Origin of the sequence: Micromonospora sp. NPDC047134 (genome assembly GCF_040643455.1) — a bacterium.
Taxonomy (GTDB): Bacteria; Actinomycetota; Actinomycetes; order Mycobacteriales; family Micromonosporaceae; genus Micromonospora.
Genome location: NZ_JBEYUI010000019.1, coordinates 1 through 57,671, shown reverse-complemented (window position 1 = coordinate 57,671; position 57,671 = coordinate 1). Strand labels below are relative to the sequence as shown.

Genomic DNA, 57,671 nt, shown 5'->3' with positions numbered 1-57,671 from the left:
CGGACGAGGTCCTTGAGGTAGAGCACCCCGAGCACGTCATCGACGCTCTCACCGATCACCGGGATGCGGGAGAATCCGGAACGCAGGAACAGGGCCAGCGCCTGCCCCAGGGTCTTGGTGGACTCGATCCACACCATCTCCGTACGCGGCACCATGACCTCACGGGCGATGGTGTCCCCGAGCGCGAAGACCGAGTGGATCATCTGCCGTTCGCCGTGTTCGACGACCCCCCGCTGCTCGGCCAGGTCGACCAGCTCACGCAGCTCCACCTGGGTGGCGAAGGGTCCTTCCGGGAAGCCACGGCCCGGAGTGACCGCGTTACCGATCAGGATCAGCAGCGAGGCCAGCGGGTTGAGCGCCCGGCCCAGCCAACGGACCAGCGGCGCGGCGAACCGGCCCACCGGGTACGCGTGCTGCCGCCCGAGGGTACGCGGACCCACCCCGACCGCCACGAAGCTGACCACGGTCATCGCCCCGGCGGTGACCAGCGCCGCCCGCCAGCCCGCACCGAAGGTGTCCACCGCCACCAGAGCGACCAGGGTGGTCGCGGTCAACTCGGCGAGCAGCCGCAGCAACAGCAGCAGGTTGAGATGGCGGACCACATCACCGGCGACCAGTTGGAGGGTGTGCGCGCCCCGCGCACCCTCCCGGGCCAGTTCGGCGGCTCGGGCCGGCGAGACCGCCGCCAGGGCGGCCTCGGTCATCGCGATGAGACCACCGAGCACCACCAGCCCGGCGGCGATGGCGAGTAGTTGCAGGTCGGGTAGGCCGGTGGCGGACGCGGCCAGCGAAGTGTCCATCACCGGGTGCGGGTCGACCGCCAGCTCGACAGCAGCCGGGCCTGGAGCCCGAACATCTCCCGCTCCTCCTCCGGCTCCGCGTGGTCGTAGCCGAGCAGGTGCAGGACCCCGTGCACGGTGAGCAGGTGCAGCTCGTCGGCGGCGCTGTGGCCCGCGGTAGCCGCCTGCTTGGTCGCCACCTCCGGGCAGAGCACGATGTCACCGAGCAGGGCCGGCTCACCACCGGCGGCGGCGCTCTCCCCCGGCCCGTGGTCGATGCTGCCCTCGTCCATGGGGAAGGCGAGCACATCGGTCGGGCCGTCACCGCCCATCCAGCGGTGATTCAGCTCGGTCATGTAGTCGACGTCGACCAGCAGCACGGACAGCTCGGCGAGGGGGTTGACCCCCATCTCGTCGAGGGCGTGCCGGGCGACGGCCAGCACCGAGTCGGTGTCGACGGGGACACCGGACTCGTTGGCGATCTCGATGGACAACTGTCTTCCCTCGTTCTAGCGGCGCCGGCCGGCGCGGTTGCCCTGGGCATTGTGCCCCTGCACCGCGTGCACGCCCTGGGCCTGCTGATTCTCCCGCTCGGCATCCCAGCGGGCGTACGCGTCGACGATCTCACCCACCAGCCGGTGGCGTACCACATCGGCGCTGGACAGCTGCGCGAAGTGCACGTCGTCCACCCCGGCCAGGATCTCCCGGACCACCCGCAGACCGCTGGTCGTGCCACCGGGCAGGTCGACCTGGGTGACGTCACCGGTGACCACGATCTTGGAACCGAAGCCGAGCCGGGTGAGGAACATCTTCATCTGCTCGGGAGTGGTGTTCTGCGCCTCGTCGAGAATGATGAACGCGTCATTTAACGTGCGGCCCCGCATATACGCCAGGGGGGCGACCTCGATGGTGCCCGCGGCCATCAGCTTGGGGATGGTCTCCGGGTCCAGCATGTCGTGCAGCGCATCGTAGAGGGGGCGCAGGTACGGGTCGATCTTCTCGTTGAGGGTGCCGGGCAGGAAGCCCAGCCGCTCCCCCGCCTCGACCGCGGGCCGGGTCAGGATGATCCGGTTGATCTGCTTGGCCTGCAACGCCTGGACCGCCTTGGCCATGGCCAGGTAGGTCTTGCCGGTGCCGGCCGGGCCGATGCCGAAGACGATGGTGTGCGCGTCGATCGCGTCGACGTAGCGCTTCTGCCCGAGCGTCTTGGGCCGGATGGTGCGCCCACGCCGGGACAGGATGTTGAGGGTGAGCACCTCGGCGGGCCGTTCCGTGCCACCCTGCTCCAGCATGCCGACGGTACGCCGGACAGCATCAGTGGTCAGGGTCTCGCCTTTCTCGATGAGTTCGAGCAGTTCGCTGAAGATCCGCTCGGCGAGGGCGTTGTCGGCGGGCGCGCCGGTGAGGGTGATCTCGTTTCCTCGCACGTGCACGTCGCTGTTCACCGAGCGCTCGACCAGTCGCAGGATCTCGTCACCCGCCCCGAGCAGGTTCACCATGATCTTCGAGTCGGGGACGGTGATCCTGGTCTGCACCCGGGGTGGGCCGGGAGGTGGGGTGCCGGTCATAGGTCGGGCCGCAGGGCCCTACGCCACCTGCTCTCGATCTCGGTGCCGGGCCTGGCGCCACGGCGTGCTGACGTTACCTCCATCGTATCGGGTCGCCAGCTCGGACACGCTGCCCATTTCCGGTGGCCCCAGAGGCACACAAAAGCGGAGGAAGCAGACATCAGTGATCGCTTCCGGCACGGAAGTCGTACCGGTCGAAGGTCTCCTGGTGCCGGGTGAACCGGTAGGTGGCCCAGTGCATCCGGACCACCACCCCGTCGCCGTCGCGGGTCAGCCGGAGCAGTTCGCCGACCTCCCGCCCGGCGACCGTACGGAACACGTCCGGCCGATCCGGTAGCGGCGCGAAGATCGCGGGCGGCTTGCCCGGCGGGTCGTCCGCGCCCCGGGCCTGAAGGGTCGCGTTGCGCCAACTGAACACGTACTCGAAGCCCTCGCCCCACCAGCGGCCGAGCAGCCCGCGCAGGTGGGCGGGGGCCGGTTCGCCGGGCTGCCAGGGGGTGATGTCGGCCGGATCGTGCTCGGTGGCGGCGGCGAGCAGCCGGTGCGGCAGGTCCAGCAGTTCCGCCGCAGTACCCGAGGAGCCCAGCACGGCGGCGCCGAACGCGGCCGGGGTGCCCTCGCCGCCGCGTCGGCCGTAGACCCCGGCGAGGAACCCGGGCATGGCGCCGTCGTGCCCGACATGCACCACCCGGTCGCCCTGGGGCACCAGGATCAGTCCCAGGCCGAAGCCGGCGTTCCACACGGTCTCGTCGGTGACCGTGACCGGCCAACGCATCTCCTCTGCGGTGGCCGGGGCCAGCACCCGTCCGGCCGGGTCCAGCACGGCCGGATCGGCCAGGAAGGCCGCCCAGCGGGCCATGTCGGTGGCCGTGCTCCACAGCTGCGCGGCGGGTCCGACGGCACCGAAGTCGGCCGGGGGCTCCGGATGCGCCTCGTCGGAGTACGCGTCGACCAGGTAGCCGGTGGCCGCCCGGGGACCGGGCGCGACCGTGGTGTCGGTCAGCCCCAGGGGGGTCAGTACCCGCTCGGTCAGCACCTCGGCCCAGGTGCCCCCGCGTACCTGCCCGACCAGCCGACCGAGCAGCGCCATGCCGAGGTTGGAGTAGTGGAACCGGCGTCCGGGCGGCAGCACCCGCTCGGCCCGGGTCAACTCGGCGAGCAGCCGGTCGGCATCCGGCGCCCGCAGGGTGTCCCAGACGTCGCCGTACGGCTCGCGTTGCAGGCCCGCGGTGTGCGACAGCAGTCGGCGTACGGTCAACTCGCCGTGTGCCGGCAGGTCGAGGTGCCGGCCCACCGGATCGTCGAGGTCGAGCAGACCCTCGTCACGGCACTGCATGACCAGTACGGCGGTGAAGGTCTTGGTCACCGACCCGATCCGGAACCGGGTCCGGTCGTCCAGGGGGGTGTCGTTGCCCGTGCCGCCGACCGTGCACGTCCACAGCGCCCGATCGGCCCGGTGCACGGCGGCCGCGACCGCCGGTACCCGGGCCTGCGCCTGGACCCGCCGCACCATCCGTTCCAGGTGCCCGGCGGCGGTGGTGCGGTCGGCGGCTGAACTCACGCCAGGTCCCGGGCCAGCATCGGACCGAGCGGCGCACCGCCCAGCAGGTGGGCGTGGACGTGGAACACCTCCTGGCCGCCGTAGCCACCGGTGTTGAACATCAACCGGAAGCCGTCCCCGAGCAGCCCCTCGTCCTCGGCCACCGCGGCGGCGGTGGCCAGCACCTCACCGGCCAGGGCGGGGTCACCCTGGCCGAGGGTGGCCACGTCGGCGTAGTGCTCCTTCGGGATGACCAGCACGTGCACCGGGGCCTTCGGGTCGATGTCGCGGAAGGCGAGGGTGGTGGGGGTCTCCCGGACCACCGTGGCCGGGATCTCCCCGGCGACGATCCGACAGAACAGACAGTCAGCAGTACTCACCCCGGCAGTGTAAGGAAGGGCCCCCGCTTAACGCCTCCGGTAGCGGAAGGGCCCCTTGTTAACACTGGCAGCGAGTGCGGCAGGATGGCGCGCATGGCGCAACGAGCAGTGCTGGTCACGGGCGGTTCACGGGGTATCGGACGGGCGGTGGTGCAGGCCTTCGCCGCCTCCGGCGACCGAGTGGCCATCCACCACCGCGACTCGGCCCAGTTGGCCGAGCAGCTGCGGGCCGAACTGCCCGGCTCGGGCCATGTCGTGGTCCGCGCCGACCTGGCCGACCCCGACGCGGTACGGACCATGGTCGACGAGGCCGCCGACCACCTGGACGGGCTCGACGTACTGGTCAACAACGCCGGAGTGTTCGGGCCGGCCGACCCGCCGCATCCCGTCTTCGGCACCAGCTACGAGCAGTGGCGGCAACGCTGGCGTGAGGTCTGCGACACCAACCTGTTCGGGGCGGCCAACGCCGCCTGGTGCGCCGCCCAACACATGCGCACGCGAGGTGGGCGGATCATCAACGTCTCCTCGCGCGGCGCCTTCCGCGGCGAGCCGACCAATCCGGCGTACGGCGCCAGCAAGGCCGGTCTCAACGCGATGGCCCAGTCGCTGGCGGTGGCCCTGGCGCCGTACGGCATCGCGGTGGCCTCAGTGGCGCCCGGCTTCGTCGAGACGGACATGACCAACGAGCACCTGAAGGCCCCGCGGGGTGCGGCGATCCGGGCCCAGAGCCCCTTCGACCGGGTGGCCCGTCCCGAGGAGATCGCCGCGGCCGTGCACTGGCTGGCCAGCCCCGAGGCGGAGTGGGCCTCCGGCACCATCATCGACCTCAACGGCGCCTCCTACCTGCGCACCTGACCCTCGGTCCTGCCCCTGCCGCGCGCCCCCTCTGCTCTGCTTCAACCGACGCAACGGGCAGCGGGCAGGGCTACCAGCGCAGGAGGCGGGTGGCCAGGACGGCCAGGGCGGCCACCCCGGCGGTGGAGGTACGCAGCACCGAGGGGCCCAGGCGGACCGGGTGCGCGCCAGCCTCCTGGAAGGTTGCCAGCTCGGCCGGGGTGATGCCGCCCTCGGGGCCGACCACCAGCACGATCTCACCCGCCTCGGGCAACTCGACAGTGGTCAGCCGGTCGGTCGCCTCCTCGTGCAGGACGTACCCGGCGGCGGCGCCGGCGATCCGGCGGCTGACCGAGCCGGTTGACTCGTCCGGGGCGCCCGCCACCACCGGCAGCCACGCCCGGCGGGCCTGTTTCGCCGCCTCCCGGGCCGTGGCCACCCACTTGCCCCGGGCCCGTACCCCCCGGTCACCGCGCCACTGCGCCACCGACCGGCCGGCGGCCCAGGGGACGATCTCGTCGACTCCCGCCTCGGTCATCGCCTGTACGGCCAGTTCACCCCGGTCGCCCTTGGCGATGCCCTGCACCACCACCAGTCGGGGGTTCGCCGCGTCGACGTACCCCCGGCTGGTGATCTCGATGTCCAGGGTGCCCCGGCCGACGGCGGTGACCACGGCGGTGGCCGTGCCGCCCCGGCCGTCGCCGAGCAGCAGTGCCTCACCGACCCGCAGCCGTTGCACGGTGGCGGCGTGGTGCCCCTCGGGGCCGTCGAGCACCATCGAGTCGGCGACCGGCAGCGACTCGACCAGGAACAGCGGAGCGGACACGAGACGGGGCCGGTCAGGCGTGGCCGTTGAAGGCGTCGCGCATCCGGGAGAAGAAGCCGCCCTGCTTGGTCAGCTCGGCGACCTCCTCGCCACGGGTCTTGGCGAAGTCCCGCAGCATCCGCTCCTGGTCGGCGTCGAGCTTGGTCGGGGTGCGCACGTCGAGGTGGACGTAGAGGTCACCTCGGCCGGTGCCGCGCAGGTGGGGTACGCCTCGGGCCCGTAGCCGCAGGGTGCTGCCCGGCTGGGTGCCGGGCTTGACGTCGACCGGCTCCTCACTGTCGAGGGTCTTGATGGTCAGCCGGGTGCCCAGCGCCGCGGCGGTCATCGGCACGGTGACCCGGCAGTGCAGGTCGTCGCCCTTGCGGGAGAAGACGTCGTGGGGCCGCTCGTGGATCTCGACGTAGAGGTCACCGGCGGTACCACCGCCCGGACCGACCTCACCCTGCTGGGCCAGGCGGATCCGCATCCCGTCCTCCACCCCGGCCGGGATCTTCACCGTCAGCGACCGGCGGGTCCGGACCCGGCCGTCACCGGCACAGGTCGGGCAGGGGTGCGGGATGGTGGTGCCGTAACCCTGGCAGACCGTGCAGGGCCGGGCGGAGACCACCTGACCGAGGAAGGTGCGCTGCACCGACTGCACCTCACCCCGGCCACCGCACGCCTCGCAGGTGGCCAGGTGGGTGCCGGCGGCGGTACCCGCACCGGAGCAGGTGCTGCACAGCACGGCGGTGTCCACCGTGATCGGTGCCTCCACCCCGAAGGCGGTCTCCTGAAGGTCCAGTTCCAGCCGCAGGATCGCGTCGGCACCGGGCCGGGTACGCGGTCGCGGCCCCCGGCCCGCGCCGGTCGCCCCGCCGAAGAAGGCGTCCATGATGTCCTGGAAGCCGACGAAGGGACCGGCGCCACCGGGCCCGCCCGGTCCACCGGCACCGCCGCCGCCCGGGGCCAACGGGTCGCCACCGAGGTCGACGATCTGCCGCTTCCGATCGTCCGAGAGAACCTCGTACGCGGCGTTGATGTCCTTGAACTTCTCCTGTGCCTCCGGGTCCGGATTGACATCCGGGTGGAATTGCCGCGCCAGCTTGCGGTAGGCGCGCTTGATCTCGTCATCGGAGGCTCCTCGGCTGACGCCGAGAATGCCGTAGTAGTCCCTGGCCACTGCGTTCCGTGTCCTCGTGTTCGTCTCGCATTACGCCGGTCGGCGGCAGCCCACCGTCGGCCCTGACTGATCAGTTCTGGGCCAGCAGCTCGCCCACGTAGCGTGCCACGGCCCTCACCGTGGCGATGGTCCCGGGGTAGTCCATCCGGGTCGGCCCCAGTACGCCCATTCCCCCGACGATGGTCTCCCCCGGTCCGTAGCCGGTGCTGACCACGGAGGCCGCCCGCAGGTTGTCGATCTTGTTCTCGTCCCCGATGCGCACCCGCAGGGTGCTCGGCTCAACCTCACCGATGAGTTTGAGCAGGACGACCTCCTCTTCGAGGGCCTCCAGGATCGGCCGCAGCGAACCTTGGAAGTCCAGCAGGCCACCGCGGGCCAGGTTGGCGGTGCCGGCCAGCGCGATCCGCTCCTCGTGCCGCTCGACCAGTGTCTCCAGCAGCACGGTGGACAGGGTGGTCATGGCCGGCCGCAGGTGTGGCCCACACTCGTCGATGAGGGTCTGCACCAGGGGCGGGGTCTCCGACAGCTGGATGCCGACCAGCTTCTCGTTGACCGTCCGGCGCAGGTCCAGCACGTCGTCCGCGGCGATCGGGGCGGGCAGTTCGACCAGCCGCTGCTCGACCCGCCCGGTGTCGGTGATCACGACCAGCATCAGTCGGGTGGTCGAGATGGGCACCAGTTCCAGGTGGCGCACCCGGGAGCGGGCCAGGCTGGGGTACTGCACCACGGCGACCTGCCGGGTCAGTTGAGCCAGCAGCCGCACGGTGCGGTGCACCACGTCGTCGAGGTCCACCGCCCCGGCCAGGAACCGCTCGATCGCCCGGCGTTCGGCCGGGCTCAGCGGCTTGACCCGGCTCAACCGGTCGACGAAGAGCCGGTAGCCGCGGTCGGTGGGCACCCGGCCGGCACTGGTGTGCGGCTGCCGGATGTAGCCCTCCTCCTCCAGCACGGCCATGTCGTTTCTGACGGTGGCCGGTGAGACACCGAGCTGGTGCCGCTCGACCAGCGCCTTGCTGCCGACCGGCTCCTGGGTGGCGACGTAGTCCTCGACAATCGCCCGCAGTACGGCGAGCTTGCGGTCGTCGAGACCCATCTCCCACCTCCTGTCGCAGGTCAGTGTCGAGCGTCACCGTCGCCGAATAGGCACCCTGGCACTCGACTGTAGCGAGTGCCAGTCTACGTCGAGGCCCCCCGCCAGCGCGATGATCAAGAAGTGGAGCTGTCCGAGGGCCGATCGGCGACGTGACACTCGCCGGTGTCGCTATGGTGCGCCATTGCCGCTGACACCTACGGTGAGGTCCATGACCGAACCACCTCGTCCCCCAGATTACGGCGACGATCCCACCGCCCCGGTGTCCGGATCGTCTGGCCAGGGCGGCTACCCGCCGCCCGGCGGTTATCCCCCGCCCGGTGGCTACCCACCCCCCGGTGACCAGCCCTCGTCGGCCGGCTATCCGCCCCCGGGTGGTTATCCGCCGCCCGGCGGCTACCCTCCGCCCGGTGTCGGTTACCCGACCGGGGGCTATGACGCGCCGGGAGGCGGCTACGGCGCGCCCGGGGGCGGGTACGGCACCAACGAGGACAAGACCTGGGCTCTCATCGCCCACTTCGGCGGTCCGCTCGGCGTGTTCATCGGTGGTGGCCTGCTCGGCTGGGTGGCGCCGCTGATCGCGAACATGACCCGTGGGCAGCAGTCCCCGACCGTACGGGCACACGCCGTCGCGGCCCTCAACTTCCAGCTCACCTGGGCGATCGTCGGGCTGCTGAGCTGGGTGCTCACCGCGATCACCTGCGGCATTCTGTTCTTCGTCCCGCTGCTGGTCTGGATCATCCCGGTGATCTTCGGCATCATCGCCGGGGTCAAGGCCAACGAGGGTGTCCTCTACCGCTACCCGATGAGCTACTCCTTCGTTAAGGGCTGATCGGCAGCTAGGGCAGCAGGTCACGCACCACGGCGTCGGCGAGCAGCCGGCCGCGCAGGGTCAGCACCGCGCGGCCGGCCGCGTAGTCGGGGGCGGCCAGCAGGCCGTCGGTCACCGCCCGCGCCGCAGCCGCCCGACCGGGGTCGTCCAGCACCTCCAGGGGCAGGCCCTCGGCCAGCCGCAGCCGGAGCATGACCTCCTCCATCCGGGCCTCGTCGGGGGTCAGCACCTCCCGGGCCAGGCCAGGTGATTGCCCGGCGGCCAGGCGTTGGGCGTACGCGGTGGGATGTTTGACGTTCCACCAGCGCACCCCACCGACATGGCTGTGCGCCCCCGGTCCCAGGCCCCACCAGTTGCCGCCGGTCCAGTAGAGCAGGTTGTGCCGGCACCGGGCCGACGGCGTACGGGCCCAGTTGGACACCTCGTACCAGGAGAAACCGGCCGCCTCGAGGGCGGCCTCGGCGGCCAGGTAGCGGTCCGCGGCGACGTCGTCGTCCGGGTAGGGCAGCTCCCCCCGACGCATCCGCGCGGCCAGCCGGGTGCCGTCCTCGACGATCAGGGCGTACGCGCTGACGTGGTCGACCCCCGCCGTCACGACCTGCTCCAGGGAGGCGGCGAAGTCCTCCGGGCGCTCCCCCGGCGTACCGTAGATCAGATCCAGGTTGACGTGGTCGAACCCGGCCTCCCGAGCCTCCAGGGCGGCGGCCGTGGCCCGGCCGGCGCTGTGCCGGCGGTCGAGCACGGCGAGCACCCCCGGGGCGACCGACTGCATGCCCAGCGAGATCCGGGTGTAGCCGGCGGCCCGCAGCTCCTTCAGGGAGGCCGGGGTGACCGACTCCGGGTTGGCCTCGGTGGTCACCTCGGCGTCGGCGGCCAGCCCCCAGGTGCGGTCGATGGCGTCGAGGATGCGGGCCAGGTCCTCGGCGGGCAGCAGGGTGGGGGTCCCCCCGCCGACGAAGACGGTCTCCACCCGGCGGGGTGGGCGCTCGCCCAGCACCCGCGCGGCGAGGGTCAACTCGGCCAGCACGGTGTCGGCGTAGCTGTCCCGGCTGGCGCCGCCGCCCAACTCCTGCGCGGTGTAGGTGTTGAAGTCGCAGTAGCCGCAGCGACTGGCGCAGAAGGGCACGTGCACGTACACCCCGAAGCCGCCCTCATCGACTCTGGTCAGGGCTGAGGCGGGCAGCGACCCGTCGGCCGGGACGGGTTCGCCTGCTGGAAGGACGCCGGGCATGGCCACTAGTGTGCCCTCCCATGACCTCTCCCGACGCGCTGGTGCGGGTCACCACGGCCCGCGGGGTGAGCACCCTCACCCTGGACAGCCCACACAACCGCAATGCGCTCTCCACTCCGTTGATGACCGAACTGCTGGCCGGGCTGCGTGCCGCGGTCGCCGACGACACCGTCCGGGTGATCGTGCTGGACCACACCGGCCCGGTCTTCTGTTCGGGGGCGGATCTGAAGGAGACGGCGGCGGCGTACGCCAGCGGGACCGTGCCGGCCGGGATGCTGGGTGAGGTCCTGGCGGCGGTCTGGGAGTGCCCGAAGCCCGTGCTGGCCCGGGTGGCCGGACCGGCCCGGGCCGGGGGTCTGGGCCTGATCGCGGCGGCCGACCTGGCGGTCTGCGCCGCCGAGGCCACCTTCGCCTTCACCGAGGTACGCATCGGGGTGATCCCGGCGGTGATCTCGGCGACCGTGCTGCCTCGGCTGCATCCTCGGGCGGCTGCCGAGTTGTACCTGACCGGGGACACCTTCGACGGCCTGCGGGCGGCGCAAATCGGTCTGGTCACGGCTGCGGTGCCGGCGCAGGAGCTGGACGCCGCGGTGCAGCGCTACTGCGACTCCCTGGTACGCGGTGCCCCCTCGGCGTTGGCCGGGGCCAAGGAGCTGCTGCGCCGGCCGCCCGCCACCGACCTGGGCGAGGAGTTGGCGGCGTTGAGCACCCTGTCCACCCGGTACTTCCTGTCCGGGGACGGCGTCGAGGGGGTCATGGCCTTCCGGGAGAAGCGCCCGGCGCGCTGGGTGGCCGAACTCGACAGGTGAGGATCGGTCGGTAACGGGGAACTTCCCTTCCCGCGCGGATGACGCGCTTCGTGACGGAACTGGTCGGATGATCCAGATCGAGCGGCGAGGGACGTACGCTTTTGCGCGGACGTCGTACGGGAGGTGTGGGTGCGCACTCGGGTGCTCGTGGCGGGTTTCCTGGTCGTCGTGCTGGTCGCGGTGGCCGGCATCGTGCTCGGCATGCGGCAGGTGGGAGAGCGGCTGCGGTTGCCGCTGGCCAGCCGGGCGTGCACCGTGCAGGCCGACGGGAAGGTGACCCTGGACGCCCATCAGATGGCCAACGCGGCGACCATCGCGGCCATCGGCATCCAGCACGAACTCCCGGACCGGGCGGTGGTGGTGGCGCTGGCCACCGCCTACCAGGAGTCCGGGCTACGCAACCTGGCCGACGGGGACCGCGACTCGGTGGGCCTGTTCCAGCAGCGACCCAGCCAGGGGTGGGGCACCCCGAAGCAGATCCAGGACCCCCGGTACGCGGCCGACCGGTTCTATTCGGCGCTGAAGAAGGTGCGCGGCTGGCAGGACATGCGGGTCACCGACGCGGCGCAGAAGGTGCAGCGTTCGGCCTTCCCGGAGGCGTACGAGAAGTGGGCCGACGAGTCGGAGGTGCTCACCCGGGCGCTGCTGGGCCACGCCACCGGCGCGGTGGTCTGCACCTTCGGGGGTGATCCGGCGATGCGGGGGGAGGCTGCCGCGACCGCCCTGACCAAGGGGCTGAGCCTGGACTGGGGGCTGACCGCCGCGGCGACCACGGCCAGCGGGCTGACGGTCGCCGCGGCCAACCAGCTCGAGGGCTGGCGGTACGCGCACTGGCTGGTCGCCCACGCCACCGATCACGGGGTGAAGCGGGTGCGGTTCGGCGACCTGGAGTGGACCAACCGGGGCGGTTCGTGGAGCCGGGTGGGTGACGGTTCACGGCAGTCCGCCGAGGTCGTCGCCGAGGTGTTCGGGGACTCCTGAGAGACCTCGAACTCCTTACCCGCAGTAACCGCAAAATCCGTCAATTCGTCTCCAACCCGCCGCCGATTACACTCTGAGTAGCCAGCGGTAGTCGCCCAGGTGCGTTGGGTGACCGTTGCTGTCAGGATCGATGCGGGTGGTCCCCGGGTCGGCGCGAAGGGGCGTTACGATCGGCCACCTGTGCCAGAAATGGTTTCACCTCATGGGGAGGGGTACGACGTGGCATTCGACTACGGCGACCGCACCGGCTATGAACCGATCAGTGACGTCGACCGCAAGGAGTTCCATGAGCAGGGCTTTCTCCTGCTGCGCAACGTCCTGACCGAGGACCACCGGGCCGCCCTCGAAGCCGCGGTCGACCGGGTGTACGCCGAGGAGCAGGCCAAGGGCAACACCACCAAGGACGGCACCCTGCACCTGCTGGGCTTCCTTGAGCGCGACGAACTCTTCGGTGACCTGCTCACCCACCCGATCGCCTTCCCGTACATGTGGGGCCTGGCCGGGTGGAACATCTACAGCCACCACAACCACCTCGACGTCACCCCGCCGGCCCTGGAGCCGGAGAAGCCGTACTGGGGGTGGCACCAGGACGGGTACCGGCAGAACTCCGACCCGGAGACGATGGACCCGAACCTGCCCCGGCCGATGTTCTCGCTGAAGGTCGCCTACGTGCTCTCCGACCTGTCGGAGACCGGTCGCGGTGCCACCAAGGTCATCCCGGGCAGCCACCTGTGGAACTCGCTGCCCCGCCCGGCGGACACCACGGTGCACAACCCGGACCCGGAGGGCACGGTCGAGATCACCGCCAACCCGGGTGACGCCTTCATCTTCGACCGTCGCCAGTGGCACTCGCGGTCGACGAACCTGTCGACCATCACCCGCAAGATGCTCTTCGTCGGCTACACCTACCGGTGGATCCGTCCCCTCGACGAGCTGCACATCGACAAGGACGGCGAGTGGTGGGCCAACCGCACCCCGGTGCAGCGTCAGCTCTGCGGTGAGGGCACCCACACCGCGAACTACTGGGGCATCAACTGGGACGGCTACATCGACGACGAGATTCCGCTGCGCAAGGAACTCAAGGAGCGGGGTCTGCTCAACCGCAACATCCCCTGGCTCCGCTAAGCGGTAAGGAAGGGCACCTTATTAACGCCTCGCGTACTAAAGGGTGCCCTTCTTAACACCCCCGGTGGGGTGTACAGCGAACGAAAAGGCACCCGACCGGATGGTCGGGTGCCTTTTCCGTGATCAGTTTTACCGGTGGGTGACTCCCCGGCGGTTGCGGCCGACCCCGGCGACCAGCGCGACCGCGATGGCGGCCAGCAGCACCTGGAGCATCAGCTCCCGCCAGTCGATACCGGCGGTCTCGGCGAAGCCGGAGGCACGGGCGATCACGGTACCGAGCAGGGCGGCACCGACACCGATGAGCATGTGCAGCCAGATCGGCATGGGCTGACGGCCCGGCACCACCAGGCGGCCCAGGGCGCCGATGATCAGACCGACGATCAGCGCGGTGATGATGCCCCAGACAGTGAACTCCATGGTCGCTCTCCTTCACAAAAGGCCGATCCACGTTCGTGGTTTTTCTGTCGTGACCGCCTAATGCCCGACCCTCGAAGTTCTCAAACCGGCCCACCTGACTCAGGCCGCGCGTCGTGGTCAACACGCCGTTTCGGCGCAATGGGGGTCACCCGACACCTCGGCAACCGTCATTGCGCCGAAACGGTGACCACCTCCGGACCAGCCCGCACGACGAAGGCACCGCCGGTCGGGTCGACCGGCGGTGCCTTCGGGGATCTTCCGCAGCCCGCGTACGCGGCGCGGCTACTTCTTGCCGGCGGCCTTGCCGTCGCCGGAGTCGGAGGACAGGGCGGCGATGAAGGCCTCCTGGGGGACCTCCACCCGGCCCACCATCTTCATCCGCTTCTTGCCTTCCTTCTGCTTCTCCAGCAGCTTGCGCTTCCGGCTGATGTCACCGCCGTAGCACTTGGCCAGCACGTCCTTGCGGATCGCCCGGATGGTCTCCCGGGCGATGACCCGGCTGCCGATGGCGGCCTGGATCGGCACCTCGAACTGCTGGCGCGGGATCAGGTTGCGCAGCTTGGCGGCGATCGTGGTGCCGTAGGCGTACGCCTTGTCCTTGTGCACGATGGCGCTGAAGGCGTCCACCGGCTCGCCGTGCAGCAGGATGTCGACCTTCACCAGGTCGGACGCCTGCTCGTCGGTGGGCTCGTAGTCCAGCGAGGCGTAGCCCTTGGTGCGGCTCTTGAGCTGGTCGAAGAAGTCGAAGATGATCTCCGCCAGCGGCAGGGTGTAGCGCAGCTCCACCCGGTCGGCGGAGAGGTACTCCATGCCGAGCAGGCTGCCTCGACGGCTCTGGCACAGTTCCATCACCGCGCCGACGTAGTCGTTCGGGGTCAGCACGCTGGCCCGCACGGTCGGCTCGTACACCTCGGCGATCTTGCCGGTGGGGTACTCGCTCGGGTTGGTGACGATGATCTCCGCGCCGTCCTCCTGGATGGCCCGGTAGACCACGTTGGGGGCGGTGGAGATCAGATCCAGGTTGAACTCCCGCTCCAGCCGCTCCCCGATGATCTCCAGGTGCAGCAGGCCGAGGAAGCCGCAGCGGAACCCGAAGCCCAGCGCACCGGAGGTCTCCGGCTCGTAGGTCAGTGCGGCGTCGTTGAGCTTGAGCTTGTCCAGGGCGTCCCGCAGGGCCGGGTAGTCCGACCCGTCGATCGGGTACAGACCCGAGTAGACCATCGGCTTGGGGTCCTTGTAGCCGCCGAGCGGCTCGGCCGCCGGGCGCCCGTTGATGGTGACCGTGTCACCCACCCGGGACTGCCGGACGTCCTTCACCCCGGTGATCAGGTAGCCGACCTCCCCGACACCCAGGGCGTCGGACTTCACCATCTCCGGCGAGATGACCCCGATCTCCAGCAGCTCGTGGACCGCGCCGGTGGACATCATCTTGATCCGGTCCCGGGCGCTGATCCGCCCGTCGATCACCCGGACGTAGGTGACCACCCCCCGGTAGACGTCGTACACCGAGTCGAAGATCATCGCCCGGGCGGGGGCCTCGGCGTCACCGACCGGCGGGACGAACTGCCGGACGATCTCGTCGAGCAGGTACGGCACCCCCTCGCCGGTCTTGCCGGAGACCTTGATGCAGTCCGCCGGGTCCCCGCCGATCAGGTGGGCCAGTTCCTCGGCGTACTTCTCCGGCTGGGCGGCCGGCAGGTCGATCTTGTTGAGCACCGGGATGATGCGCAGGTCGTTCTCAAGTGCCAGATACAGGTTGGCCAGGGTCTGGGCCTCGATGCCCTGGGCGGCGTCGACCAGCAGGATCGCGCCCTCGCAGGCGGCCAGGGAGCGGGACACCTCGTAGGTGAAGTCCACGTGCCCCGGGGTATCGATCATGTTGAGCACGGCCTGCTCGCCGGCCCGCTCACCATCGCGGATGGTCCACGGCATGCGTACGGCCTGGCTCTTGATGGTGATGCCGCGCTCGCGCTCGATGTCCATCCGGTCGAGGTATTGCGCACGCATCTGCCGAGGGTCGACCACACCGGTGAGCTGCAACATCCGGTCGGCCAGGGTCGACTTCCCATGGTCGATGTGGGCGATGATGCAGAAGTTCCTGATCCGCCCCGGGTCGGTGGCACCAGGAGCGTTCGCGCCGGTATCGAGCGTCGGTGGCACAGCGGTCCGTTCTGGTCGGCTGACGTGAGCAGGCCGGCTCATGCCGGCCCCCTCTATGCTCCCACGTCCCCGCCGAGCATCGGCCGGGCGTCCGTCACTCCTGAGGTGGCTCGACGAAGAGGGCCGCCAGCCTGGGCAACCGGCGCCGGGCCTCGTCGGCGTCGTCGAAGTCCCAGAAGTCGTTGAGGTCCGGCACCGGCGGCGACTCCCGATCGGTGGGCAGATCGGTAGCGGTCGCCTTGCGGTACGCGTCCCACGGCACCGCCAGCATGTCCTCGCACTCGAACTCCTCGCCGCTGAGGGCGGCCGACCGCACCCGGGGCAACTCGGCCAGGGAGTCCGGGTCGGCCACCGCGCGGGCGAAGACCTCCCTGCCCTGGGTCATCAGCCAGCCCCGGAAGTACTCGAACCCGTCGTCGGAGGCACCCCCGTTGATCAGGTACGCGGCACCCCACAGGTCCACCCGGTAGGAAGCGCTCAGCACCCGTCGCTGATGGTGGGCGTACCCGACGATCTCCTCGGGGTCGCGGGCGGCGAGCAGCGCGACCGCCCGGGCGGCGACGGCGCTCGGCTCTCCCCCGCCGGACCGAGCCCTGTCGATCAACTGCCAGAAGTCGTCGGTCCTCATGGCCTGGCAGTCTGACAGACGCCCCCGGCGGTCACCGCACCTTGCCGGGCGGTCGGGTCCCCCCAGGTCGCCGCCACCGGGCAGCATGGTCGGGTGAGCAACCCGCCCGTGCCGTACCACGCCACCGCCCAGCGGCCCGGCTGGGCGGCCCTGCCGGCGGCGGTCCGGGCCGCCGTGTCGGCCCGCCTCGGCGCCCCGGTGGTCGAGGCCCGGGTAGCCACCGCCGGCTTCACCCGGGGTTTCGCCGCGGTGCTGCGCACCGCCGAGGGTGACAGCGCCTTCGTGAAGGCCGCGGCCCGCGCCGAGCAGCCTCACCTGGTCGACTGGTACGCCCGGGAGGCCGCCATCCTCGCCCGGCTACCCGCCGGACTGCCCGTGCCGGGACTGCGCTGGACCCTGTGGGAGGCCGGCTGGTACGCGCTGTGCCTGGACCCGGTCGAGGGGCACACCCCCCGGCTGCCGTGGGACCCGGCGGAGCTGGACGCCACCCTGACCGGCTACGTCGACATCGCCGCCGCCCTGGCCGACCCCCCGACCGAACTCGCCGGTCTCGGGCTGCCCCACCTGGCCGACCTGGCCCGGGAGGACATCCTCTGGTGGGGCGAGGTGGCCGCCGGCCGGGAACCGACTCCGCCGCTACCGGCATCGGCGGTCGGCCGGCTGACCGAACTGGTCGCGCTGGAGTCGAAACTGCCCGGGTACGCCGCCGAAGCGACCGGCCTGACCCACGGTGACCTGCGGGTGGACAACGTCCTGATCGGCGCCGACCGAACGGCCTGGTTCTGCGACTGGACCTGGCTGTGTCACGGACCGGCCTGGTTCGACCTGGTCGGCCTGCTGATCACCGGGTACGCCAGCGGACTGGAGGTGGACGCCCGGTTCGCCACCCACCCGGCCGCCGCCGACGCGCCTGCGGACGCGCTGGACGTGACCCTGGCCGCCCTGGCCGGCTACCACCTGACCGCCGCCGCCGCTGCCCCACCGACCGCCTCGGCCCAACTCCCCGCCCACCAGCGGTGGACCGGCGAGCAGGCCCTGGCCTGGCTGGCCCGCCGCCAGGGATGGAGCTGACCGGGTCTCCGGTCGAGGGCGACCAGGGCCGTGGAGGGCTGCCGCAGGTGGGCCCGGGGTGGCACCCGGTCTCGCGGCGAGCCAGGTATGGTGGGCCCGGGCCGCGCCCCGGCGTGGGTCGGGTGCCGTTTTGGCCCGTCCGAACTGACCTGGTAACCTGGCTCTTCGCGCAGCGATGACGCATGCTCGTCGCGCGCACAAGCTGACCAACCCGAGCTATCAAGACGAGGCTGTCGCGTGGCGAACATCAAGTCCCAGATCAAGCGCAACCGGCAGAACGAGAAGCGCCGGCTGCGTAACAAGTCGGTCAAGTCGTCGCTGAAGACCGCCATCCGCAAGTTCCACGAGGCTGCTGAGGCCGGTGACGCCGAGAAGGCCACCGCGCTGATGCAGGACGCCTCCCGGAAGCTGGACAAGGCGGCCAGCAAGGGCGTCATCCACGCCAACCAGGCGGCGAACCGCAAGTCGGCGATCGCCAAGCGCGTGGCGTCGCTCGCCTCCTGAGCGGACGACCGCAGACCTGACGTAAGCCCCGGGGCCGGGTGCCCCGGGGCTTACGCTCGTGCTCCAGCGGTGACCACGGCCCCGGTGGCTTTTCGATCCGGCTCGGCTCGGCGGCTACTCACTGTCTCGGCTCGGCCGCTGCTTACGGCGCTGGCTGGCCGCTACCACGGCCTCGGCCGGGCGGCTGTTTACGGTCTCGGTTTGTCGGTGCCGGCGGTGCGGTCGATCGGCTCGACACTGTCCGCAGGCTCCACCCGGAGCACCACCCCGGGCACGCTGTGCGGCAGCCAGTCGACCTGGGCCCGCCCGACTACCGGTTCCATCTGCCGCCGGAACCGGTCGCGTTCCTGCTCGGGTACGGCTGCCGCCGAGCGGATCACCGCCGCGGCCACCAGGTCGTTGAGCTTGACCATGACAGCCACCGCCGCGGGGAGCACCACGACCGCCCACCAGGTGACCAACTCGGCCAGGACCAGCAGGGTCGCCAGGGCGATCGCCCCTTCGAAGAAGACGAAGCAGAGCACCCCACCCGGGTTGACGACCCGCAGCCCGAGCGCCCGGGCGTAGAGCGGCCGGTAACGCTGCTGGTCGGCCGAGATCGTGGCCCAGGAACCACGCAGGGCTCCGCTCATCTGGCGCCGCCCCGCGCGGCGGCTACCGAGAAGACGGCCCGCTCCAGCGCGTACGCCCGATCGTCCGACCCGCCCTTGACCGCCGCGTTGCACTCGGCCGCCGCCTGCATCGCCTGGACCAACCCCTCCGGCGTCCAGCCACGCGCCTGCCGCTGGGCCCGCTCGACCTTCCACGGCGGCATGCCCAGGCTGCTGGCCAACTGGTACGGGCTGCCCCGCCCTGCGGAGGCGACCCGGGCGACCGTACGGATGCCGTCGGCGAGAGCGTCGGCGATCGGCACCGGGTCCACCCCGACGTGCAGGGCCCAGCGCAGGGCCTCCAGCGCCCCCGGCACGTCACCGACCATGGTGGCGTCAGCCACGGTGAAGCCGCTCACCTCCACCCGGCCCCGGTAGTAGCGGGACACGGTATCGGCGCTGATCCGACCGTCGGTGTCGGCGATCAGCTGGGCACAGGCCGCAGCCAGCTCCCGCAGATCGTTGCCGACCGCGGCGATCAACGCCTCGGCGGCGTCGTCTGCGCACCGGCCGCCGGCCCGCCGGAACTCGTCCCGGACGAAGGCCACCCGGTCCCGGTGCCCCTTGAGTTTGGCGGCGGGCATGATCTGGGCACCGGCTGCCTTCAGCCCGTCGGCGAAGGCCTTGCCCTTGGCCGCGCCGAGATGCTGCACGATGAGCTGCACATCCGGGTCGGGATTCTTCGCGTACGCCAGCAGGGCCGCGACCAGGTCCTTGCGGGCGTCCTGACCGGACCGCAGCACCAGCACCCGGCGGCCCCCGAACAGCGACGGGCTGAGCATCTCGTCGATCTCGCCGACGGTGAGCTGCCCGGCCTGGTACTCGCGGACGTCCACCTCCGGATCGACGGCCCGGGCGGTGGCGACCGTTTGGGCCACCGCACGCGTGGCGAGCAGCTCCTCGTCACCGAGGACGAGCACAATAGGAGCGGCACTGGCGGCGGTCACGCCGCCCATATTCGCACGCTCGCCAGCCCGGTCCAGTCGGGTCGGCCGTACGGTGCGAGCAGACCCCGCACAAAGCGCAAATCCCGACATACCCCCAATTCTCCGCTTATCCCCATAAGCTAGGGTCAATTTCTGCCTTTTATCGCGACCGGCGGTGAATCCGGCTCACGGTCTGGACCTACTCAGGTCTACCCCGCCGGGTACCACGGCCAGCCCGGCCCCATCGCGCACCACGGCCACATCCCCCTCCAGGTCGGTACGCAACACCCGCGCCCCGCCCCGGGCCAGCCTGGCCAGCACCGCGTCGTTCGGATGCCCGTAGGTGTTGCCCGCCCCCACCGGCACCAGGGCCACCCTCGCGGCGATGGCGTCCAGAAAACCCGGATCCTGGTACGCGCTGCCGTGGTGGGCGACCTTCAGCACATCGGCCCGCAGCCGGTGGGCCGGCAACTGCTCCCGCACGGCCTGCTGCTCCTCCGTCTCGGCATCACCGGTGAGCATGATCCGCACCCCGGCCACCGTGGCGAACAGCATCAGGGAGTTGTTGTTCGGGTCCGACCGGGTCCCGCGCATCGGGTAGGGGGGTCCCACCACGACAAGGTCCACGGCACCGGCCTGATACCGCCACCCAGCCGCAACGGGCACCACCGGGGTGCCACGACCCTCGGCGGCATCGTGGATCTGCTGTCGTCCGGTGGCCGGCTCCGGCCACTGCGGAGTCGACACCAGGTCTACCTGCCGCCCCCGGAAGACCCCCGCCACACCCCCGGTGTGGTCGACATGAAAGTGGCTGACCACCAGCAGCGGAACCCGGCGCACATCGAGCCGGCGCAGGCAGGCGTCCGCCGCCTGCGGGTCCGGGCCGGCGTCGACCACGACCGCCCGTCCGGGGGCCACCGGCAACACCACCGTGTCGCCCTGCCCGACGGCGCAGACCGCGATCACCCAGCCCTTCGGCGGCCAGCCCGGCGCGATCACCCGCACCGGCACGGCACCGAGCACCACCGCGACCGTGCCCACCGCCACCAGGCGACGCACCACCGGCCGCCGGACGGCGACCAACAGGGCCACGGTCAGCCCGGCCAGCAGCAGGGCCCCGGTCACCCCACCCGGCCAGGGCAGGTTGCCCATCGGCAGGCGGGCGCCGTACCGGGCGACCAGCACCAGCCACCACGCCGGCCAGTGCGCCAACCACGCGGCCACCTCGGCACCGAAGGGCCAGATCGGCGACACCGTCGCGGACAGCACCCCGAGCACGGTCGCCGGGGCGATGGCCGGCACGACGAGCAGGTTCGCCGGCACCGCGACCAGACTGATAGTGCCCGACAGCCCGGCGATCACCGGTGAACAGGCCAACTGCGCCGCAGCCGGCACCGCCAGCGCCTCGGCCGCCCCCGGTGGTACCCCCCGCCGCCGCAACCCGTCGCGCCACCGGGGCGCGAGCAGCAGCAGACCACCGGTGGCCAGCACCGACAGCGCGAAGCCGGCGTCGCCGGCCAGATCGGGGTCGACAAGCACCAGCACCGCGACGGCGGCGGCCAGGGCCGGCACGGCCGCTCGGGGACGGCCGGCGGCCAAGGCGGCGAGCCCGATCGCCCCCATGGTGGCCGCCCGGACCACACTCGGCGAGGGACGGACCAGGATGACGAAGCCCACCAGCGCCACCCCGCAGAGGACGGCCGCCAGACCCGGCCCGGCCCGCGCCCACCGGGCCAGCAGCAGCACCGCCCCCACGACGATCGCGACATTGGACCCGGACACCGCGTTGAGGTGGGTCATTCCGGTGGCCCGGAAGTCCTCCTCGACCTCCTCGGGCAGCCGGCTGGTGTCCCCCACCACCAGCCCGGGCAGCAGGCCACCCGGCTCGTCCGGCAACGGTGCACACGCCTGTTGCAGGCCGGCCCGGAGCCGACCGGCCGCCCGTTGCAGGGCTGAGGGTCCCCCTAACCGGTCAGGTGGGCCCGAGGCCAGCAGCACGGCGCCGGTCAGGTCACCGCCGCGCGGTGCGGTCAACTTTCCCGCTGCGGTGAGACGTTGACCGGGCAGCAGGTGCCGCCAGGCCGGGTCGTCGGCGAGGACCAGCACCCGGGCGGGTACGGTGACCCGCTGCTCCGCCGGGCCGGTGACGCTCACCAACTTGGTCCGTACCAGCAGGGTGGGTGGGCGGCCGACGATGCCACCGCGTACCGGCCGTGGGTCGTCCCGGACGACCAGTTCGGCGGTGACCTGGGCCCGGTCCTCGACGAGGGCGCGGAGCGGCTCGGTGTCGCGTACGGCCAGCCGGGCCGAGGTGGCGGCGCCGCCGCAGACCACCCCGATCAGCACGGCCACCACGATCCAGCCGTAGCGCCGGGCCACCGTGCCGGGGCGACCGGCGAACCCGAGCAGGTGCAGGGCCGCCAGCCCGGCCAGGCCGGCAGCGACGACCGCCGGCAGCAGGGCCCGCCGGGCGTCGAGATGCAGTCCGGCCAGGGCGGTCAGCCAGGCCGCCACGGCCAGCCCGGCCAGCCGCAGGTCAGGCGGTTGCCCGCCGCTCGGGTCGACGATCGCCCCGAAGGGACCGGTGCTCCCGGGCACCGGTGAGGGCGGCCCGGAGGTGGAGAGCCGGTCCGTCCTCACACCGTCACCAGGTCTTTGAGTTCCTCGTACCGCGCGTCGCCGATGCCGTTGACCTGGCGCAGGTCGCTGACGGACCGGAAGCCGCCGTGCTGGTCGCGGTGCTCGATGATGCGTCGGGCCAGCACCGGCCCGACCCCGGGCAGGGTCTCCAACTGGGCCTGGCTAGCGGTGTTCAGGTTGACCCGCCCGCCCGCGCCCGGACCGCCACCGGCTGCCGGGCCGGCGCCCGCCGCCGGGGTGGGAGCCGCCACCCCGACCACGATCAACTCCCCGTCGGTGACCTTGCGGGCCGGGTTGAGCATGGCGACGTCCACCCCGGGCAACGCGCCACCGGCCGCCTCGACGGCATCGGCGACCCGCGCACCGGCCGGCAGGCGCACCAGCCCCGGACGACGGACCTTGCCCGCCACCGCCACGACCACCTCGCCGGTCGCCCCCTCGGCCGACCCGTCCTCCGGAATGTCCGAGGGGTCCGGCGCGGGCGCAGCGGTCACGGCAACGACCGGCTCGACCTGTGGTCGGGAGCGCCAGGTCCAGCCGGCCGCCCCGAGCACCACCAGCACCGCGACGACGGCCAACGCCCGAACCCCCCGCCGACCCGGATCGAAGGCACCCGGCCCGGGCAGCCGGGACACCGGTGCGACTTCGGCCGCATCGTGCCCTGGCCCGGACTGCCAGACCGACGAACCTCCCCCGACTCCCCTGCCGCCCGCCTGCCCTGACGTATCGATTGACACCGAGTCCGCCGACGACCCGGGATCGACCAGCGGCACCGACCCAGCCAGCGGTACACCATCGGCCAACGGCACCGGCCCCACCAGCGGCACGGCCTCGGCCAGCGGCATCGGTTCAGCCAGCGGCTCCGGGTCGGTCGGTTCGGGGTCGACCCAGGCGGGCCGAGCCGACCGGACCCGTCTGGCCGTGACCGGTCCGGAGGCGGCCGGCCCGGAGGCGGTCGGTGTGTGTGGCTGCTGGCCGGTGGGCGCCGGAACAGGCAGTGGCACCGTCGGCCACTCCAACGGGGTGGTCGCAACCGTGGCGGCCTGCGGTACCGAATCGAGGCCGGATGTCCAGGGTCTGACTGAGGCACCGAAGCGCGGGTCGGTCGCCGATTCCCCCGGCACCGCTGTCGGTGGTAGGTCGGCACCACGCTCGGCCGCACCGGGCATCAGTCGCCACAGGCGCGCCCGTACCGCCGTCTCCTCGTCGTTGGACACCGCGCGAGGTTAGGACGACCGGGCCGGGTCAGGCCGGCCCTGACCGTCCCCACTGTGGACAACCGGCCTCCTGTGGACAACGCCCTGATCATGCCCACGATGTGCTATCGGCGGTACTACTGCCCCAGGTCGGGTCCGTGCCGCCGTACCCGGCCGAGGCGGTGCCGCTGGTCAGGGCGGGCCCGCGACATTCGGTCGGGGCGGTGCCGCTACCTCAGGCCCGAGGCGATGCTGCGACATCCGGTCGTCGATGCACGGTGAGCACCCCGTCCAGGGTCCCGACTAGCAACTGCCCGGCAGAGCCCGCCGGACCGGGGACCGCCCGGCCAGGAGCCGCCCGACCGGGGAGCGCCGGTGCAGGAGGGCGGAAGCTCAGGTGGTCGGTCGTCGGTGGATCACGACGCAGGCCAGACCGGGGCCGACATGGGCGGCGACGGCCGCACCGGCCTCGGTCAGGTACGTGTCGTGCAGCTGGTCACCCAGTCGGGCGGTCAGCGCCTCCAGCAGGAGTTCGGCGCGTTGCGGGGCGGCGAGATGGTGCACGGCGAGATCCACCGCGGTGTCGTCGGCCGCCTCGACGGCCAGATCGACGAGTCGGGCCGCCCCTCGGCTGGCGGTACGCACCTTGTCCTTGAGCACGATGCCGCCGTCGGAGACGTGCAGGATCGGCTTGACCGACAGGGCCGTACCGAGCAGCGCCTCAGCCGCGTTGATCCGACCGCCCCGGCGCAGCAGTTCCAGGGTGTCGACATAGAAGAAGGTGCTGGTGCGACCGGCCGCCTCGACGGCTGCGGCGCGTACCCCCGCCAGGTCCGCGCCTTGGGCGGCGGCCCGGGAGGCGGCGAGGGTCGGGAAGCCGAGCCCCATGCCGCAGGAGCGGCTGTCCACCACGGCCACCCGGCCGCCGAACTGCGCCGCCGCCAACTCGGCGGCCTCGACCGTGCCGGAGAGCCCAGCCGACAGGTGCACCGAGACGACCCCCTGCGCGCCGGCCTCCAGCAGGCTGCCGTAGGTCTGGACGAACTGTTCGGGCGACGGTCGGGAGGTGCTCACCGAGACCCGCCGGGCGCTCAGGGCCCGGGTGGCGTCGACCGGGAAGACCTCCACTCCCTCCAGTCCTTCGACACCGTTGAGCACCACGGTCAGCGGCACGACGGTCAACCGGTGCGCCGGCACCAGTTCGGGCGGAAGGTAGGTGGTGGAGTCGGTCACGACCGCGACGGGCATGTCCGGCACGGTAGCGGATCGGGCTGGTCGGCCGTCCAACCGGTTCAGGGCCGGGACGGCGGCGCCACCTCGTCAGACCGGCTCGGCCGACCCCAGCGCGGCGGTCACCTTGATCGGGCCGACGTTGTAGGACCGCAGGCGCCAACCCCGGTCGTCCTCACGGCGCAGGTCGGTCCAGTGGCAGTTGCGCAGCGGACCGATGGTGCGCAGCACCGTGTGGTCCCAGCCCAACAGCTGCCCGCAGCCCTGCCGCGCCGCCCCGCCGTGGGTGGCGACGACGATGGTGCCCCCGGGCATCTCGTCCGCGATCTCGTGCAGGGCGGTACCGATCCGTTTGCCCAGCTCGTCCAGGGGTTCGACAGCCGCGCCGGGATCCGGGTCCCCGGCCCGCCAGCGGGCGTACTCCTCGGGGAACCGTTCGGCGACCTCGGTGAGCAGCAGCCCCTGCCACTGGCCGAAGTAGCGTTCCCGCAGCCGGGCGTCGGAGCGCACCGGCAGGCCGGTGAGCGCGGCCAGCGCGGCGGCGGTGTCCGCGGCCCGGCTCAGGTCACTGGTGACGATGGCGTCCGGGTTCAGCGCGGCCAGCAGCGGGGCGGCCTCGCGTGCCTGCTCCCGGCCCAGGTCGTTGAGGGGTACCTCGGTCTGCCCCTGGACCCTGCTGGCGGCGTTCCAGTCGGTGTTGCCGTGCCGCCAGATGATCAGCCGAGTCACTCGCCCGATCCGGCGCCGGCCTCGGCCCGAGCCAGGTCCCGGTCGACGAACGGGATGGTCGGGCAGTCCTTCCAGAGCCGGTCCAGGGCGTAGAACTCGCGCTCCTCGGTGTGCTGGATGTGCACCACGATGTCGACGTAGTCGAGCAGCACCCAGCGTCCGCCGCGCTCGCCCTCGCGCCGCACCGGCTTCGCCTTCTCCGGCAGGTCGAGCAGGGCTTCCTCGATGGCGTCGACGATGGCCAGCACCTGCCGCTCGTTCGACGCGGCGGCGAGCACGAACGCGTCCGTGATGGCGAGCTGGTCGCCCACGTCGATGATGACGATGTCCTGAGCCTTCTTGTCGGCCGCGGCCTGGGCGGCGGTGATCGCCAACTCATAAGCGCGCTCGGAAACTGTCACCGTTCTCCTTCGATCAACCGTGCGATACCCAAGCCTCTCACACGACCCGCCGGTGCGACCTGTCGGTTTCGCCCCGGAAACAGCATCATCCGCCCCATAAGGGGACTGATCACCCCTGATAGAGACGCCGTTTGGCGATGTACTGCACCACACCGTCCGGCACCAGATACCAGACCGGCTCACCGCGGGCCACCCGGGCCCGGCAGTCGGTGGAGGATATCGCCATCGCCGGCACCTGCACCAGGCTGACCGTGTCGGCCGGCAGGTGGGCGTCGGACAACGCGAAACCCGGTCGGGTGACCCCGATGAAGTGCGCGAGTTCGAAGATCTCGTCCAGGTTCTTCCAGCTCAGGATGCGCTCCAGGGCGTCCGCGCCGGTGATGAAGAACAGTTGGGCCTTGGGTCCGTACAGGGCGTGCAGATCCCGCAGGGTGTCGACCGTGTAGGTGGGCCCCCCTCGGTCGATGTCCACCCGGCTGACCTGGAAGCGCGGGTTGGAGGCGGTGGCCACCACGGTCATCAGGTAACGATCCTCGGCCGGACTGACCGGAAGATCCTCCTTCTGCCACGGCTGACCGGTCGGCACGAAGACCACTTCGTCGAGCCCGAACCGGTCCGCGACCTCACTGGCCGCCACCAGGTGCCCGTGATGGATCGGGTCGAAGGTGCCGCCCATGATCCCGATCCGCCGGTTGTCTTGCGTCACCCCATGATCGTAGTCCGAATCCGGTCTCATCTTCGGCCCGGCCTGACGGACAGCGCTCGACCCACCACGGGGGTCAGGCATTCGTGGCGGCCAGCGCCGTCCGCGCCACCAGAGCCCGCCGCAGGTCGTCGTCGGCGTCGATGAGCACCCGGCGCAGCCCGGGGGTCAGGTCGTCGCGGGCCAGCAGCGCCGCGGCCGCCTCCCGGGTGGTCTGCGCCACGGCGTACCGGGGGAAGGCCAGGTGGGCCACCTCCTCGGCCACCCAGGGGGTACGCAGCCGGGCGGCGGTCGGCATGTCGGCGAAATAGCGCGGTACGTAGTCCGCGGTCAACTCCCCCTGCTCAGGCTGCCAGAAGCCGGCTGCGGTCGCCTCGACCAGCCGGTTGGACAGCTCCGTGTTCGCCACGATGATCTCCCAGGCGGCCCGCTTGGCGGCCGGATCGGCCACGGCGGCGCGGCACCGGGCGGCGCGTTCCGCACCGGCGGCGCTCGGGTCGGCCGCCGCCTCCGCCTCGATCTCGGCCCCGCCCGCCGTCCCCAGGGCCACCAGCCGACCGAGGATCGCCCAACGCAACTCGGTGTCGACCGCCAGGCCCTGCGGCACCTCCCGACCGCCCAGCCAGCCGGTCAGCAGGGCGGCGTCGGAGGTCGCGGCGATCAGACCCCGGGCCGCCGCCAACTGCGCGGAACTCCCGGCGGCGGCGCCGTCGAGCATCTGGCGGCAGGTCTTGTCGATCACCGCCAGGGCGGTCTGCCGCATGGACGGATCGAGGTAGCGGTCGACGAGGGAACGGCTCATGGCCAGCACATCCTCGGCGATGATCACCTCGGTCTCGGTGGGCAACACCGCCCCGATCAGCTCCACCACCGCCATGACCGGCCGTTCGCCGTCGATGGCCGCGCCCAGCGCCTCGCCCCACAGCAGGGCGCGGGGCAGGGGGTCGGCCAACCGGGGCAACAGCAGGGTCACCGCCTCGACGGAGGCGGGATCCAGACGGATCTTGGCGAAGGTCAGGTCACCGTCGTTGGGCAGCAGGACGGCCGAGGCCGGCTCACCGGTCAACCCGGCCAGCACGGTGCGGCCACCATCGGTCCGCGGATCCAGGTCGACCTCGATCCGGTCGGCGCCGCCGTCGACGGCGTACCGGCCCACCCCGATGCGGTGCGGGCGCAGCACCGGATGGGTCGCCGGGGCGGTCTGGGTGACGGCCACCTCCCGGTAGCGGCCCTCGGGGTCCAGGGCCACCTCGACCCGCAAGGTGTTGACCTGGGCGGTACGCAGCCACACCTGGGCCCAACCGGCCAGGTCCCGCCCGCTCGCCGAGCCGAGACTGGCGAGCAGATCGGTCAGGGTGGCGTTGCCGAACCGGTGCCGGGAGAAGTAGTCGTTCAGCCCGGTCAGGAAGGCCTCGTCGCCGAGCCAGGCCACCAGTTGCCGCAGCACGCTGGCACCCTTGGCGTATGAGATGCCGTCGAAGTTGAGCAAGGCCTCGGCGGCGTCGGGCACCTGCTCGGGCGCCACCGGGTGAGTGGAGGGGCGCTGGTCGGCGGCGTACCCGCCGGCCTTACGGCGCAGCGCGAAGGTCGTCCAGGCCTGGTCGAACCGGGTCGCCTCGGCGGTGACCCGGGTGCCGAGGTATTCCGCGAACGACTCGTTGAGCCACAGGTCCTCCCACCACCGCATGGTGACCAGGTCACCGAACCACATGTGGGCCATCTCGTGGGCGATGGTGGTGGCCCGCGACTCGCGCTGAGTGTCCGTGACCGCCGACCGGAAGATGTAGTCGTCGCGGAAGGTGACCAGCCCCGGATTCTCCATCGCCCCGGCGTTGAACTCCGGCACGAAGGCCTGGTCGTACTTGCCGAAGGGGTAGCGCTCGGCGAACAGCTGGTGGAAGCGGTCCAGGCACTGCTTCGTGATGGTGAAGATCTCCTCGGCGTCGGCATCCAGGTGCTCGGCCAGGGAACGCCGGCAGTAGATGCCGAGGGGAACACCCTCATGCGCGTCCCGGCGGAGGTGCCAGGGCCCGGCGATCAGGGTGAACAGGTAGGTCGAGATCGGCAGGGTGGGGGCGAACTCCCACCGCCCCGGAGCCGTCCTGGCCGCCACCTCGGCGTTGGCCGCTACCGTCCAGTGCGGCGGTGCGGTGACCGACAGGGTCACCGGAGCCTTCAGGTCCGGCTGGTCGAAGGCGGCGAAGATGCGCTGTACCTCGTCCAGGAAGGACATCGCGTAGAGGTAGGTCTCACCGTCGGCGGGGTCGACGAAACGGTGCATCCCCTCCCCGGTGTTGGTGTACGCCATCTCCGCCTCGACGGTCAGGGTGTTCTCCTCGACCAGCCCGGTCAGGGGCAGCCGGTTGTCCGTCAGCGCGGCCGGGTCCAGGTCGACGCCGTTGAGGCGTACCGCCAGCAGGGTGGCGGGCTTGACCTCGACGAAGGTCTCCGTGCCGGTGGCAGTGAACCGGATGGTGACCAGCGACCGGAACCGTTCGTCGCCGGTGGTCAGGTTGAGGTCCACGTGGTACGACACGACGGCGATCGACGCGCCACGCGCGGTCGACTCTGCACGGCTCAGGCTCGGCATCCGCTTATCCTGCCGGATGGGGTCGCCAGCGGGCGTCCCCATTTACCCCCGACGCTGGAGGACTGGACCATGACAACGCACCCCAAGGGCGACTTCGACCTCTCCCGGGCGGTCTGGCAGCGGGCCGAAGGGGACAACTCCGAGGCCGCCGTGGAGGTCGCCTTCGTCGACGACCTGATCGGCATGCGCAACTCCGCCGAGCCGGACGGCCCGGTGCTGGTGTTCACCCAGGCCGAGTGGGACGCCTTCGTCGCGGGCGCCCAGGACGGTGAGTTCGACCTCGACTGATCGACCGTCGCCCCGGTCGGCGGGACCCACCCCGCCGTGCCGGACCGGGGCGAACCCTCAGCCGACATCGCCGTCACCCCAGCCCAGGCCACCGGGCCCCGGGGCGTGATGGAACCCCGGATGACCGGCGACATCGACACAGCGCTCACCATCGGGGCCGAGGGCCCCGCAGAACAGCCGCTCGGCTCGCCGCCAGTCACCGGCCGGGGACACCGCGGAGGCACCGAGGGCCACCTCGGGCCGCAGCACGCTGAGGGCCTCGGCGTATCCGACGGCCGTCTCCCGCGCGGCGGCCAGATCGGCGGCGGTGAAGCCGAGATGCGCGGTGTAGCAGCGATCCGGAACCAGCCGCCGGGCAGAGGTGATCAGTGGCGGGTCGCCACCCCCGCGCAGCGCCCCGGTCATCCACCGCCGCCAGGGTGCCGGCCTGTTGTCCTGCATACGTCCCTCCCCCGCGTGCCCGCCGGCTCATCCGCCGCACCCCGCACGCCGACTGCGCGGCCTTCGGGGCCGACGGCGGGCGCGGTGCGCGCCGCCCGGATGGGCGGCGTCGCCGACGCTTGACGCAGTCAACCAGGAACGCCGCCTCCCGGGAGGGGCCAGCTGGCCCACGCACCGCGCCCGCCGACCGGGCGGGTGTCAGGCCGGGTGCAACACCGTACGCAGACACCCCTCCTGCTTCTTCTCGAAGATCTCGTAGCCCCGCGCACCCTGCTCCAGCGACATCGGATGGGTGGCCAGGTAGGCGGGGTCGATCTCGCCGGCGGCCAGCCGCTCCAGCAGCATCGGGATGTACCGCTGCGCATGCATCTGCCCCATCCGCAGCACCAGGGCCTTGTTCATCGCCGCACCCAGCGGGAATTTGTCCACGAAGCCCGCGTAGACGCCGACGATGCTGACCGTGCCCCCCTTGCGCGCGGCCATGATGGCCTGTCGGACCGAGGTCGGCCGGTCGAACTGCGACCGGGTGGCCTGCTTGGCCCGGTCGTACGCGTACGCCGGGCCGACGTCGTGGGACTCCATGCCGACCGCCTCGATGCAGGCGTCCGGTCCCCGGCCGGCGGTCATCTCCCGCAGCGCCTCCAGCACGTCGGTCTCGGCGTAGTTGACCGTCTCCACCCCGAGCCGGTCGGCCGCGGTGGACAGCCGTTCCGGCAGCCGGTCCACCATGATGACCCGCTCGGCGCCGAGCAGTTGGGCGGCCCGGGCGGCCATCTGACCGACTCCCCCGGCACCCCACACCGCGACCACCTCACCGCCGGTCAGACCGCAGAAGTCCGCAGCCATCCAGCCGGTGGGCAGGGCGTCGGAGGCGAAGACCACAGAGTCGTCCGGTACGCCGTCGGGCACCTTGAAGGCGCCGATGTCACCGAAGGGCACCCGCACGTACTCGGCGTGGCTACCGGAGTAGCCACCGGCGGCGTGCGAGTAGCCGAGGATGCCGGCGGGCGAATGCCCCCACAGCTTCTCGGGGAACACCGGCTGGGGGTTGGAGTTGTCGCACAGCGAATACTGCTCGGTCCGGCAGTACCAGCAGCCGCCGCAGGCCACCACGGAGCCGACCACGACCCGATCCCCGACGGCGATCCGCCGTACGCCCGGTCCGGTCTCCACCACCTCGCCCATGAACTCGTGGCCGAGGATGTCCCCCTCCCGCATGGCCGGCAGGAACCCGTTGATCAGGTGCAGGTCGGAGCCGCAGACACTGCTCGCCCGTACCTTGACGATGATGTCCCCGTCCGCACGTACCGTCGGCTCCGGCACGTCGCGCACCTTCAGCTTGCCGACCCCCTCCCAGCACAGCGCCCTCATGCCCGGCCTCCCGCCGACAGCCGCTCGCGCATGGTGTCGGTGGCCCGCTCCTGCCGGGCGCTGCGCCCCGAGGGGTCGCGCCGGGTCTGGATGATCTCTCCGCACTCGATGAGCGATTTCACCCGACGCAGGGTGTCGCGCAGCCGCAGATCCGGCTCGTTGCCGCCGGCCAGGCCGAGGGCCCGACGCACCGGGCCGCCACGGTAGCGCAGCTCGGCCCGGATCTCGGTGCCCCGCCCCTGTGGGGCCGCCACCAGTTCCACGGTGCCCTGTTGGTCCGGGCCGTCGGTGACCCGCCAACTCAACCGGCCCGGACCGGTGACGGCGATCTCGGCCCGCCACTCGACGCCCGCGCCGGAGTCGTCGAAGGCCACACACCGCCAGTGCTCGTCGTCGATCCGCTCCAGGGTCGCCCACTCGGCCAGGGCCCGATCCAGCCGCTCCCGGTCGGTCCAGAAACCGATCACCGCCTCGATCGGCCGGTCGACCGTCACCCCGCGCCGCACCACGTACCAGCCGTCCTCCTTGACCGGCTGGTGCCGATGTCGCCGTCGCGCGACCGTCCGACCGACGGCAACTGCGGTCACGGTGGCCGCGCCGAGCAGCACCCACCTCGCGCTGTTGCTCCTCATCATGTCTCCTTCATCCGAGATGTCCGGGGTGAACCTCCCTCCCGAGCGCTACCCGAAGGGGGGTCGACCAAACGACATCCCGGACATGTGGGCCCCGAGCGGCCTGATTGGTCGTTTCGCTGCGCGAGCACGCCCGGGCCACGACAATTGGGGATCAACGGGCCAGCGAGATCGCCATGCGCGTGCGCACCTCGCGCCCCTCGGCCACGGGCGTATCCAGATCCACAGGGGTGACATCAATGGCGCACAAGGCAGGCCGGGGTCGGCCGGACCGCACCCGTGTCCAACTCGCCGCCCTGGTCGTGGCTGCCCTGTTCCTGGTCCTCGGGGTGGCCGGGTTCATCCCCGGCATCACCACCGGGTACGGCGACATGACCTTCGCCGGGCACCACTCCGGGGCGAAGCTGCTCGGCGTGTTCCAGGTGTCGATCCTGCACAACCTGCTGCACCTGGGCTTCGGCCTGATCGGACTGGTGGCGGCCCGCCGACTGGCCGGCGCACGGATCTTCCTCACCGTAGGTGGGGCGGTCTACCTGGCCCTGTGGCTGTACGGGTGGGCAATCGAGGACGACAGCGCGGCCAACTTCATTCCGGTCAACGGTGCCGACGACTTCCTGCACCTGGCGCTCGGCTTCGGCATGCTCGCCCTGGGCCTGCTGCTGTCCAACAACCGTGGTACCGGCGGTCGACTCGACAATCCCCTCGACCGCCCCTGACCGCCGGACGACCTGGCGCGCACCGTTTCGCCGAAACGGCGGAGTACACAGCGGTGGGAAACCGCCGTTTCGGCGAAACGGAGTTGATCAGCGGCGCAGGCCGGCGGCTGGTGGGACTACTCGGCGTCGTCCGGCTCGGGCAGGGCCTCGGGCTCCGGGGAAGCCTCCACCTCGTCGGCGGGGCGCTGCCGACGGGCCTTGCGGGCCGCCAACCGCTCGGCCGCGCTGGCCCTGGTCGTCTTCTCCTCCAGCCGCACGTCCCGGCCCCGGGCCCCGGGTACGAACTCCGCGCCCGCGTAGAGGGTCGGCTGCCAGTCGAACTCGCGCTCCCCGATGCGCACCAGGTCACCCGGCTGGGCACCCGCCTTGGCCAACTGGTCCTCGACCCCGAGCCGGGCCAGCCGGTCGGCGAGGAAGCCCACCGCCTCGTCGTTGTCGAAGTTCGTCTGACGCACCCACCGCTCGGGGCGGACCCCCCGCACGGTGTACGAGCCGTCCGGTTCCGCCTCGATGGTGAAGCCGGCGTCGTCGACCGCCTTCGGCCGGAGCACGACGCGGGTCGGTTCGGCCGGTGGTGTCGCCGCCCGGGCCTGCTGCACCAGCTCCGCCATCGCGTAGGTGAACTCCTTGAGCCCTTCCCGAGTGGCTGCGGAGATCTCGAAGACCCGCAGGCCCCGCGCCTGGAGGTCGGGCCGGACGATCTCGGCCAGGTCGCGCCCGTCGGGCACGTCGATCTTGTTCAGGGCGACCAGCCGGGGCCGGTCGGCCAGGCCTCCGTAGGCCGCCAGCTCCGCCTCGATGGTGTCGATGTCGGCGAGCGGGTCCCGACCGGGCTCCAGGGTGGCGGTGTCGATGACGTGCACCAGCACGGCGCAGCGCTCGATGTGCCGGAGGAACTCCAGGCCGAGGCCCTTGCCGGTGGCCGCCCCGGGGATCAGGCCGGGCACGTCGGCCACGGTGAAGGTGTGGTTGTCGACCCGGACCACCCCGAGGTTGGGCACCAGGGTGGTGAAGGGGTAGTCGGCGATCTTCGGCTTGGCCGCGGAGATCACCGAGATCAGCGACGACTTCCCGGCCGAGGGGAAACCCACCAGACCGACATCGGCGACGCTCTTGAGTTCCAGCACCACATCCAGCTGCTCACCCGGCTCGCCCAGTTCGGCGAAGCCGGGGGCCTTCCGGCGGGCGTTGGCCAGCGAGGCGTTGCCCCGGCCGCCACGACCGCCCCGGGCCACCTCGAAGGTGGTACCGGCACCGACCATGTCGGCGAGGACGGTGCCGTCGAGGGTCTGCACGACCGTCCCGTTGGGGACCGTGATCACCAGGTCCGCGCCGTTGGCGCCGTCCCGGTTGGAGCCGGCACCCCCGCGGCCGTTCTGCGCCTTGATGTGCGGGCGGAAGTGGAAGTCGAGCAGCGTGTGCACCTGCGGGTCGACCACCAGGGAGACGCTGCCGCCGTGCCCGCCGTTACCCCCGTCGGGGCCGCCGAACGGCTTGAACTTCTCCCGGTGGATCGAGACACAGCCGTGCCCGCCGTCGCCGGCCTGCAGGTGCAGGACGACCCGGTCAACGAACGTAGTCACGCCGCAATCCTTCCAGCGAGGAGCACCCCCGCGTCTGACGAAAAGGCGAAGCGGGCCGGGACATCCAGGTCCACGGCCCGCTCCTGCCGAACAACTGCTACTGCGGCACGATGCTGACGGTCTTGCGACCGCGCTTGCTGCCGAACTGGACCGCACCGGCGGACAGCGCGAAGAGCGTGTCGTCGCTGCCGCGGCCGACCAGGTCACCGGGGTGGAACTTGGTGCCACGCTGCCGGACGATGATCTCGCCCGCGCTGACGACCTGACCACCGAAGCGCTTCACGCCGAGCCGCTGGGCCGCGGAGTCCCGGCCGTTACGCGAGCTGGACGCACCCTTTTTGTGAGCCATCTTGAGACGACCTACTTCCCGCTGGAGATGCCGGTCACCTTGACCTGGGTCAGCGGCTGGCGGTGACCCTGGCGCTTGTGGTAGCCGGTCTTGTTCTTGAACTTGTGGATCCGGATCTTCGGGCCCTTGGTGTGTGCGGCGATCTCGCCGGACACCTCGACCTGCGCGAGCTTGGCCGCGTCGGTCACCAGGTCGTCACCGTCGACGAGGAGCACCGCGGCAAGCTTCACCGCGTCGCCGGGGGCACCGACGAGCTTCTCGACCTCGATCACGTCGCCTTCGGCGACCTTGTACTGCTTGCCGCCGGTCTTGACGATCGCGTACATCGGAGGCGCACTCCCTGTCGTTGAGGCTGCTAGCGTCTTTTCCCACCGTTGCCGGTCGGTCGTCCCCACGGCGGCTCGCCGGGTAGCAGAGGCACGGCGGCGCGGGCACGCGGGAACTCGGCACACAAGGGTGCGCCGCAGGCAAGCGTACGCCATGGTGGCCCCGCCTCCCAAACCGCCCCCACCCGAGCCCCGCGAGGGCCCGGGGTCGTACCCCGCAGCCCCTCCGATGGGGAGGGGCTGCGGGTACTGCTCCGATCAGGGTCGGGTACGCCGTCGGGTGCCGGCCCGGCGGGAACGGCGGCGGCCGGAACCGCCCTCGTCCTCGTCCTCCTCGGCCAGCGCGTCCGGGTCGTCCGGGGCGGCCAGCCGGGCCGACTCGCCCTGCTGACTGTCGGCGACCTCCGGCGCGGCCGGGGTCTCGGTCTCGTACCGCGACAGGTCGTAGCCCATGGTGTCGTAGTCCATGTCGGCGCTGCTCGTGGTGTCGGTCTCGGCGACCTCCACCACGGTCCGTTCGGCCGCAGCGCTCTTGCGGGCCCGACGCCGGGCGGAGGCGGTCGGCTGCTCCGTCGTCGGCGCAGTCGCCGAGGCGACCGCCTTGACCTTCTCCGCCCCACCGGAGCGGGGCTTCTCCGGCACCGGCTCGGTGTGAATGATCAGGCCACGGCCCTTGCAGCAGTCGCAGGTCTCGCTGAACGCCTCCAGCAGACCGGCACCGATCCGCTTACGGGTCATCTGCACCAGGCCCAGCGAGGTGATCTCGGTGACCTGGTGCTTGGTGCGGTCCCGGCCCAGGCACTCGGTCAGCCGACGCAGCACCAGTTCCCGGTTCGACTCCAGCACCATGTCGATGAAGTCGATCACCACGATGCCGCCGATGTCGCGCAGCCGCAGCTGGCGGACGATCTCCTCGGCCGCCTCCAGGTTGTTGCGGGTGACGGTCTCCTCCAGGTTGCCGCCCGCACCGGTGTACTTACCGGTGTTGACGTCCACCACGGTCATCGCCTCGGTCCGGTCGATGACCAGGTGGCCCCCGGAGGGCAGGAAGACCTTGCGGTCGAGCCCCTTGAGGATCTGCTCGTCGATGCGGTACTCCGCGAAGACGTCCGTGGTGCCCACGTGCCGGCGCAGCCGGGCCAGCAGGTCCGGCGAGACATGCGACAGGTACGACTCGACCATGTCGTACGACTGGTCGCCCTCGATCACCAGCTCGCGGAAGTCCTCGTTGAACAGGTCCCGGACCACCCGGATGACCAGGTCCGGCTCCTCGTAGAGCAGCACCGGGGCCCCGCCCTCGGCGGCCTTGGCCTGAATGTCCTCCCACTGCGCCTGGAGCCGCTTGACGTCACGGGCCAACTCGTCCTCGCTGGCCCCCTCGGCCGCGGTCCGGACGATCACCCCGGCACCGTCGGGCACCAACTTCTTCAGCGCGTCACGCAGGCGCTTGCGCTCGGTGTCCGGCAGCTTGCGGCTGATCCCGGAGGCGTTGCCGCCGGGCACGTACACCAGGTGCCGCCCGGAGAGCGCGACATGGCTGGTCAGCCGGGCGCCCTTGTGCCCGATCGGGTCCTTGGTCACCTGCACCAGCACCGAGTCGCCGGACTTGAGGGCCTGCTCGATCGAGCGGGCCCGACCCTCCAGGCCGCTGGTGTCCCAGTTGACCTCGCCGGCGTACAGCACCGCGTTGCGGCCCCGGCCGATGTCGACGAACGCCGCCTCCATGCTGGGCAGCACGTTCTGCACCTTGCCGAGGTAGACGTTGCCGGCCATGGTGCCGGCGGAGCTGCGGGTGACGTAGTGCTCGACGAGCACGCCGTCCTCCAGCACCGCGATCTGGGTGCGGTCGCCGCGCTGCCGGACCGCCATCACCCGGTCGACGGCTTCCCGGCGGGCCAGGAACTCGGACTCGCTGAGGATAGGCGGGCGGGTACGGCGCTGCTCACGACCGTCCCGGCGGCGTTGCCGCTTGGCCTCCAGCCGGGTCGAGCCGGAGACCCCCTGCACCTCGTCGACCGTACGACGGGGCTCCCTGATCTTCACCACGGTCGGCACGCCGTCGTCGGCGGCCCCCTCGGTGTCACCGGCACCCCGCCGACGCCGCCGCCGACGGCGACGGGTCAACCCGTCACCCTCGGTGTCCTCGCCGCCCTCGTCCGTGTCGGTCTCGGCCTCGGCCTCGGCCTCGGTCTCCTCCGCCTCGGCCGCGACGACCTCCTCGGCCTCCTCGGCCTCGCCGTCCTCGGCCTCCTCCGCGCCGCCCTTGCCGCGTCCCCGGCCCCGGCGACCACGCCGACGGCGACGCCGTCCGGCGGCGCTCTCCTCGTCGTCCTCGTCCTCGGCGGCCTCCTCGGCCTCCGCGGCGGGCTCCTCCTCGACCTCGGCCGTCACCACCGGCTCGGCCTCCCGGCGGCCACGACGACGGCGACGGGCGGGCTCCACCGGCTCCTCGACGACCTCTTCCTCGGCGGCCAGAGCGGCCGCGGCGGCGACCCGGGCGGCCGTGATCTCCTCCGGGGCCATGAACAACACCGTCGGCGCGGTGAGCGCGGCCCGACGCCGACGCGACCGCGGCTCCGGCTCCGCAGGCGGCTCCGCCTCCGGCAGCGCCGGTACCACCGGCACCGCCTTCGGGCTCGGCGCCGGTTCGCCGGCTGCTTCCGTGGCCGGCGGCGTCGGCTCGACCTCTTCGGCAGGCTCCTCAGCCGGTACGGGGGCACCCTCGGTCGAGATCGCCACGGCTGCGAAGTCGGCCCCGGCGACGGGCTCGACCGCTACCACCGGCTCCTCGGCCGTCAGTTCCTCGACCACCGGCGGCTCCGCCGGGGTCTCGACCGCCGCAGGGGTGGCCTTCCGACGCCGGGTACGGGTCACCTTGACCGGCGGTACGACATCGGCGGCGGTCGCCTCGACCTCGGCCGCGGCCAACGGCTCCTCGGTGCTCTTGGCCGCCGGGGTGGCCTTCCGGCGTCGCCGGGTGGTCTTGGGGGCGGGGTCCAGGTCACCGGAGACCGGCGCGAGGACCTCCGCCTGGGGGGCTTCCCCGCTGCCCACCGCCGGGGTGCTCGACGCCTGCACCGGAGCGTCGACCTGTTCGGGCTGGCTGGCCGGGGTGGCTCGCCGTCGGGTGGCCCGCCGTCGGGGCGGTGCCGCCTCCTCGGGGGGCGCGCCGGTCAGGTCGGCCGCACCGCTCACCGTGCCGGGGGCCTCCTCCGGCGGAGTGTCACCCGGCCCGGCGTCGCGCGCCGCGTCGACGGTGGTGGGCTCGGCGGCCGGGTTCGCACCGGTCTGTTCGCCGCCCTCGGGCTCGTTCTCGAGCATGGACGTTCTCCAGTTCTGGCTTCCCCGGGCGCGGGTGAGCGCTGCCACGCAGGGATGCCGCAAAAGGTGTTTCCCCGGGCGCACGGGGTGCGCGACCGGCGAAGTCTGCCTGCCTGGGCGCCGACCGTCGGTCAGCGTCCGCCGATGGTTGCCCCGTCGCGGTCCGCGTCCAGCGGATCCACGATCGCCCCCTGCGCGGTCAGCGTGCCCTGAGCCAGTCGGATCACCTTCGGGGCAACCGGCGGCTCCAGGCCGGCCACCACGCGGAGGCCGGAAAGGACGTCATCGGGTCGTACGGACGGGGTGACCTGCCGTACAACCAGTTCGAGTATCGCACACGGTACGGCTGATGCCCCGGAAGGCGTCGCCGACGGGGCGCTCACATCGATGGCGATGACTGCGGCCCGCGCATCGAAGGTACGCCGCCCCTGCTTGGTCATCCGCTCCACCTGCACCTGCTCGGCGGCGGTGAAGGCGGCCACGGCCTTGGCGAACACCTCGGGATCCACCTGCGGCAGCTCGATGCGCCACCGGGAGGCCTCGATCCGGTCGGGCAGCCCGCTGCCGGTGGCCACCACGGCGTCGAGCACGTCCAGGCCGGGCGAGAGGGCGGCGTCCAACGCCGTACGCAGGGCCTCCGGGTCGACCGGCTCACGCAGGCCGATCTCCAGGTACTCGGCCTCGCTGGCCACCCCGGTCGGCGCCGCGCTGGCGTACGAGATCTTGGGGTGTGGGGTGAAGCCCTGCGAGAAGGCCACCGGCACCCCGGCACGACGCAACGCCCGCTCGAACGCCCGGGCGAAGTCCCGGTGCGAGGTGAACCGCAACGGGCCCCGCTTGGCGTACCGGATCCGCACACGCTGGACGACCGGCGCCTGGCCGCCTTCGGGCTGTGGTCTCTTACTGATCTTCATGCTCCTCGCTGGCGGACCGACCGGGTCACTGCTGGGCGCCGGTGGGCAGCCGCAGGCCGTTGACCGGAGTCAACGGGAGCAGTTTCCGGCCGGTCGGGCCGATCTGGATCTCGGTGTCCATCGCCGGGCAGACCCCGCAGTCGAAGCACGGAGTCCACCGGCAGTCGTCCTGCTCGTACTCGCTGAGCGAGTCCTGCCAGTCCTGCCAGAGCCAGTCCTTGTCCAGGCCGGAGTCCAGGTGGTCCCAGGGCAGGACCTCCAACTCGTCCCGCTCGCGGGTGGTGTACCAGTCGAGATCCACCCCGAAGGTGGGCAGTACCTCGGCGGCGGCCTCCACCCAACGCTGGTACGAGAAGTGCTCGCTCCAGCCGTCGAACCGACCGCCGTTCTCCCAGACCTTGCGGATCACCGCGCCGACCCGACGGTCACCCCGGGACAGCAGCCCCTCGATCAGGGACGGCTCACCGTCGTGGTAGCGGTAGCCGATGGCCCGGCCCAGCGAGCGGTCCGCGTTGATCGCCTGCTTGAGCAGCCTGAGCCGGTGGTCGATGACCTCCGGGCGTTCCATCGCCGCCCATTGGAAGGGGGTGTGCGGCTTCGGCACGAACCCGCCGATGGAGACCGTGCACCGGATGTCCTTGGACCCGGTGGCGGCCCGACCGGCCCGGATGACCTCGTGGGCCATGTCGGCGATCTCCAGGACGTCGGCGTCGGTCTCGGTGGGCAGCCCGCACATGAAGTAGAGCTTCACCTGCCGCCACCCGTTGGTGTACGCGGTGACCACCGTACGGATCAGGTCGTCCTTGGAGACCATCTTGTTGATGACCTTGCGGATCCGCTCCGACCCGCCCTCCGGGGCGAAGGTCAGGCCGGTCCGCCGCCCGTTGCGGGACAGCTCCTGGGCCAGCTCGATGTTGAAGGCGTCCACCCGGGTCGAGGGCAGCGACAGCGACACGTTCGTGCCCTTGTACTGCTCGGCCAGGCCGGAGCACATGTCGCCGATCTCGGAGTGGTCGGCCGAGGAGAGCGACAGCAGACCCACCTCGTGGAAACCGGAGAACTCCAGCCCCTGCTGCACCATCTGCCCGACCGTGGTGATGGACCGCTCGCGTACCGGGCGGGTGATCATGCCCGCCTGGCAGAACCGGCAGCCCCGGGTGCAACCCCGGAAGATCTCCACGGCGTACCGCTCGTGCACCGTCTCGGCCAGCGGGACCAAGGGCTTCTTCGGGTACGGCCAGGCGTCCAGGTCCATCGTCGTGCGCTTGTGCACCCGGAAGGGCACGTCCGCCCGGTTCGGCACGACCCGCTGGATCCGGCCGTCGGGCAGGTAGTCCACGTCGTAGAAGCGGGGCACATAGACGCTCTCGGTACGCGCCAGCCGCAGCAGCAGCTCGTCGCGGCCCCCGGGGCAGCCCTCGGCCTTCCAGTTCCGCAGGATCGCGGTGATCTCCAGCACCGCCTCCTCGCCGTCGCCGAGCACGGCGGCGTCAACGAAGTCGGCGATCGGCTCCGGGTTGAAGGCGGCGTGCCCGCCGGCCACGATCACCGGGTCGGCGTCGGTGCGGTCCGCCGCCAGCAGCGGAATGCCGGCCAGGTCGATCGCGGTGAGCAGGTTGGTGTAGCCCAGCTCGGTGGCGAACGACACGCCGAACAGGTCGAAGTCACGCACCGGCCGGTGGGCGTCGACCGTGAACTGTGGCACCCCGTGGGTGCGCATCAGCTTCTCCAGGTCCGGCCAGACCGCGTAGGTCCGCTCGGCGAGGGTGTCGGGCAGTTCGTTGAGCACCTCGTAGAGGATCTGCACGCCCTGGTTGGGCAGGCCGACCTCGTAGGCGTCCGGGTACATCAGCGCCCAACGTACGGTCGCGGAGTCCCAGTCCTTGACCACCGCGCCCAGTTCACCACCGACGTACTGGATGGGCTTGGTCACCTGGGGCAGCAGCGGCTCCAGCCGGGGCCACACGGAATTGGCCGCGACGGGACGCGGTGTGGTGGACGGGACGCTCATGATGCTCAAGGGTACGCGCCCCCTGTCGAGGGCCGCGCCACACCTGTCCCGCCGATCGCCGGACCGCCGACCCTCAGGCCGAGGACCCTCCGGAGAGGGCCACCCGCCTGCCCGGGAGCCGCCTGATTCGGTCAGGCTGGCACAACGGTACTAACCTCGGGTCGGCGTGAGAGGAGATTGCCGCGATGCCGGAGCCGCAGCCGGGTACCGACCGGCCGGTCGACGGGACCCGTCCACAAGCACAGCGCGACGGGGAGCCGGCGGTCACTCAGGAGCAGCCCACCCCGGTGGTCCCCGGGACCCCCACCGGCCCGGACGGCACCCGGATGCTGCCCGCCGACACGCCCGATCCGACCAGCCCGCCGGCTCAGGGTGACCAGTCGGCTTCCGGGGATCAGCCGACCCGACCGAACGCCTCCGCGCCAAGCGACCCCACGGCCGCCCCGCCCGCAGCCCCCGACGCCACCGCACCGGCCGACACCGCGGACGCCGAGGTCACGGCACCAGCCGACACCACGCCCGAACGATCCGGCACCGCACCGGAACAACCCGGCTCCGGACCGCGCGCCGACGGACCGGCCACCGACCACCCGCCCACCATGATCGACCCGGAGCGCTCGGCCACCCCGCCGGCAGTCGCGGAGGTGGGTCCGCAGGGCACCCGGGTCATGCAGCAGCCCCTGCCGGAGGCCGAGCCTCCGCCGCCGCGCTGGAGCGCGGCCGCAGCCGTACCACCGGCACCGCCGCGCCGCCGGGCGTGGGGCGAGTCGGCCGAGCCGACCCCACCGCCGCCGTCGGTGGCGGCGACCCACCAGCCCGAGCACCAGACCCCGGTGGACCCCTGGGCGGGCGCCGACACCAGCGGATGGGATCTGCCCTCCGCCGACTTCCCGGCCCTGCCGCCGACCCTGTCGTACCCGGCTCCGCCGCCGACCCGCGCGCACCCGGCCCCGCCGGACCCGCCCCCGCCACCGGCCCACCAGCCGCCCTCGCCGGCCCACCAGCCGCCCTCGGTGGCCCACCAACCCCCTCCGGCGGTCTTTCCGCCGCCCGCGGCCCCGGCCCGGCCGATGACGCCGGGGTACCCGCCGCCGAACTATCCACGGCAGGTCCACCCGGCCCCGCCCTCGGCACCGGTCGGACCACCGCCGCCACCGGCCCGGGGACGCAAGGTCAAGAAGGCGCCGCCGCCCGGCTGGCAGCCCCCCGCCGGGGCCGCCCCGAAGCGCAAACGGCGCCGCTGGCCCTGGGTACTGCTGCTGACCCTGGCCTGCTGCTGCGGCTGCCCGGCCTACTACGGCACCCCGATGGTCACCCAGTACCCGGCCAATGCCGCCCTGCCCAAGCAGGTGGCGGATCTGCGGCTGCGGGAGGACCCGCGCAACGCCCAGGCCGCCCGGAAACTGGAGAACCAGACCCGCCAGGCGCATCTGCTGGCCGACGACGTCTTCGCCGGGGTCTACACCACGAGCGTCGGCAAGCGGGTGACGGTCTTCGGTGGCACCGGATTCCGGCTCACCCCCTCGGCCGACGCCGACGCCGAGATCGAACGCCTCACCGAGGAGTACTCCCTAGGGGAGGCGGAGGTGGTGGACAGCGGGGTCCGAGGGCGGCACGGGCGCTGCGCGGCGGGCCACTCCGAGGGGAGCGGGGTGGTCGTCTGCACCTCGGTCGACCACGGCAGCATCACCACGGCGGTGTTCACCAACCTGTCGATGGACGATAGTGCCCGGCTGCTCGGCACCCTGCGGGAACAGATCATCACGCCCGAATGACCTGACCCGGTTCCGACCCCTACCGGGCCTACTCGGGCCACAATCGACCCATGCCCCGGCGTTGGCTGTTCGCCGACCAACTCGGACCGCACTTCCTCGATCAGCGCCACCAGCCGGTGCTGCTGATCGAGTCCAAGGCGGTCTTCCGTCGTCGGGCCTTCCACCGGCAGAAGGCGCACCTGGTGCTCTCCGCCCTGCGGCACCGGGCGGCCGAACTGGGCGACCAGGCGATCTTCCTGCGCGCCGAGACCTACCGGCAGGCCCTGCGCCGGGTACGCGAACCGCTGGAGGTCTGCCACCCGACCTCCCGGGCGGCGCTGGACTTCGTCCGTGGGCTGGACCAGGTGACCGTACTGCCGCCCCGGGGCTTCGTCACCGGGCTGGAGGAGTTCGCCGACTGGGCGGACGCCCGACGTGGCGCCCTGCGGATGGAGACCTTCTACCGGTTCGCCCGGGAGCACCATCAGGTGCTCGTCGACGGCGCCGAGCCGGTCGGCGGGCGGTGGAGCTTCGACACCGACAACCGCAAACCCCCGCCGAAGGGCACCGAGCGGTTGGACGTACCTCCTCCGCCGATGCCCCGCGAGGACGACATCGACGCCGAGGTACGCAAGGACCTGGACCGCTGGGAGCGGGAAGGCATCCGGTTCATCGGGCGGGACGGTCCGCGCCGCTTCCCGGTCACCACCAAGGAGGCCCAGTCGCGGCTACGGCACTTCCTCAAGCATCGGCTGCCTCACTTCGGCCCGTACGAGGACGCCATGCTCGCCGGTGACCCGTGGCTGGCGCACAGCCTGCTCTCCTCCTCCTTCAACCTGGGGCTGCTGGACCCGATGGTGGCGATCCGGGGCGCGGAGCAGGCGTACCGCAAGCAGGGGGCGCCGCTGCCCGGCGTCGAGGGCTTCATCCGCCAGATCCTCGGCTGGCGGGACTTCGTCTGGAACCTGTACTGGTATTTCGAGCCCGGCTACCAACGCAGCAACGCGCTGGGGGCCCGGTCGGCGATGCCGGCCTGGTTCCGGGACCTGGACGCCGATGCGGTGCAGGCGCACTGCCTGTCGGATGTGCTGGCCGACCTGCGGGACCACGGCTGGGTGCACCACATCCCCCGGCTCATGGTGCTGGGCAACTACGCGTTGCAGCGCGGCTGGCGACCGGCCGAGGTGGTGGACTTCTTCCACCGCAGCTTCGTCGACGGCTACGACTGGGTGATGACCGTCAACGTGATCGGCATGAGCCAGTACGCCGACCTGGGACGGATGAGCACCAAGCCGTACGCGGCCGGTGGCTCGTACATCAACCGGATGAGCGACTACTGCGGCGGCTGCCGGTACGACCCGAAGGTCCGCCTGGGTGAGCGGGCCTGCCCCTTCACCGCCGGGTACTGGGCCTTCCTGGATCGCAACCGGGACCGGATCCCGGCCAACGCCCGGATGGCCCGCACGATGGCCCAGATGAACCGGCTCGACGACCTGGACGCCGTACGCGACCAGGAGAAACGCCGTTCCTCCAAGGCACCGTGACCGACGGAGGTCAGTCGACGGTCGGCTCGTCGGTGGTCTTCGGCTGAGCACGCGGCGGGGCGTACCGGGGGACGTACTCCTGACCGGTGAGCTTCTGGATCTCGGCCATCATCTCGTCGGTCATCTGCCGCAGGGAGAGCCGGTCGTCCGGGCGGCCGGTGAAGTCCAGCGGTTTGCCGAACCGGACGGTGATCTTCTTGCCGGTGAAGGGCCGCGGTACCCGGGCCCCGATCGGCTGCACCTTGTCCGTGCCGATCATGCCGACCGGGATGATCGGCACCCCGGCCGCGATGGCCAGGCGGACCGCTCCGGTACGACCCCGGTACAGCCGCCCGTCCGGCGAGCGGGTGCCCTCAGGGTAGACGACCACCAGGTCACCGCTCTTGAGCGCGGGGATGGCCGCGTCGAAGGCGGACAGGGCTGCCCGCCCACCGGCCCGCTCCACCGGGATCGCGCCGAGCCCGGTGAGCACGAACTTGGAGAAGCGTCCCTTGACCCCGATGCCGGTGAAGTACTCGGACTTGGCCCAGAAGGCCAGGTGCCGGGGTACCACCGTGCCGAGGAACAACTCGTCGGCCACGGAGAGGTGGTTGCCGGCGAAGATCGCACCGCCGGTCTCGGGTACGTGCTCCAGCCCCTCCACGGTCGGTCGGAACGCCAGCCGCAGCGTGGGCCCCACGGTGAGCTTGCCGATGGTGTAGAGCAGCGGCACTGGTCCTCCGACGATGGGTGATGTACGCAGTGGGGGGCGCTGACACCGTAGCGGACCGACGCACGTCGTCATGCGCGAGGTCGGGCGGGTCCGCTGGCTGGATGAGGGTGTCAGCGGGGGCCCCTCGCGGCGTAGCCGAGGGACCCCCGCTCACTTCCCGGTCAGGTGCGGCGTACCGCCACCGTCACGGGCTCGCCCTCACCGACCTCACCGGCGAAGCCGTCGAGGTCCTCGGCGAAGTCGACCCGCTCGGCCAGCACCTCCCGGGCCACGAAGTCGGCGTACGCCGACACCGCCTCCCGTACCGGTGCCGACGCGGCCACGGTCGCCACGATCCGGTCGGAGATGTCCAGGTCGGCGTCGCGCCGGGCCTGCTGCACCACCCGCACGACATCCCGGGCCAGCCCTTCGGCGGCCAGTTCCGGGGTGACCGTGGTGTCCAGCACCACCACCCCCTCACCACCGGGCAGGGGTGCGGAGTGCTCCGCGTCGGCCGCGACCAGCCGCAGCTCGTACTCGCCCTCGGCCAGGGTGACCCCGGCGGCGACCGGGGCGCCGTCGACCAGTTCCCACTCCCCCGCCTTGACCGCCTTGATCACCTGCTGGACCTGCTTGCCGACCCGGGGCCCGAGGGCTCGGGGCACCACGGTCAGCACCTGCTGGCAGTACGCCGACACCTCCTCGGTGAAGACGACCTGCTTGACGTTGACCTCGTCGGCCACCAGGTCGGCGAAGGGCCGCAACTGCTCGGCGACCGGGCTGGCCACGGTGAGGGTGGCCAGCGGCAGCCGCACCCGCAGACCCTTGGCCTTGCGCAGCGACAGGGCCGCCGAGGCTACCGCCCGGACGTTGTCCATCGCGGCCACCAGGTCGTGGTCGGCCGGGAACTCCTCGGCGACCGGCCAGTCGGTCAGGTGCACCGACCGCTCACCGGTCAACCCCCGCCAGATCTCCTCCGCGGTCAGCGGCGCCAGCGGCGCCACCACCCGGCACAGGGTCTCCAGCACTGTCGACAGGGTGTCGAAGGCGTCCGCGTCGCCGGACCAGAACCGGTCCCGGGAGCGGCGCACGTACCAGTTGGTCAGCGCGTCCAGGTAGGACCGCACGGTGGCGCAGGCCCCGGAGATGTCGTACGCGTCCATCTGCGCGCCGACCGTCGCCACCAGCTCGTTCGTCTTGGCCAGCACGTACCGGTCCAGCAGGTGGGTGCTGTCCGTCCGACGCCGGGCGGTGTAGCCGTCGGCGTTGGCGTAGAGGGAGAAGAAGTACCAGACGTTCCACAGCGGCAGCAGCAGCTGCCGGACGGCGTCCCGGATGCCCGACTCGGTGACCGGCATGTCCCCGCCGCGCAACACCGGGGAGGACATCAGCATCCAGCGCATCGCGTCCGAGCCGTACGAGTCGAAGACGTGGTACACGTCCGGGTAGTTGCGCAGGCTCTTGGACATCTTGCGCCCGTCGGAGCCGAGCAGGATGCCGTGGCTGAGGCAGTTGCGGAACGCCGGCCGGTCGAACAACGCCGTGGCCAGCACGTGCATGGTGTAGAACCAGCCCCGGGTCTGCCCGATGTACTCGACGATGAAGTCGCCCGGGTAGTGGTGCTCGAACCAGTCCCGGTTCTCGAACGGGTAGTGCACCTGGGCGAACGGCATCGAACCGGACTCGAACCAGCAGTCCAGCACCTCCGGCACCCGACGCATCATCGACTTGCCGGTCGGGTCGTCCGGGTTGGGGCGGACCAGGTCGTCCACCGCCGGCCGGTGCAGGTCGGTCAGGCGTACGCCGAAGTCCCGCTCGATCTCGGCCAGCGAGCCGTACACGTCGATGCGGGGGTGGTTCGGGTCGTCCGAGCGCCACACCGGGATCGGGGAGCCCCAGAACCGGTTCCGGCTGATCGACCAGTCCCGGGCGTTGGCCAGCCACTTGCCGAAAGAGCCGTCCTTGATGTGCCCCGGGGTCCAGTTGATCTGCTGGTTCAGCTCGACCATCCGGTCCTTGAACTTGCTCACCGCGACGAACCACGAGGACACCGCCTTGTAGACCAGCGGGGTGTCGCAGCGCCAGCAGTGCGGGTACGAGTGGGTGTAGGTGTCCTGCTTGAGCACCACCCCCCGGTCCTTCAGCTCCCGGATCACCGGCTTGTTGACGTCGAAGACCTGCTCGCCGACGTACGGCGGGACCAGCGCGGTGAACCGGGTGTGGTCGTCCACGGTGACGATGGTGGGGATGCCGGCGGCGTTGCAGACGTTCTGGTCGTCCTCACCGAAGGCCGGGGCCAGGTGCACGATCCCGGTACCGTCCTCGGTGGTCACGAACTCCGCTCCGAGCACCTGGTACGCGTTCCCACCGGCCTGCTCCACCAGGAAGTCGAACAGCGGGGTGTACCGGCGCCCCACCAGGTCCGCCCCGCGTACCGTGCCGACCTGCTCGTACCCCTCGAGTTCCTTGGCGTACGCGGCCACCCGCCCGGCACCCACCAGGTGACGCTCGCCGTCGCGCTCCAGCACGGCGTACTCGATGTCCGGGCCGACGGCCAGGGCCAGGTTCGACGGCAGGGTCCACGGGGTGGTGGTCCAGACACCGAGCTTGACCGGGCCACGGACCAGCTCCGGCGCGGACTCCTCGGCGGCCAGCTCGAACCACACCGTCAGGGTCGGGTCGTGCCGGTCCCGGTAGACGTCGTCCATCCGAGTCTCGGTGTTCGACAGCGGAGTCTCACACCGCCAGCAGTACGCCAGCACCCGGAAGCCCTCGTAGACCAGACCCTTGTCGTGCAGGGTCTTGAAGGCCCACATGACGCTTTCCATGTAGTCCAGGTCGAGGGTCTTGTAGTCGTTGGCGAAGTCGACCCAGCGGGCCTGCCGGGTGACGTACCGCTCCCAGTCCTGGGTGAACTCCAGCACGGAGGTGCGGCAGGCCTCGTTGAACCGGGCCACCCCCAGGTCCAGGATCTCCGCCTTGCTGGTGATGCCGAGCTGCTTCTCCGCCACCACCTCGGCGGGCAGTCCGTGGCAGTCCCAGCCGAAGCGGCGCTCCACCCGCCGACCCCGCATGGTCTGGTAGCGCGGCACCACGTCCTTGACGTATCCGGTGAACAGGTGCCCGTAGTGCGGCAGCCCGTTGGCGAAGGGCGGGCCGTCGTAGAAGACGTACTCGTTGTCGCCGTTGCGGCCGGCGTCGCGGGCCTCGACGGACGCCTCGAAGGTCTTGTCGGCCGTCCAGTGCTCCAGCACCCGGCGCTCGACCGCGGGCAGGTCCGGGCTCGCCGGGACACCGGCGGCGGTCGGGTCGTGCAACGGATAGGCCATCGCCTGTCGCTCTCCTCGCTGACACTCACTGTGTGTGGGTCTTGCGAGGACGAGCCCTTCTCCGGTACGCCGTCACCGGCGCCCCGGGCCAGGCCCGCGGTACCACCCCGCTTGACGGTCAGGATCGACCGCCCGCTCATTTGCCGGCTGTAACGGGCCGAACCCGTCCGGTTCTACTCGGGCACGAGGCCCTTTCTTCCGGAGGCTCCCCGGTGATGGCCGGATCGTCGCCAGTCCCCCCATCCTACCCTCCCCACCCACCCCCCACCTCCCCATAACCCACCCCCTCCCCACCCCCACCCCCTCTCCCACGATCTTGCACTTGTGGTCGCCCTTACGCGGCTTCTGGGTGGATATGCACCGACACAAAGTGCAAGATCAGCGGGGTGTGCGGGGTGCGTGGTGGGGGTCACAGGGGTGGGTGTCACGGCGGGGGTGGGGTGGGACGTCGTGGGGGTGTTGGAGGCACTGTCAGGAGGGGGTTGTCGTGCAGCGGATGGATGTGGCTGAGGTGGCGCCGGAGGCGTACCAGAGCGTGCTGGGGTTGGAGAAGTACGTCCGGGCCAACGTGGATCACACCGTGCTGGAGTTGGTGAAACTGCGGGCGTCGATGCTGAACGGCTGCGCGTACTGCGTCGACATGCACAGCCGGGATGCGATGGATGCCGGGGAGTCGCATCGGCGGCTGTTCGCGGTGGCGGCGTGGCGCGAAGCGCCTTTCTTCGACGAGCGGGAGCGGACCGCGCTGGCGCTCACCGACGCGGTCACCCGGCTCGGCGAGCACGGGGTGCCCGACGACGTCTGGGCGGCCGCCGCGAAGGTCTGGCCGGAGAAGTCCCTCGCTGATCTGGTGCTGGCGATCGCCACAATCAACGTGTGGAACCGGATCGCGGTGACCTTCCGCAAGGACCTGCCGGCCGAGGTGTGAGCCTGATCGACGCGGTGGAGGCGGCCGGGGCGCTCGAAGCGCACCGGCCGATGCTGCTCGGTCTGGCCTACCGGCTGCTCGGCAGCCGGCACGACGCCGAGGACGTGCTCCAGGAGGCGTACCTGCGGTGGATGCGGGTGGACCGGGCCGGCGTGGCCGAGCCGCGCCGCTACCTGTCCCGGGTGGTGACCCATCTGGCCATCGACCGGCTCCGTGCTCGGCAGGCGGCCCGGGAGGCGTACGTCGGGATGTGGCTGCCGGAGCCGGTGCCCACCGCACCGTCGCCGTTCGGCCCGCTGGAACGCGCCGAGTTGCGCGATTCGCTCGCCACCGCGCTGCTGCACCTGCTGGAACGCCTCACCCCGCCGGAGCGCGCGGTCTACGTGCTGCACACCGCCTTCGAGCTGCCGTACGCCGAGATCGCCGAGCTACTGGACCGCTCGGCCGAGGACTGCCGGCAACTGCATCATCGGGCCGGCGTGCGGATCGGCCGCGACCAGCGCCGCTTCACCGTCGACCGGGCGGAGCAGCAGCGGCTGCTGGACGCCTTCATCGCCGCCGTCGACGACGGCGACCTGGCCGCGCTGACCGACCTGGTGGCCGCCGAGGCGACCGCCTGGAGCGACGGCGGCGGCCGGGTGCGATCGGCCCGCAACCCGGTGACCGGCGTCGACCGGGTCACCCGCTTCCTGCTGGGCATCCGCGACAAGAGCTGGCCGCTCACCGTGCACCGCACGGAACTCAACGGCCAGCCGGCCGCCGTCGTGGTCACCGCGGCCGGTCACCGGTACGCCCTCACCCTCGCCACCGCCGACGGTCGGATCACCGACATCTTCCTGGTTGCGAACCCGGACAAGCTGACCTGGGCGGCCTGAACAGCCGCCCGGCCGAGTACCAGGTCGTCAGCTCAGCTCGGGGAACCAGAGTGCGATCTCGCGCTTGGCGCTGTCGGCCGAGTCGGAGGCGTGCACCAGGTTCTCCCGGTTGGACAGCGACAGGTCACCCCGGATGGTGCCGGCGGCGGCCTTGCGCCCGTCGGTGGCCCCGATCAGCCCGCGTACCACCTCGATGACCTGGTCGCCGGAGAGCACCAGGGCGACCAGCGGGCCGCTGGTCATGAAGGTCTTCAGCGGCGGGTAGAACGGCTTGTCGACATGCTCGGAGTAGTGCTCGTCGGCCAGCGTGTCGTCCATCGTCCGGGACACCATCGCGTCGATCCGCAGCCCCTTGCGCTCGAAGCGGGAGATGATCTCGCCGACCAATCCACGGCGGACCGCATCGGGCTTGATCAGTACGAGCGTGCGCTCGTCCGGGGTGCTGCTGGACACGCTGGGTTCCTCCTCGAAGCGGAAGCCGGTCGGGCTGGGTACGGTCAGCCTAGCGGCCCGGCACCGGTGGCGGCGCGGTGGTCGGGTGCTTCCCCCGATCCCCGATCCGGCCTAGCCTGGCCCTGACCACCCGGGAGGTCCACTGTGGCGAACGGCGGGAACCGGCCCATCGCACCGGTACGCAAGTTGGTCGCTACGGTGCTCGGCACCGTGGCCACCTTCGTCATCCTTTTCGGCCTGGGCATGACCAGCTGGGCCATCGTGGCGCTGGGGGTCGCCGTGCTGGCCCTGGCGATCGCGCTGGCCACGATCCGCGCCGGCGGGCGCACCTGGGTCATCGGCGCCGGGCATGTGCACAGCGCCTCGGAGCCACCCACCCAGTACGCCTTCGGGCGCTGTGAACTCCAGTTGGTGATCGACGCCCCGGGGCTGCCACCCCGGTCGAAGAAGATCATCGAGCCTCGGGTGCCGGTCTCGAAGTGGCCCTCCCTGGGGCAGAGCCTGCCGATCCGGGTGGCCCTGGACGACCAGCGGCACGTCCGGGTGCTCTGGGACGAGGTGCCCACGCACACCGAGGCCGGCCCGGTCGACCCGCCACCGGAGTACGCCGACCAGGTGCCGCCGGACGAGATCCTGATCGGTCAGGAGGCCCCGCCCTGGGCCGGCCGGGCACCGGAGGACGACTTCCCGCTGAGCGACCCGCTGGCCGGTCCCGGCGACGACGAACCGGTCGAACCGGTAGAGCCCCGGGAGACCGTACGGGTGCGCCACCGTCCCGGCGGACCGGTCGTGCTGGAGGGGACGGTGGTCGAGCAGTCGAACGACGCTCCGCTGCCCCGACGGGCCACCCCGGCACCGCGTACCCCCGCCGAGGAACGCTTCGTGGCCGCCACCACCTCCCCCGCCGCCACCACCGCCACGGTCTCCCCTGAGGCCACCGGGGAGACGCAGCCGAGCGGGACGCGGGTGGCCGACCCGATCCCCCGCCCGACCGACCCGCTGGACCCGATCGACCTGCCCCTGGACGATCCGGAACCCCGACCGGCCTGGATGACCGACCCCCAGCCGCCCTCGACGACCGCCGGCGACCCAGACTCGGCCCGGGAGATGGTTGAGGACCCCGAGGAGGCCCGCAAGCTGGATGCGGCGATCTTCGGGTACGACCCGGAGGCCCCGGACACCGCGGATCCGGCCGCACCGATCAGTGGTGTCGGCATCACCCTGTTGGTCACCGACCTGGCCCGATCCCTGGACTTCTACCAGGGTCGGCTCGGCTTCACCGAGGTCGACCGGGGCGCCGGCAACGCCGTACTGGCCTCCGGGGCTACCCGACTGGTGTTGCGGGAGGTGTCCGGCGCCCAGCCGGTGAGCCGTCGCCTGGTGCACGTCAACCTGGACGTCGACAACATCCAGGGCGCCTACGAGCGGCTCCGCGACTCCGGAGTCCGGTTCACCTACGCACCCCGGGTGGTCAACCGGGGCAGCCGGTTGGAGGTGTGGGCGGCGGCCTTCCGTGACCCGGACGGGCACGGCATCGCCCTGACCCAGTGGCGGGAGCGCGCCGAGGCATGAGCCCGCCTCGGCTCAGCCCAGGATCACCCGACGAACATGCCAGGCGTACGCCCACACCAGCGCGAACATCACCCCCAGCACGAGTAGGGACCAGTGCAGCAGCCCGGAGAGCAGCAGCAGTCCCTGCAACACCGTGCCGGCGTTCCACGCCCACGGCCGGCCCATCATTCCGGCCAGTACCGCGGCGGCCACGGCCAGGGTCACCACCGCCCCGATCGCGGCAGCGCTGAGGTCACCGCCGACCAACCGGATCGGCTGGATGGCCAGCAGCAACACCAGCGCCTCCAGGGCCAGGGTGCCGGCGCCGAGACCGCGTACCGCCCGCTGGGGGTTGCGCAGCCCCGACCGCCGCTGCTGAGGTTCCTCCGGTGCGCTCATCGCTTCAACAACCGGCGCGCGTCGGCCACGGTCACCACGGAACCGGTGACGATCACCCCGACCCCGGCCAGCTCACCGGGTACGTCCTCCTCGGCCAGGGCCACCGCCGTCTCGATCGCGTCCGGCATCTCCTCGGCCACCTCTACCCGGTCCGGTCCGAACACCTCGGCGGCGAGGGCCGCCAACTCCTTGGCCGGCAGCGCTCGTGGCGAACTGTTGCGGGTCACCACCACCTGGTCGACGACCGGCTCCAACAGCTCCAGCATGCTCGCCGCGTCCTTGTCGGCCAGGGTGGCCACCACGGCGACCAGCTTGCTGAAGGCGAACTCCTCCTGTAGGGCGGTGACCGTTGCCGTCATGCCCTGCGGGTTGTGCGCGCCGTCGAGCAGGATCGTCGGGGCGGACCGCACCCGCTCCAGCCGACCCGGGGAACTGGCGGTGGCGAAACCCTCCCGCACCGTCTCCAGGTCGAGCTGACGCCGGGCACCGGCACCGAGGAAGGCCTCCACGGCGGCGAGGGCCACCGCCGCGTTCTGCGCCTGGTGGGCGCCGTGCAGCGGGAGGAACACCTCCTCGTACACCCCGCCGAGGCCCTGCAGGGTGAGCACCTGCCCGCCGACCGCCACCGCCCGACGCAGTACGCCGAACTCCGAGCCCTCGCGGGCGATGGTGGCGCCGACCTCGGCGCAGCGTTGCAGGATCGGCCGAGCGGCCTCCTCCTCCTGAGCGGCGGCGATGACGGTCGCGCCCGGGTGGATGATGCCGGACTTGGCGACCGCGATGTCCTGCAAGGTGTCACCGAGCCACTCGGTGTGGTCCAGCCCGATCGGGGTCAGTACGCACACCCCGGCCTGGATCACGTTCGTGGCGTCCTCGGCACCCCCCAGCCCCACCTCGACCACGGCCACGTCCACCGGCGCGTCCGCGAAGGTCGCGAAGGCCAGGGCGGTGGTCATGTCGAAGTAGGTCAGCGGCTCGGCCGAGCGGTCGTCGACCAACTCGGCGAGCGGCTTGACCTCCTGGTACACGGCGGTGAACCGGGCCTCGTCCACCGGCTCGCCGTCCAGGCTGATCCGCTCCCGGACAGACTCCAGGTGCGGGCTGGTGTACCGCCCGGTGTGCAGCCCGAAGGCCCGCAACAGGGAGTCGATCATCCGGGCCGTGGAGGTCTTGCCGTTGGTGCCGGTCAGGTGGATCGAGGGGTACGCCCGCTGCGGGCTGCCCAACAGGTCGAGCAGGTCCGAGATGCGGTCCAACTCGAAGACCATCCGGGTGAATCCCCGCCCGGACAGTTCCGCCTCGACCTCGGCGAAGGCCGCCCGATCGGCGGATCTGCCCCGGTCGGTGCGCTCATCGGCGCGGCCGGGCCGTCCGGCGTCCGCCGGTCGACCCGTACCGCTGCGTTCGTTGCTGTCGGTCACGAGGGCAGCGCCTCCAGAGCGGCGTCGATACGGGTCAGGTCGGCCTCGGCGGCGGCCAGCCGATCCCGGATCTTGGCGACCACGTGCTCCGGGGCCTTGCCGACGAACGCCGGGTTGTCCAGCTTGGCCCGGGCCTGCCCGGCCTCCTTCTCGGCCGCCGCCCGGTCCTTGGTCAGCCGGGCCCGTTCGGCGGCGACGTCGATCGACCCCCGGGTGTCCAGGGCGACACTGACCTCCCCCGGCATGGCCAGGGTCGCGCTGGCCTGGAAGTCCTCACCCGGGGCGTCGAGCCGGGCCAGGGAACGGATCAGCGGCTCGTGCGCCGCGACACCGGCACCGGCCAGCCCGTCGAGCCGGGCGGCGACCCGCTGGGTCGGACGAAGCCCCTGGTCGGAGCGGAACCGGCGGACCTCGGTGACCACCCGTTGCAGGGTGGCGATCTCCGCCTCCGCGCCGCTGTCGATCCGGGCCCGGTCGGCGACCGGCCAGGCGGCCGTCATCACGGTCTCCCCGCCGGTCAGGGCGGTCCACAGCTCCTCGGTGACGAAGGGGATCACCGGGTGCAGCAGCCGCAGCAACTGGTCCAGCACGTGCCCGAGGACCCGACGGCTGGTGTCGGCGGCGGCTCCCCCGGCGGCCAGCACCGGCTTGCTCAACTCCACGTACCAGTCGCAGACGTCGTCCCAGGCGAAGTGGTAGAGCAGGTCACAGACCTTGGCGAACTCGTACGCCTCGAACTGCTCGTCCACCTCCGCGGTGACCTGCGCCAGCCGGGACAGGATCCACCGGTCGACCGTCGACAGCTCGGCCGCCTCCGGCAGGGGTCCCTCGGTGTGCGCGCCGTTGAGCAGCGCGAACCGGGTGGCGTTCCACAGCTTGTTGCAGAAGTTGCGCGACCCTTGACACCAGTCCTCGCTGACCGGCACGTCACCGCCCGGGTTGGCGCCCCGAGCCAGGGTGAACCGGGTCGCGTCGGCCCCGTACCGGTCGATCCAGTCCAGGGGGTCGACCACGTTGCCGAAGGACTTGGACATCTTCTTGCCGTGCTCGTCGCGGACCATCCCGTGCAGGGCGATCACGTCGAAGGGCTGGTTGCCGTCCATCGCGTACAGGCCGAACATCATCATCCGGGCGACCCAGAAGAACAGGATGTCGTACCCGGTGACCAGCACGCTGGTCGGGTAGAACTTCGCCAGCTCGGGGGTCTGCTCCGGCCAGCCCAGGGTGGAGAACGGCCACAGCCCGCTGGAGAACCAGGTGTCCAGCACGTCCTCGTCCTGGTGCCAGCCCTCGCCGGTCGGCGGCTGCTCGTCGGGTCCGACGCAGACCACCTCGCCGTCCGGGCCGTACCAGACCGGGATGCGGTGACCCCACCACAACTGCCGGGAGATGCACCAGTCGTGCATGTTGTCGACCCAGGCGAAGTAGCGCTTGGCCAGCTCCGCCGGTTCGATCGCGACCCGCCCGTCGCGCACCGCGTCACCGGCCGCCTTGGCCAGCGGGGAGGTGTTGACGAACCACTGCAACGACAGCCGCGGCTCGACCGTGGTCCGGCACCGCGAGCAGTGCCCGACAGCGTGCACGTACGGCCGCTTCTCGGCCACGATGCGCCCTTCGGCGCGCAGGGCGGCGACGATCGCCGGACGGGCCTCGAACCGGTCCAGCCCCTCGAACGGGCCGGGCGCGGTGATCACGCCCCGCTCGTCCATCACCGTCAGCGCCGGCAGGTCGTGCCGCTGCCCGATCTCGAAGTCGTTCGGGTCGTGCGCCGGGGTCACCTTCACCATGCCGGTACCGAAGGTCGGGTCGACATGGGTGTCACCGACGATCGGGATCCGGCGGCCGGTCAGCGGCAGCTCGACCTCGGTGCCGATCAGGTGCCGGTAGCGCTCGTCGTCCGGGTGCACCGCCACCGCGGTGTCACCGAGCATGGTCTCGGCCCGGGTGGTGGCCACCACCACCTCATCGCTGTAGCGGATCGAGACCAGCTCACCCTCGTCGTCGGAGTGCTCCACCTCGATGTCGGACAGGGCGGTGAGACACCGCGGACACCAGTTGATGATCCGGTTCGCCCGGTAGATCAGGCCGTCGTCGTACAGCTTCTTGAACATCGTCAGTACGGCCCGGGACAGGCCCTCGTCCATGGTGAAGCGCTCCCGGTCCCAGTCGACCGAGTCGCCGAGGCGACGCATCTGGCCGAGGATCGCGCCCCCGGACTCCGCCTTCCACTGCCACACCCGCTCGACGAACTTCTCCCGGCCGAGGTCGTGGCGGGACTGGCCCTGCGCGGCCAGCTGCCGCTCGACCACGTTCTGGGTGGCGATACCGGCGTGGTCCATGCCGGGCAGCCACAGCGCCTCGAAGCCCTGCATCCGCTTACGCCGCACCAGGGCGTCCTGCACGGTGTGGTCGAGCGCGTGGCCCATGTGCAGGGAGCCGGTGACATTGGGGGGCGGGATGACGATGGTGAACGGCGGCTTGTCGCTGCTGGCCGACGCCCGGAAACGACCGTCGGCTACCCACTGCTCGTACCGTCGCTGCTCTACCTCGCCGGGCTGGTACTGGCCGGCGATGGTCGGGGCGTCGGGGCGTCGGGTATCCACATTCTCGGTCACCTAAGAAAGTCTACGGAGGGCTTCAGCGGACCCGACGTGGGCCACCGGTGATGTCGCGTACGGTGGCGGCTATGTCCGATCCACATCTCACCGCCCGCCACCTGGACGGGGGTGCTCCCCCGGTCAACCTGACCGACGAGCCGATCGAGCTGGGCAACCGGGACCGGCAGACGGCCACAGAACGCGCTGCGGCCCCTGGTCGGCGGCGCCGGGTCGGCATAGCGGTACTGGCGGTGCTGGCCCTTACCGGCGCGGGAGCCCTGGGCACCTGGGGCTGGCGGATCGCCGAGCAGAAGGACACCCGGATCGCGACCCCGGACCAGGTGGCGGGGCTGACCCGCGACGACAGCGAACGCGCCGTGAGCACCGCCGACTACCTGCGCAGCGGCCTGGCCGCGGACATCCAGTTGGACACCAGCTTCGGTGCCGTCTACCAGGACCCTGCCGACGACCGCCGATCGGTGCTGTTGTTCGGGGGTACCACCCTGCTCTGGCAGCCGGAACGGGACCTGGAGAGCCTCTTCGGCCTGATGTCCGACGAGACCGGGGCGGTGGCCGGCCTGCGTAACGTGTCCTCGGGCCGACTCGGCGGAGTGATGAAGTGCGGCAGGACCAGCGGCGAGGGTGGCGACTTCGCGGTCTGCGGGTGGGCTGACCACGGCAGCGTGGCCATCGCCATGTTCCCCTTCCGCCCGGTAGACGAGGCCGCCGACTTGCTGCGCCAGATCCGGGAGACCGTACAGACCCGCGACTGACCCCCACCCCCGTCGGCCGGCTTACCTCCGCGAGACCTTGGCCGTCCGGCGGTCATGCCCACTGCTCCGACCCTGGCCGTCCCGACCGGCAGTCTTGCCCGCCACGGTCTCCGTCGTCCGAACTCTCGCCGTCCGTCGGCTCTTGGTTCGGTCAGCCCCTGCTGCCCGGCGGTCCCTGTGGCTGGGGGGACCTCTGCTGTTGTCCCTCGGTTCCTTTGCTCTGCTTCAACCGACGCAACGGTTTTGACCGCTTGTTGTTGCGGTGGTTGAACCGGAATTCGGGGCAGGGAATAGGGGTAGATAAACGATTTGAGGGCCACCCCATTGGGGTGGCCCTCATATCGAAGTGTGTCCGGCGGTGTCCTACTCTCCCACACCCTCCCGAGTGCAGTACCATCGGCGCTG

At 71.5% G+C, this 57,671-nt stretch carries 50 protein-coding genes and 1 pseudogene (1 of these 51 running past the window's edge); 15 read left to right on the top strand and 36 right to left on the bottom strand.

The window, feature by feature from the left end:
* The 5 genes from ABZ795_RS21635 to ABZ795_RS21615 form a co-directional block, all read right to left on the bottom strand.
* A protein-coding gene (locus ABZ795_RS21635; protein WP_327027005.1) for a hemolysin family protein crosses the window boundary here: on the bottom strand, positions 1-824 show its 5' portion. The gene continues 580 nt to the left of window position 1, outside the view; 824 of the gene's 1,404 nt are visible here — the first part of the coding sequence; its start codon is at positions 822-824; its stop codon lies beyond the left edge, outside the window.
* Positions 800-1,273 carry an rRNA maturation RNase YbeY gene (ybeY, locus tag ABZ795_RS21630; protein ID WP_327024525.1) on the bottom strand — a complete coding sequence of 158 codons (474 nt, stop codon included), beginning with the start codon at positions 1,271-1,273 and terminating at the stop codon, positions 800-802. Before ybeY ends, ABZ795_RS21635 begins: the two co-directional genes overlap by 25 nt.
* Before the next feature lie 15 nt (positions 1,274-1,288).
* On the bottom strand, positions 1,289-2,347 hold the full coding sequence (locus ABZ795_RS21625; protein WP_357531627.1) for a PhoH family protein: 1,059 nt from the start codon (positions 2,345-2,347) through the stop codon (positions 1,289-1,291).
* A 160-nt stretch (positions 2,348-2,507) separates the two neighbouring features.
* Entirely contained in the window at positions 2,508-3,860 is a 1,353-nt protein-coding gene (locus ABZ795_RS21620) for a serine hydrolase domain-containing protein (RefSeq protein WP_357531668.1), read from the bottom strand.
* A 44-nt stretch (positions 3,861-3,904) separates the two neighbouring features.
* A complete protein-coding gene (locus tag ABZ795_RS21615; protein ID WP_327024524.1) occupies positions 3,905-4,267 on the bottom strand; it encodes a histidine triad nucleotide-binding protein in 363 nt (120 codons plus the stop codon).
* A gap of 93 nt (positions 4,268-4,360) precedes the next feature.
* On the opposite strand from ABZ795_RS21615, the gene ABZ795_RS21610 reads away from it, so the two are divergent.
* Positions 4,361-5,122, top strand: coding sequence for an SDR family oxidoreductase (locus ABZ795_RS21610; protein WP_327024523.1), 762 nt, complete (start codon positions 4,361-4,363; stop codon positions 5,120-5,122).
* 70 nt (positions 5,123-5,192) lie between these two features.
* Here the strand turns inward: ABZ795_RS21610 and ABZ795_RS21605 are convergent, their stop codons facing one another.
* The 3 genes from ABZ795_RS21605 to hrcA all read right to left on the bottom strand — a co-directional run bounded on the left by ABZ795_RS21605 (position 5,193) and on the right by hrcA (position 8,179).
* Entirely contained in the window at positions 5,193-5,927 is a 735-nt protein-coding gene (locus tag ABZ795_RS21605; protein ID WP_327024522.1) for a 16S rRNA (uracil(1498)-N(3))-methyltransferase, read from the bottom strand.
* 13 nt (positions 5,928-5,940) lie between these two features.
* Positions 5,941-7,086, bottom strand: a complete 1,146-nt coding sequence (dnaJ, locus tag ABZ795_RS21600; protein WP_357531626.1) for a molecular chaperone DnaJ — start codon at positions 7,084-7,086, stop codon at positions 5,941-5,943.
* A 70-nt stretch (positions 7,087-7,156) separates the two neighbouring features.
* On the bottom strand, positions 7,157-8,179 hold the full coding sequence (gene hrcA / locus ABZ795_RS21595) for a heat-inducible transcriptional repressor HrcA (RefSeq protein WP_327024520.1): 1,023 nt from the start codon (positions 8,177-8,179) through the stop codon (positions 7,157-7,159).
* A 208-nt stretch (positions 8,180-8,387) separates the two neighbouring features.
* Between hrcA and ABZ795_RS21590 the strand changes: the two genes are divergently transcribed.
* Complete coding sequence (locus ABZ795_RS21590) at positions 8,388-9,008, top strand: DUF4870 domain-containing protein (protein WP_357531625.1); 621 nt, start codon at positions 8,388-8,390, stop codon at positions 9,006-9,008.
* A 7-nt stretch (positions 9,009-9,015) separates the two neighbouring features.
* Here the strand turns inward: ABZ795_RS21590 and hemW are convergent, their stop codons facing one another.
* Positions 9,016-10,239, bottom strand: a complete 1,224-nt coding sequence (hemW, locus tag ABZ795_RS21585) for a radical SAM family heme chaperone HemW (protein WP_357531624.1) — start codon at positions 10,237-10,239, stop codon at positions 9,016-9,018.
* Positions 10,240-10,259: 20 nt separating this feature from the next.
* On the opposite strand from hemW, the gene ABZ795_RS21580 reads away from it, so the two are divergent.
* The 3 genes from ABZ795_RS21580 (at position 10,260) to ABZ795_RS21570 (ending at position 13,154) form a co-directional block, all read left to right on the top strand.
* On the top strand, positions 10,260-11,048 hold the full coding sequence (locus ABZ795_RS21580) for an enoyl-CoA hydratase-related protein (RefSeq protein ID WP_357531623.1): 789 nt from the start codon (positions 10,260-10,262) through the stop codon (positions 11,046-11,048).
* A gap of 123 nt (positions 11,049-11,171) precedes the next feature.
* A complete protein-coding gene (locus tag ABZ795_RS21575) occupies positions 11,172-12,029 on the top strand; it encodes a hypothetical protein (protein WP_357531622.1) in 858 nt (285 codons plus the stop codon).
* A 219-nt stretch (positions 12,030-12,248) separates the two neighbouring features.
* Positions 12,249-13,154 (top strand): phytanoyl-CoA dioxygenase family protein, encoded by a 906-nt coding sequence (locus tag ABZ795_RS21570; RefSeq protein WP_327024515.1) that lies wholly within the window; start codon positions 12,249-12,251, stop codon positions 13,152-13,154.
* A 129-nt stretch (positions 13,155-13,283) separates the two neighbouring features.
* Here the strand turns inward: ABZ795_RS21570 and ABZ795_RS21565 are convergent, their stop codons facing one another.
* The 3 genes from ABZ795_RS21565 to ABZ795_RS21555 form a co-directional block, all read right to left on the bottom strand.
* Positions 13,284-13,571: a GlsB/YeaQ/YmgE family stress response membrane protein gene (locus tag ABZ795_RS21565; RefSeq protein WP_327024514.1), complete on the bottom strand. Its 288-nt coding sequence runs from the start codon at positions 13,569-13,571 to the stop codon at positions 13,284-13,286.
* A 282-nt stretch (positions 13,572-13,853) separates the two neighbouring features.
* Positions 13,854-15,731: a translation elongation factor 4 gene (gene lepA, locus ABZ795_RS21560; RefSeq protein WP_357531667.1), complete on the bottom strand. Its 1,878-nt coding sequence runs from the start codon at positions 15,729-15,731 to the stop codon at positions 13,854-13,856.
* A 94-nt stretch (positions 15,732-15,825) separates the two neighbouring features.
* The gene (locus ABZ795_RS21555; protein ID WP_327024513.1) at positions 15,826-16,359 is read right to left on the bottom strand and encodes a DUF4240 domain-containing protein; all 534 of its coding nucleotides are present in this window, start codon (positions 16,357-16,359) and stop codon (positions 15,826-15,828) included.
* Between the two features lie 93 nt (positions 16,360-16,452).
* Here ABZ795_RS21555 and ABZ795_RS21550 point away from each other — a divergent pair, with 93 nt between their 5' ends.
* Both ABZ795_RS21550 and rpsT read left to right on the top strand, forming a co-directional pair.
* On the top strand, positions 16,453-17,430 hold the full coding sequence (locus ABZ795_RS21550) for an aminoglycoside phosphotransferase family protein (RefSeq protein ID WP_357531621.1): 978 nt from the start codon (positions 16,453-16,455) through the stop codon (positions 17,428-17,430).
* Between the two features lie 237 nt (positions 17,431-17,667).
* Positions 17,668-17,934, top strand: a complete 267-nt coding sequence (rpsT, locus tag ABZ795_RS21545) for a 30S ribosomal protein S20 (RefSeq protein ID WP_102659200.1) — start codon at positions 17,668-17,670, stop codon at positions 17,932-17,934.
* Between the two features lie 188 nt (positions 17,935-18,122).
* Here rpsT and ABZ795_RS21540 read toward each other — a convergent pair whose 3' ends face one another.
* From ABZ795_RS21540 to pepN, 9 genes and pseudogenes are all read right to left on the bottom strand, one after another.
* A complete protein-coding gene (locus tag ABZ795_RS21540; protein WP_327024512.1) occupies positions 18,123-18,566 on the bottom strand; it encodes a hypothetical protein in 444 nt (147 codons plus the stop codon).
* Positions 18,563-19,540 carry a DNA polymerase III subunit delta gene (holA, locus tag ABZ795_RS21535; RefSeq protein WP_357531620.1) on the bottom strand — a complete coding sequence of 326 codons (978 nt, stop codon included), beginning with the start codon at positions 19,538-19,540 and terminating at the stop codon, positions 18,563-18,565. Before holA ends, ABZ795_RS21540 begins: the two co-directional genes overlap by 4 nt.
* A 156-nt stretch (positions 19,541-19,696) precedes the next feature.
* Positions 19,697-22,108: a ComEC/Rec2 family competence protein gene (locus tag ABZ795_RS21530; protein WP_357531666.1), complete on the bottom strand. Its 2,412-nt coding sequence runs from the start codon at positions 22,106-22,108 to the stop codon at positions 19,697-19,699.
* A gap of 38 nt (positions 22,109-22,146) precedes the next feature.
* Positions 22,147-22,782: pseudogene (locus tag ABZ795_RS21525) on the bottom strand (ComEA family DNA-binding protein); the annotation flags it as partial.
* Positions 22,783-23,739: 957 nt separating this feature from the next.
* Complete coding sequence (locus ABZ795_RS21520) at positions 23,740-24,594, bottom strand: DegV family protein (protein WP_357531619.1); 855 nt, start codon at positions 24,592-24,594, stop codon at positions 23,740-23,742.
* A gap of 72 nt (positions 24,595-24,666) precedes the next feature.
* The gene (locus tag ABZ795_RS21515) at positions 24,667-25,305 is read right to left on the bottom strand and encodes a histidine phosphatase family protein (RefSeq protein ID WP_357531618.1); all 639 of its coding nucleotides are present in this window, start codon (positions 25,303-25,305) and stop codon (positions 24,667-24,669) included.
* Positions 25,302-25,706, bottom strand: a complete 405-nt coding sequence (rsfS, locus tag ABZ795_RS21510) for a ribosome silencing factor (protein ID WP_357531617.1) — start codon at positions 25,704-25,706, stop codon at positions 25,302-25,304. The genes ABZ795_RS21515 and rsfS overlap by 4 nt, the downstream gene beginning before the upstream one ends.
* A gap of 109 nt (positions 25,707-25,815) precedes the next feature.
* Positions 25,816-26,412, bottom strand: coding sequence for a nicotinate-nucleotide adenylyltransferase (nadD, locus tag ABZ795_RS21505; protein WP_327024507.1), 597 nt, complete (start codon positions 26,410-26,412; stop codon positions 25,816-25,818).
* Positions 26,413-26,485: 73 nt separating this feature from the next.
* Complete coding sequence (gene pepN, locus ABZ795_RS21500) at positions 26,486-28,999, bottom strand: aminopeptidase N (RefSeq protein ID WP_357531616.1); 2,514 nt, start codon at positions 28,997-28,999, stop codon at positions 26,486-26,488.
* 69 nt (positions 29,000-29,068) lie between these two features.
* On the opposite strand from pepN, the gene ABZ795_RS21495 reads away from it, so the two are divergent.
* Positions 29,069-29,287 (top strand): DUF397 domain-containing protein, encoded by a 219-nt coding sequence (locus ABZ795_RS21495; RefSeq protein ID WP_357531615.1) that lies wholly within the window; start codon positions 29,069-29,071, stop codon positions 29,285-29,287.
* 57 nt (positions 29,288-29,344) lie between these two features.
* Here the strand turns inward: ABZ795_RS21495 and ABZ795_RS21490 are convergent, their stop codons facing one another.
* From ABZ795_RS21490 to ABZ795_RS21480, 3 genes are all read right to left on the bottom strand, one after another.
* On the bottom strand, positions 29,345-29,728 hold the full coding sequence (locus tag ABZ795_RS21490; protein ID WP_357531614.1) for a hypothetical protein: 384 nt from the start codon (positions 29,726-29,728) through the stop codon (positions 29,345-29,347).
* A gap of 198 nt (positions 29,729-29,926) precedes the next feature.
* Entirely contained in the window at positions 29,927-31,099 is a 1,173-nt protein-coding gene (locus tag ABZ795_RS21485; RefSeq protein ID WP_357531613.1) for a zinc-dependent alcohol dehydrogenase, read from the bottom strand.
* Positions 31,096-31,731 carry a cyclase gene (locus ABZ795_RS21480; RefSeq protein WP_357531612.1) on the bottom strand — a complete coding sequence of 212 codons (636 nt, stop codon included), beginning with the start codon at positions 31,729-31,731 and terminating at the stop codon, positions 31,096-31,098. Before ABZ795_RS21480 ends, ABZ795_RS21485 begins: the two co-directional genes overlap by 4 nt.
* Before the next feature lie 239 nt (positions 31,732-31,970).
* On the opposite strand from ABZ795_RS21480, the gene ABZ795_RS21475 reads away from it, so the two are divergent.
* Complete coding sequence (locus ABZ795_RS21475; protein WP_357531611.1) at positions 31,971-32,447, top strand: DUF4383 domain-containing protein; 477 nt, start codon at positions 31,971-31,973, stop codon at positions 32,445-32,447.
* A 116-nt stretch (positions 32,448-32,563) separates the two neighbouring features.
* On the opposite strand, the gene obgE is transcribed toward ABZ795_RS21475, so the two are convergent.
* The 6 genes from obgE to ABZ795_RS21445 form a co-directional block, all read right to left on the bottom strand.
* A complete protein-coding gene (obgE, locus tag ABZ795_RS21470; RefSeq protein WP_357531610.1) occupies positions 32,564-34,030 on the bottom strand; it encodes a GTPase ObgE in 1,467 nt (488 codons plus the stop codon).
* Between the two features lie 97 nt (positions 34,031-34,127).
* A complete protein-coding gene (gene rpmA, locus ABZ795_RS21465; protein WP_327024501.1) occupies positions 34,128-34,379 on the bottom strand; it encodes a 50S ribosomal protein L27 in 252 nt (83 codons plus the stop codon).
* Between the two features lie 11 nt (positions 34,380-34,390).
* Positions 34,391-34,705, bottom strand: coding sequence for a 50S ribosomal protein L21 (gene rplU, locus ABZ795_RS21460; protein WP_013735422.1), 315 nt, complete (start codon positions 34,703-34,705; stop codon positions 34,391-34,393).
* Between the two features lie 258 nt (positions 34,706-34,963).
* The gene (locus ABZ795_RS21455) at positions 34,964-38,026 is read right to left on the bottom strand and encodes an Rne/Rng family ribonuclease (RefSeq protein ID WP_357531609.1); all 3,063 of its coding nucleotides are present in this window, start codon (positions 38,024-38,026) and stop codon (positions 34,964-34,966) included.
* A 131-nt stretch (positions 38,027-38,157) separates the two neighbouring features.
* Positions 38,158-38,940, bottom strand: coding sequence for a TIGR03936 family radical SAM-associated protein (locus tag ABZ795_RS21450; protein ID WP_357531608.1), 783 nt, complete (start codon positions 38,938-38,940; stop codon positions 38,158-38,160).
* Positions 38,941-38,965: 25 nt separating this feature from the next.
* Positions 38,966-40,951: a TIGR03960 family B12-binding radical SAM protein gene (locus tag ABZ795_RS21445; protein ID WP_357531607.1), complete on the bottom strand. Its 1,986-nt coding sequence runs from the start codon at positions 40,949-40,951 to the stop codon at positions 38,966-38,968.
* 185 nt (positions 40,952-41,136) lie between these two features.
* Here ABZ795_RS21445 and ABZ795_RS21440 point away from each other — a divergent pair, with 185 nt between their 5' ends.
* Positions 41,137-42,726, top strand: coding sequence for a hypothetical protein (locus ABZ795_RS21440; protein WP_357531606.1), 1,590 nt, complete (start codon positions 41,137-41,139; stop codon positions 42,724-42,726).
* A gap of 50 nt (positions 42,727-42,776) precedes the next feature.
* Positions 42,777-44,249, top strand: a complete 1,473-nt coding sequence (locus ABZ795_RS21435; protein ID WP_357531605.1) for a cryptochrome/photolyase family protein — start codon at positions 42,777-42,779, stop codon at positions 44,247-44,249.
* Between the two features lie 10 nt (positions 44,250-44,259).
* On the opposite strand, the gene ABZ795_RS21430 is transcribed toward ABZ795_RS21435, so the two are convergent.
* Positions 44,260-44,961 (bottom strand): lysophospholipid acyltransferase family protein, encoded by a 702-nt coding sequence (locus ABZ795_RS21430; RefSeq protein WP_357531604.1) that lies wholly within the window; start codon positions 44,959-44,961, stop codon positions 44,260-44,262.
* A gap of 161 nt (positions 44,962-45,122) precedes the next feature.
* Positions 45,123-48,269, bottom strand: a complete 3,147-nt coding sequence (gene ileS, locus ABZ795_RS21425; RefSeq protein ID WP_357531603.1) for an isoleucine--tRNA ligase — start codon at positions 48,267-48,269, stop codon at positions 45,123-45,125.
* Positions 48,270-48,765: 496 nt separating this feature from the next.
* Here ileS and ABZ795_RS21420 point away from each other — a divergent pair, with 496 nt between their 5' ends.
* Positions 48,766-49,197, top strand: coding sequence for a carboxymuconolactone decarboxylase family protein (locus tag ABZ795_RS21420; protein ID WP_357531665.1), 432 nt, complete (start codon positions 48,766-48,768; stop codon positions 49,195-49,197).
* Positions 49,194-50,072, top strand: a complete 879-nt coding sequence (gene sigJ / locus ABZ795_RS21415) for an RNA polymerase sigma factor SigJ (protein WP_357531602.1) — start codon at positions 49,194-49,196, stop codon at positions 50,070-50,072. The genes ABZ795_RS21420 and sigJ overlap by 4 nt, the downstream gene beginning before the upstream one ends.
* A 27-nt stretch (positions 50,073-50,099) precedes the next feature.
* Here the strand turns inward: sigJ and ndk are convergent, their stop codons facing one another.
* Positions 50,100-50,525 (bottom strand): nucleoside-diphosphate kinase, encoded by a 426-nt coding sequence (gene ndk / locus ABZ795_RS21410; protein WP_357531601.1) that lies wholly within the window; start codon positions 50,523-50,525, stop codon positions 50,100-50,102.
* A gap of 144 nt (positions 50,526-50,669) precedes the next feature.
* On the opposite strand from ndk, the gene ABZ795_RS21405 reads away from it, so the two are divergent.
* Complete coding sequence (locus ABZ795_RS21405; RefSeq protein WP_357531600.1) at positions 50,670-52,097, top strand: VOC family protein; 1,428 nt, start codon at positions 50,670-50,672, stop codon at positions 52,095-52,097.
* 12 nt (positions 52,098-52,109) lie between these two features.
* On the opposite strand, the gene ABZ795_RS21400 is transcribed toward ABZ795_RS21405, so the two are convergent.
* The 3 genes from ABZ795_RS21400 to ABZ795_RS21390 form a co-directional block, all read right to left on the bottom strand.
* A complete protein-coding gene (locus ABZ795_RS21400; RefSeq protein ID WP_327024490.1) occupies positions 52,110-52,475 on the bottom strand; it encodes a DUF4233 domain-containing protein in 366 nt (121 codons plus the stop codon).
* A complete protein-coding gene (locus ABZ795_RS21395; RefSeq protein ID WP_357531664.1) occupies positions 52,472-53,743 on the bottom strand; it encodes a folylpolyglutamate synthase/dihydrofolate synthase family protein in 1,272 nt (423 codons plus the stop codon). Before ABZ795_RS21395 ends, ABZ795_RS21400 begins: the two co-directional genes overlap by 4 nt.
* A 149-nt stretch (positions 53,744-53,892) precedes the next feature.
* Positions 53,893-56,511, bottom strand: coding sequence for a valine--tRNA ligase (locus ABZ795_RS21390; protein ID WP_357531599.1), 2,619 nt, complete (start codon positions 56,509-56,511; stop codon positions 53,893-53,895).
* 71 nt (positions 56,512-56,582) lie between these two features.
* On the opposite strand from ABZ795_RS21390, the gene ABZ795_RS21385 reads away from it, so the two are divergent.
* A complete protein-coding gene (locus ABZ795_RS21385; RefSeq protein WP_357531598.1) occupies positions 56,583-57,266 on the top strand; it encodes a hypothetical protein in 684 nt (227 codons plus the stop codon).
* The last annotated feature ends 405 nt before the right edge of the window (positions 57,267-57,671 follow it).

Bases quoted from the DNA above. Each gene is read 5' to 3' on its own strand.
- ABZ795_RS21580 (WP_357531623.1), top strand. From the start codon at position 10,260: ATGACCTCTCCCGACGCGCTGGTGCGGGTCACCACGGCCCGCGGGGTG.
- rplU (WP_013735422.1), bottom strand. From the start codon at position 34,705: ATGTACGCGATCGTCAAGACCGGCGGCAAGCAGTACAAGGTCGCCGAA.
- ABZ795_RS21395 (WP_357531664.1), bottom strand. From the start codon at position 53,743: ATGGTCTTCGAGTTGGACCGCATCTCGGACCTGCTCGACCTGTTGGGC.
- ABZ795_RS21480 (WP_357531612.1), bottom strand. From the start codon at position 31,731: ATGAGGAGCAACAGCGCGAGGTGGGTGCTGCTCGGCGCGGCCACCGTG.
- ABZ795_RS21445 (WP_357531607.1), bottom strand. From the start codon at position 40,951: ATGAGCGTCCCGTCCACCACACCGCGTCCCGTCGCGGCCAATTCCGTG.
- ABZ795_RS21620 (WP_357531668.1), bottom strand. From the start codon at position 3,860: ATGGTGCGGCGGGTCCAGGCGCAGGCCCGGGTACCGGCGGTCGCGGCC.
- ABZ795_RS21455 (WP_357531609.1), bottom strand. From the start codon at position 38,026: ATGCTCGAGAACGAGCCCGAGGGCGGCGAACAGACCGGTGCGAACCCG.
- ABZ795_RS21625 (WP_357531627.1), bottom strand. From the start codon at position 2,347: ATGACCGGCACCCCACCTCCCGGCCCACCCCGGGTGCAGACCAGGATC.
- ABZ795_RS21485 (WP_357531613.1), bottom strand. From the start codon at position 31,099: ATGAGGGCGCTGTGCTGGGAGGGGGTCGGCAAGCTGAAGGTGCGCGAC.
- ileS (WP_357531603.1), bottom strand. From the start codon at position 48,269: ATGGCCTATCCGTTGCACGACCCGACCGCCGCCGGTGTCCCGGCGAGC.
- hemW (WP_357531624.1), bottom strand. From the start codon at position 10,239: ATGCCCGGCGTCCTTCCAGCAGGCGAACCCGTCCCGGCCGACGGGTCG.
- ABZ795_RS21490 (WP_357531614.1), bottom strand. From the start codon at position 29,728: ATGCAGGACAACAGGCCGGCACCCTGGCGGCGGTGGATGACCGGGGCG.
- ABZ795_RS21590 (WP_357531625.1), top strand. From the start codon at position 8,388: ATGACCGAACCACCTCGTCCCCCAGATTACGGCGACGATCCCACCGCC.
- ABZ795_RS21475 (WP_357531611.1), top strand. From the start codon at position 31,971: ATGGCGCACAAGGCAGGCCGGGGTCGGCCGGACCGCACCCGTGTCCAA.
- ABZ795_RS21540 (WP_327024512.1), bottom strand. From the start codon at position 18,566: ATGAGCGGAGCCCTGCGTGGTTCCTGGGCCACGATCTCGGCCGACCAG.
- ABZ795_RS21450 (WP_357531608.1), bottom strand. From the start codon at position 38,940: ATGAAGATCAGTAAGAGACCACAGCCCGAAGGCGGCCAGGCGCCGGTC.
- ABZ795_RS21440 (WP_357531606.1), top strand. From the start codon at position 41,137: ATGCCGGAGCCGCAGCCGGGTACCGACCGGCCGGTCGACGGGACCCGT.
- rpmA (WP_327024501.1), bottom strand. From the start codon at position 34,379: ATGGCTCACAAAAAGGGTGCGTCCAGCTCGCGTAACGGCCGGGACTCC.
- ABZ795_RS21400 (WP_327024490.1), bottom strand. From the start codon at position 52,475: ATGAGCGCACCGGAGGAACCTCAGCAGCGGCGGTCGGGGCTGCGCAAC.
- ABZ795_RS21565 (WP_327024514.1), bottom strand. From the start codon at position 13,571: ATGGAGTTCACTGTCTGGGGCATCATCACCGCGCTGATCGTCGGTCTG.
- ABZ795_RS21520 (WP_357531619.1), bottom strand. From the start codon at position 24,594: ATGCCCGTCGCGGTCGTGACCGACTCCACCACCTACCTTCCGCCCGAA.
- ABZ795_RS21555 (WP_327024513.1), bottom strand. From the start codon at position 16,359: ATGAGGACCGACGACTTCTGGCAGTTGATCGACAGGGCTCGGTCCGGC.
- holA (WP_357531620.1), bottom strand. From the start codon at position 19,540: ATGGGCGGCGTGACCGCCGCCAGTGCCGCTCCTATTGTGCTCGTCCTC.
- ABZ795_RS21610 (WP_327024523.1), top strand. From the start codon at position 4,361: ATGGCGCAACGAGCAGTGCTGGTCACGGGCGGTTCACGGGGTATCGGA.
- ABZ795_RS21420 (WP_357531665.1), top strand. From the start codon at position 48,766: ATGGATGTGGCTGAGGTGGCGCCGGAGGCGTACCAGAGCGTGCTGGGG.
- ABZ795_RS21495 (WP_357531615.1), top strand. From the start codon at position 29,069: ATGACAACGCACCCCAAGGGCGACTTCGACCTCTCCCGGGCGGTCTGG.
- hrcA (WP_327024520.1), bottom strand. From the start codon at position 8,179: ATGGGTCTCGACGACCGCAAGCTCGCCGTACTGCGGGCGATTGTCGAG.
- ABZ795_RS21385 (WP_357531598.1), top strand. From the start codon at position 56,583: ATGTCCGATCCACATCTCACCGCCCGCCACCTGGACGGGGGTGCTCCC.
- ABZ795_RS21435 (WP_357531605.1), top strand. From the start codon at position 42,777: ATGCCCCGGCGTTGGCTGTTCGCCGACCAACTCGGACCGCACTTCCTC.
- pepN (WP_357531616.1), bottom strand. From the start codon at position 28,999: ATGCCGAGCCTGAGCCGTGCAGAGTCGACCGCGCGTGGCGCGTCGATC.